At 68.9% G+C, this 55,894-nt stretch carries 53 protein-coding genes and 3 pseudogenes (1 of these 56 cut by a window edge); 25 read left to right on the top strand and 31 right to left on the bottom strand.

All coding sequences use genetic code 11. The features are described from left to right. From JK358_RS21135 to JK358_RS21125, 3 genes are all read right to left on the bottom strand, one after another. Positions 1–736, bottom strand: the 5' portion of a protein-coding gene (locus JK358_RS21135) for an SDR family NAD(P)-dependent oxidoreductase (protein ID WP_201949493.1). It extends 14 nt beyond the left edge of the window; 736 of the gene's 750 nt are visible here — the first part of the coding sequence; its start codon is at positions 734–736; its stop codon lies beyond the left edge, outside the window. Positions 737–883: 147 nt separating this feature from the next. After that, complete coding sequence (locus JK358_RS21130) at positions 884–3,619, bottom strand: ATP-binding protein (RefSeq protein ID WP_201949492.1); 2,736 nt, start codon at positions 3,617–3,619, stop codon at positions 884–886. 28 nt (positions 3,620–3,647) lie between these two features. Beyond that, a complete protein-coding gene (locus JK358_RS21125; protein WP_201949491.1) occupies positions 3,648–4,250 on the bottom strand; it encodes a TetR/AcrR family transcriptional regulator in 603 nt (200 codons plus the stop codon). Positions 4,251–4,346: 96 nt separating this feature from the next. Between JK358_RS21125 and JK358_RS21120 the strand changes: the two genes are divergently transcribed. From JK358_RS21120 to JK358_RS21105, 4 genes are all read left to right on the top strand, one after another. Next, entirely contained in the window at positions 4,347–5,174 is an 828-nt protein-coding gene (locus JK358_RS21120) for an SDR family oxidoreductase (RefSeq protein ID WP_307817655.1), read from the top strand. Between the two features lie 14 nt (positions 5,175–5,188). Continuing rightward, positions 5,189–6,259 carry an NAD(P)H-dependent amine dehydrogenase family protein gene (locus JK358_RS21115; protein ID WP_201949489.1) on the top strand — a complete coding sequence of 357 codons (1,071 nt, stop codon included), beginning with the start codon at positions 5,189–5,191 and terminating at the stop codon, positions 6,257–6,259. A 64-nt stretch (positions 6,260–6,323) separates the two neighbouring features. After that, a complete protein-coding gene (locus tag JK358_RS21110) occupies positions 6,324–6,650 on the top strand; it encodes a hypothetical protein (RefSeq protein WP_201949488.1) in 327 nt (108 codons plus the stop codon). Then, on the top strand, positions 6,647–7,090 hold the full coding sequence (locus JK358_RS21105) for a MerR family transcriptional regulator (RefSeq protein ID WP_201949487.1): 444 nt from the start codon (positions 6,647–6,649) through the stop codon (positions 7,088–7,090). The genes JK358_RS21110 and JK358_RS21105 overlap by 4 nt, the downstream gene beginning before the upstream one ends. 6 nt (positions 7,091–7,096) lie before the next feature. Here JK358_RS21105 and JK358_RS21100 read toward each other — a convergent pair whose 3' ends face one another. The 3 genes from JK358_RS21100 to JK358_RS40070 are packed head-to-tail and all read right to left on the bottom strand — an operon-like array spanning position 7,097 to position 8,414. Then, positions 7,097–7,798: a cation efflux transmembrane domain-containing protein gene (locus JK358_RS21100; RefSeq protein ID WP_201949486.1), complete on the bottom strand. Its 702-nt coding sequence runs from the start codon at positions 7,796–7,798 to the stop codon at positions 7,097–7,099. Then, positions 7,798–8,127, bottom strand: a complete 330-nt coding sequence (locus JK358_RS21095; RefSeq protein WP_201949485.1) for an ArsR/SmtB family transcription factor — start codon at positions 8,125–8,127, stop codon at positions 7,798–7,800. Before JK358_RS21095 ends, JK358_RS21100 begins: the two co-directional genes overlap by 1 nt. Beyond that, positions 8,046–8,414: an alpha/beta fold hydrolase gene (locus tag JK358_RS40070; protein ID WP_201949484.1), complete on the bottom strand. Its 369-nt coding sequence runs from the start codon at positions 8,412–8,414 to the stop codon at positions 8,046–8,048. Before JK358_RS40070 ends, JK358_RS21095 begins: the two co-directional genes overlap by 82 nt. On the opposite strand from JK358_RS40070, the gene JK358_RS21085 reads away from it, so the two are divergent. Further along, a complete protein-coding gene (locus JK358_RS21085; protein WP_201949483.1) occupies positions 8,389–8,715 on the top strand; it encodes a winged helix-turn-helix transcriptional regulator in 327 nt (108 codons plus the stop codon). The two genes, JK358_RS40070 and JK358_RS21085, sit on opposite strands and share 26 nt — an antisense overlap. A gap of 1 nt (position 8,716) precedes the next feature. Here JK358_RS21085 and JK358_RS21080 read toward each other — a convergent pair whose 3' ends face one another. After that, positions 8,717–9,133 (bottom strand): PPOX class F420-dependent oxidoreductase, encoded by a 417-nt coding sequence (locus JK358_RS21080; protein WP_201949482.1) that lies wholly within the window; start codon positions 9,131–9,133, stop codon positions 8,717–8,719. Positions 9,134–9,160: 27 nt separating this feature from the next. On the opposite strand from JK358_RS21080, the gene JK358_RS21075 reads away from it, so the two are divergent. Then, positions 9,161–9,526, top strand: a complete 366-nt coding sequence (locus JK358_RS21075; protein ID WP_201949481.1) for a VOC family protein — start codon at positions 9,161–9,163, stop codon at positions 9,524–9,526. A 53-nt stretch (positions 9,527–9,579) separates the two neighbouring features. Here JK358_RS21075 and JK358_RS21070 read toward each other — a convergent pair whose 3' ends face one another. After that, entirely contained in the window at positions 9,580–10,746 is a 1,167-nt protein-coding gene (locus JK358_RS21070) for an epoxide hydrolase family protein (RefSeq protein WP_201949480.1), read from the bottom strand. A 64-nt stretch (positions 10,747–10,810) separates the two neighbouring features. Here JK358_RS21070 and JK358_RS21065 point away from each other — a divergent pair, with 64 nt between their 5' ends. Next, on the top strand, positions 10,811–11,764 hold the full coding sequence (locus JK358_RS21065) for a helix-turn-helix transcriptional regulator (protein WP_201949479.1): 954 nt from the start codon (positions 10,811–10,813) through the stop codon (positions 11,762–11,764). A gap of 110 nt (positions 11,765–11,874) precedes the next feature. Further along, the gene (locus tag JK358_RS21060; RefSeq protein WP_201949478.1) at positions 11,875–16,005 is read left to right on the top strand and encodes a WGR domain-containing protein; all 4,131 of its coding nucleotides are present in this window, start codon (positions 11,875–11,877) and stop codon (positions 16,003–16,005) included. 128 nt (positions 16,006–16,133) lie between these two features. Here JK358_RS21060 and JK358_RS21055 read toward each other — a convergent pair whose 3' ends face one another. The 4 genes from JK358_RS21055 to JK358_RS21040 are packed head-to-tail and all read right to left on the bottom strand — an operon-like array spanning position 16,134 to position 19,213. After that, positions 16,134–17,183 carry an ABC transporter ATP-binding protein gene (locus tag JK358_RS21055; RefSeq protein WP_201949477.1) on the bottom strand — a complete coding sequence of 350 codons (1,050 nt, stop codon included), beginning with the start codon at positions 17,181–17,183 and terminating at the stop codon, positions 16,134–16,136. After that, the gene (gene modB / locus JK358_RS21050; protein ID WP_201949476.1) at positions 17,180–17,995 is read right to left on the bottom strand and encodes a molybdate ABC transporter permease subunit; all 816 of its coding nucleotides are present in this window, start codon (positions 17,993–17,995) and stop codon (positions 17,180–17,182) included. The genes JK358_RS21055 and modB overlap by 4 nt, the downstream gene beginning before the upstream one ends. Before the next feature lie 31 nt (positions 17,996–18,026). Continuing rightward, on the bottom strand, positions 18,027–18,806 hold the full coding sequence (gene modA / locus JK358_RS21045; RefSeq protein ID WP_201949475.1) for a molybdate ABC transporter substrate-binding protein: 780 nt from the start codon (positions 18,804–18,806) through the stop codon (positions 18,027–18,029). A gap of 11 nt (positions 18,807–18,817) precedes the next feature. Beyond that, positions 18,818–19,213: a TOBE domain-containing protein gene (locus JK358_RS21040; protein WP_201949474.1), complete on the bottom strand. Its 396-nt coding sequence runs from the start codon at positions 19,211–19,213 to the stop codon at positions 18,818–18,820. A 159-nt stretch (positions 19,214–19,372) separates the two neighbouring features. Here JK358_RS21040 and JK358_RS21035 point away from each other — a divergent pair, with 159 nt between their 5' ends. Next, positions 19,373–20,113, top strand: a complete 741-nt coding sequence (locus JK358_RS21035) for a class I SAM-dependent methyltransferase (protein WP_201949473.1) — start codon at positions 19,373–19,375, stop codon at positions 20,111–20,113. Positions 20,114–21,107: 994 nt separating this feature from the next. Beyond that, complete coding sequence (locus JK358_RS21030) at positions 21,108–21,701, top strand: helix-turn-helix transcriptional regulator (protein WP_201949472.1); 594 nt, start codon at positions 21,108–21,110, stop codon at positions 21,699–21,701. On the opposite strand, the gene JK358_RS21025 is transcribed toward JK358_RS21030, so the two are convergent. Beyond that, positions 21,677–22,642, bottom strand: coding sequence for a GNAT family N-acetyltransferase (locus JK358_RS21025; RefSeq protein WP_201949471.1), 966 nt, complete (start codon positions 22,640–22,642; stop codon positions 21,677–21,679). The two genes, JK358_RS21030 and JK358_RS21025, sit on opposite strands and share 25 nt — an antisense overlap. 278 nt (positions 22,643–22,920) lie before the next feature. Between JK358_RS21025 and JK358_RS21020 the strand changes: the two genes are divergently transcribed. After that, positions 22,921–23,676 (top strand): dienelactone hydrolase family protein, encoded by a 756-nt coding sequence (locus JK358_RS21020; RefSeq protein WP_201949470.1) that lies wholly within the window; start codon positions 22,921–22,923, stop codon positions 23,674–23,676. Here the strand turns inward: JK358_RS21020 and JK358_RS21015 are convergent. Both JK358_RS21015 and JK358_RS21010 read right to left on the bottom strand, forming a co-directional pair. Next, the gene (locus tag JK358_RS21015) at positions 23,636–24,208 is read right to left on the bottom strand and encodes a YybH family protein (RefSeq protein ID WP_232851663.1); all 573 of its coding nucleotides are present in this window, start codon (positions 24,206–24,208) and stop codon (positions 23,636–23,638) included. The two genes, JK358_RS21020 and JK358_RS21015, sit on opposite strands and share 41 nt — an antisense overlap. A gap of 135 nt (positions 24,209–24,343) precedes the next feature. After that, positions 24,344–24,997 (bottom strand): PAS and ANTAR domain-containing protein, encoded by a 654-nt coding sequence (locus JK358_RS21010; protein WP_201949468.1) that lies wholly within the window; start codon positions 24,995–24,997, stop codon positions 24,344–24,346. A gap of 149 nt (positions 24,998–25,146) precedes the next feature. Between JK358_RS21010 and JK358_RS21005 the strand changes: the two genes are divergently transcribed. Next, positions 25,147–25,491 (top strand): MerR family transcriptional regulator, encoded by a 345-nt coding sequence (locus JK358_RS21005; RefSeq protein ID WP_201949467.1) that lies wholly within the window; start codon positions 25,147–25,149, stop codon positions 25,489–25,491. A gap of 60 nt (positions 25,492–25,551) precedes the next feature. Here JK358_RS21005 and JK358_RS21000 read toward each other — a convergent pair whose 3' ends face one another. From JK358_RS21000 to JK358_RS20975, 6 genes are all read right to left on the bottom strand, one after another. Continuing rightward, the gene (locus JK358_RS21000) at positions 25,552–26,514 is read right to left on the bottom strand and encodes a ferritin-like domain-containing protein (protein WP_201949466.1); all 963 of its coding nucleotides are present in this window, start codon (positions 26,512–26,514) and stop codon (positions 25,552–25,554) included. Between the two features lie 102 nt (positions 26,515–26,616). Further along, complete coding sequence (locus tag JK358_RS20995; protein WP_307817654.1) at positions 26,617–26,826, bottom strand: CDGSH iron-sulfur domain-containing protein; 210 nt, start codon at positions 26,824–26,826, stop codon at positions 26,617–26,619. After that, on the bottom strand, positions 26,804–27,457 hold the full coding sequence (locus tag JK358_RS20990) for a HemK2/MTQ2 family protein methyltransferase (protein WP_201950170.1): 654 nt from the start codon (positions 27,455–27,457) through the stop codon (positions 26,804–26,806). The genes JK358_RS20995 and JK358_RS20990 overlap by 23 nt, the downstream gene beginning before the upstream one ends. Before the next feature lie 31 nt (positions 27,458–27,488). Continuing rightward, on the bottom strand, positions 27,489–28,526 hold the full coding sequence (locus JK358_RS20985; RefSeq protein ID WP_232851662.1) for an iron-containing redox enzyme family protein: 1,038 nt from the start codon (positions 28,524–28,526) through the stop codon (positions 27,489–27,491). Between the two features lie 174 nt (positions 28,527–28,700). Continuing rightward, positions 28,701–29,036 carry an STAS domain-containing protein gene (locus JK358_RS20980; protein WP_201949465.1) on the bottom strand — a complete coding sequence of 112 codons (336 nt, stop codon included), beginning with the start codon at positions 29,034–29,036 and terminating at the stop codon, positions 28,701–28,703. Between the two features lie 346 nt (positions 29,037–29,382). Further along, positions 29,383–30,933, bottom strand: a complete 1,551-nt coding sequence (locus JK358_RS20975; RefSeq protein ID WP_201949464.1) for a DEAD/DEAH box helicase — start codon at positions 30,931–30,933, stop codon at positions 29,383–29,385. 324 nt (positions 30,934–31,257) lie between these two features. Between JK358_RS20975 and JK358_RS20970 the strand changes: the two genes are divergently transcribed. Beyond that, positions 31,258–31,590, top strand: a complete 333-nt coding sequence (locus tag JK358_RS20970; protein WP_201949463.1) for a hypothetical protein — start codon at positions 31,258–31,260, stop codon at positions 31,588–31,590. 134 nt (positions 31,591–31,724) lie between these two features. Then, positions 31,725–32,441, top strand: a complete 717-nt coding sequence (locus tag JK358_RS20965) for a hypothetical protein (protein ID WP_201949462.1) — start codon at positions 31,725–31,727, stop codon at positions 32,439–32,441. A gap of 44 nt (positions 32,442–32,485) precedes the next feature. Here the strand turns inward: JK358_RS20965 and JK358_RS20960 are convergent, their stop codons facing one another. From JK358_RS20960 to JK358_RS20950, 3 genes are all read right to left on the bottom strand, one after another. Then, positions 32,486–34,312: an arabinofuranosyltransferase AftB family protein gene (locus JK358_RS20960; RefSeq protein ID WP_201949461.1), complete on the bottom strand. Its 1,827-nt coding sequence runs from the start codon at positions 34,310–34,312 to the stop codon at positions 32,486–32,488. A gap of 136 nt (positions 34,313–34,448) precedes the next feature. Next, on the bottom strand, positions 34,449–35,021 hold the full coding sequence (gene mug, locus JK358_RS20955) for a G/U mismatch-specific DNA glycosylase (protein ID WP_201949460.1): 573 nt from the start codon (positions 35,019–35,021) through the stop codon (positions 34,449–34,451). 47 nt (positions 35,022–35,068) lie between these two features. Continuing rightward, positions 35,069–36,505: an alpha/beta hydrolase gene (locus JK358_RS20950; RefSeq protein ID WP_201949459.1), complete on the bottom strand. Its 1,437-nt coding sequence runs from the start codon at positions 36,503–36,505 to the stop codon at positions 35,069–35,071. Between the two features lie 206 nt (positions 36,506–36,711). Between JK358_RS20950 and JK358_RS20945 the strand changes: the two genes are divergently transcribed. From JK358_RS20945 to JK358_RS39370, 3 genes and pseudogenes are all read left to right on the top strand, one after another. Further along, positions 36,712–37,902 carry an NAD(P)/FAD-dependent oxidoreductase gene (locus tag JK358_RS20945; protein ID WP_201949458.1) on the top strand — a complete coding sequence of 397 codons (1,191 nt, stop codon included), beginning with the start codon at positions 36,712–36,714 and terminating at the stop codon, positions 37,900–37,902. Positions 37,903–37,912: 10 nt separating this feature from the next. Next, positions 37,913–38,074, top strand: a pseudogene (locus JK358_RS39375) (sigma factor); the annotation flags it as partial. Positions 38,075–38,337: 263 nt separating this feature from the next. Beyond that, positions 38,338–38,862 (top strand): sigma-70 family RNA polymerase sigma factor family protein, encoded by a 525-nt coding sequence (locus tag JK358_RS39370; RefSeq protein ID WP_232851661.1) that lies wholly within the window; start codon positions 38,338–38,340, stop codon positions 38,860–38,862. Positions 38,863–38,890: 28 nt separating this feature from the next. Here the strand turns inward: JK358_RS39370 and JK358_RS20935 are convergent, their stop codons facing one another. From JK358_RS20935 to JK358_RS20915, 5 genes and pseudogenes are all read right to left on the bottom strand, one after another. Continuing rightward, on the bottom strand, positions 38,891–39,595 hold the full coding sequence (locus tag JK358_RS20935) for a flavodoxin family protein (protein ID WP_201949457.1): 705 nt from the start codon (positions 39,593–39,595) through the stop codon (positions 38,891–38,893). Between the two features lie 13 nt (positions 39,596–39,608). Further along, a complete protein-coding gene (locus tag JK358_RS20930) occupies positions 39,609–40,025 on the bottom strand; it encodes a hypothetical protein (protein WP_201949456.1) in 417 nt (138 codons plus the stop codon). Further along, positions 40,022–41,167 carry a molybdopterin-dependent oxidoreductase gene (locus JK358_RS20925; RefSeq protein ID WP_201949455.1) on the bottom strand — a complete coding sequence of 382 codons (1,146 nt, stop codon included), beginning with the start codon at positions 41,165–41,167 and terminating at the stop codon, positions 40,022–40,024. The genes JK358_RS20930 and JK358_RS20925 overlap by 4 nt, the downstream gene beginning before the upstream one ends. After that, positions 41,164–41,835, bottom strand: coding sequence for a TIGR04282 family arsenosugar biosynthesis glycosyltransferase (locus JK358_RS20920; protein ID WP_201950160.1), 672 nt, complete (start codon positions 41,833–41,835; stop codon positions 41,164–41,166). The genes JK358_RS20925 and JK358_RS20920 overlap by 4 nt, the downstream gene beginning before the upstream one ends. Positions 41,836–41,897: 62 nt before the next feature. Further along, a pseudogene (locus tag JK358_RS20915) lies at positions 41,898–42,562 on the bottom strand (glycosyltransferase family 2 protein). A gap of 206 nt (positions 42,563–42,768) precedes the next feature. Between JK358_RS20915 and JK358_RS20910 the strand changes: the two are divergent. The 3 genes from JK358_RS20910 to JK358_RS20900 are packed head-to-tail and all read left to right on the top strand — an operon-like array spanning position 42,769 to position 45,837. Continuing rightward, positions 42,769–44,112, top strand: coding sequence for a hypothetical protein (locus JK358_RS20910; RefSeq protein WP_232851696.1), 1,344 nt, complete (start codon positions 42,769–42,771; stop codon positions 44,110–44,112). After that, positions 44,112–44,816 carry a response regulator transcription factor gene (locus JK358_RS20905; protein WP_201949454.1) on the top strand — a complete coding sequence of 235 codons (705 nt, stop codon included), beginning with the start codon at positions 44,112–44,114 and terminating at the stop codon, positions 44,814–44,816. Before JK358_RS20910 ends, JK358_RS20905 begins: the two co-directional genes overlap by 1 nt. Continuing rightward, a complete protein-coding gene (locus JK358_RS20900) occupies positions 44,806–45,837 on the top strand; it encodes a sensor histidine kinase (protein WP_201949453.1) in 1,032 nt (343 codons plus the stop codon). Before JK358_RS20905 ends, JK358_RS20900 begins: the two co-directional genes overlap by 11 nt. 18 nt (positions 45,838–45,855) lie before the next feature. On the opposite strand, the gene JK358_RS20895 is transcribed toward JK358_RS20900, so the two are convergent. Further along, positions 45,856–46,914 carry an NAD-dependent epimerase/dehydratase family protein gene (locus JK358_RS20895; RefSeq protein WP_307817651.1) on the bottom strand — a complete coding sequence of 353 codons (1,059 nt, stop codon included), beginning with the start codon at positions 46,912–46,914 and terminating at the stop codon, positions 45,856–45,858. A 467-nt stretch (positions 46,915–47,381) separates the two neighbouring features. Here JK358_RS20895 and JK358_RS20890 point away from each other — a divergent pair, with 467 nt between their 5' ends. From JK358_RS20890 to atzF, 5 genes and pseudogenes are all read left to right on the top strand, one after another. Then, entirely contained in the window at positions 47,382–47,825 is a 444-nt protein-coding gene (locus tag JK358_RS20890) for a type II toxin-antitoxin system Rv0910 family toxin (protein ID WP_201949451.1), read from the top strand. A gap of 113 nt (positions 47,826–47,938) precedes the next feature. Next, entirely contained in the window at positions 47,939–48,403 is a 465-nt protein-coding gene (locus JK358_RS20885; RefSeq protein ID WP_201949450.1) for a helix-turn-helix transcriptional regulator, read from the top strand. 85 nt (positions 48,404–48,488) lie between these two features. Beyond that, positions 48,489–49,262, top strand: a complete 774-nt coding sequence (locus tag JK358_RS20880) for a methyltransferase domain-containing protein (protein WP_201949449.1) — start codon at positions 48,489–48,491, stop codon at positions 49,260–49,262. A gap of 616 nt (positions 49,263–49,878) precedes the next feature. Further along, a pseudogene (uca, locus tag JK358_RS20875) lies at positions 49,879–53,494 on the top strand (urea carboxylase). Next, on the top strand, positions 53,495–55,222 hold the full coding sequence (gene atzF / locus JK358_RS20870; protein ID WP_201949448.1) for an allophanate hydrolase: 1,728 nt from the start codon (positions 53,495–53,497) through the stop codon (positions 55,220–55,222). A gap of 54 nt (positions 55,223–55,276) precedes the next feature. Here the strand turns inward: atzF and JK358_RS20865 are convergent. Further along, a partial coding sequence (locus tag JK358_RS20865) for a biotin/lipoyl-containing protein (RefSeq protein WP_201949447.1) occupies positions 55,277–55,894 on the bottom strand: 618 nt, incomplete at its 5' end.

The following is a 55,894-nucleotide window of genomic DNA, read 5'->3' as shown; positions in this document are numbered from 1 at the left end:
CGCCGCAGGAGATGTCGATCTGGGTGTCGGTGATCGAGCGGGCGCGATCGGAGGCGGCGAAGGCGGCCACGTGGCCGATGTCGGCGAAGGTGGCGGCGCGCTCGAGCAGGGTGGATTCGATCATGGCCTGTTTGGCGGCTTCGGTCTGCGGGATGTCGGGGAGGGATTCGGGGATGCCGCCGGTGCGCAGGGTGAGCACGCGGATGTTCTGCGGGCCGAGTTCGCAGGCCCATTGGCGGCGCAGCGCCTCGATGGTGTCGCTGCCGATCTGGACGGTGCCCAGGCCGGGCATCCGGCTGGCGTAGTCGGAGCCGCCGAAGAACAGGATCACGCCTGATTCCTGGGCGACCATATGTTTGGCGGCGGCCTGGGTGGTGATCAGCTGGGAGGTGACGAGCCGTGACATGGAGTGCGCGAAATCGGTCACCGGGATGCCTGCCAGCGGCCCGAAGATCGCGTCCTGGGAGATGACGTTCACCGAAATGTCCAGGCTGCCGGTCTTTTCGACGAGGGCGGCGGCATGATCGTGCACCGCGGCGGCGTCCAGGGCGTCGACCACGGCGGTTTCGGCCCGGCCGCCGTCCGCGCGGATCTTCCCCGCGACGGTCTCCAAGGTGGCGGCGGTGCGACCTACCAGGAAACAGTTCGCGCCTTCGGCGGCGAATCCGGCGGCGAGGGCGGAACCGATGGAACCGGCGGCGCCGTAGACGACTGCGGTCTTGTTGTCGAGGAGCATGCGGGTCTCTTTCGTGTGCTGGTGGATTCCTGACACGAAAAACGGTATTCCGCAGGCACTTTCGGTCGCATCGGTCGAGTTACCGGTGTCCGGCGGTGCGAACCGGGCGCGGATCGGTCATCCGGCCCCGGATCGGGGTTACGCGGCTCAGACCTCCAACCCCAGCCGGGCCAGTTCGGCACGCCGGGTGACCCCCAGTTTCGGGTATGCGTTGTACAGGTGGTGACCGATGGTGCGCGGGCTCAGGAAGAGCCGGGCGCCGATCTCCCGGTTGCTGTATCCGGCGGCGGCCAGTCGAACCACCTGGATTTCCTGCGGCGTCAGCTGTGCCAGCGGGTCGGTGCGGCGGGCTGCGGCGGGCAGATCGCCGAGCGCGGCGAGTTCGGCGTGCACCCGCTCCACCCAGAGCCGCGCTCCGAGCCTGTCGAAGGTGTCCAGCGCTTCGAGGAGGTGGCTGCGCGCATCGGAGCGGCGGCGGCGGCGACGCAGCCACTCGCCGTAGAGCAGCTGGGTTCGGGCGCGGTCGTAGCGGCCACCGTGCTCGTCGTGGTGTGCCAGCGCGGCCGCATACTGCGGCGCGGCCTCGTCGCCGACGGCCAGCAATGCGCGGCAGCGTTGGAAAAGCGCCGCCGCCAACGGGTTTGCCACACTGTCGGCCCATCGCCCGAAGTCCGCCAGGTGCTCATCGGCCCGGTCGCGATGACCACCGCGCACGGCCGCCTCGACATGATCGGGTACCGCGCGGATCAGGAAGTCGTGTGCGGCGGGACCGGCACAGACGCTGTCGAGCCGATCGAGTGCCGTGTCGGCGTCGCCCGCGGCGAGTTCGGCGAGCGCTACGCCCCAGGTGGCGAGGGCCGCGTGCGTGCGATGGGTCTCCGACAACCCCGGCATGATCTCGCGGGCCAGCGCCCGGCAGCCCGCCGCGTCCCCGCTCACCGCGAGCAGCCACACCTCGATCGCCCGCAGCGCGGCGGCCTCGATCGGCATGCCCAGTTCTTCACTGAGTGAGATACCCTCGGCCACAGCGACTCTCGCGGCCCCGAACGAACCGGTGAACAGGTGCGCGAGCGCCGCGAGTTCGAGCGCGTAGGGAATCCATTGCAGCTGCCCGATCGCCCGCGCGCCGGTGATCAACTCGTCCATGATCGCGGCGGTGGCCGTGTCGTCGGCCAGCATCAACCCGCTGAAGGCCGCGACCACCTTGTGCAGGTCGTCCACCGAATCACCGTGGGCCGCGGCGATTTGCGCCGACATGACGGCCACCGCCGGCGCGGGATCTCCGCCGAGCAGGTCGGCCCAGGCGATCTGCGCCGCCACATGGATTCCCAGCGGCGAGTTCGCGGGTAGCCGAAGGGATTTCAGTTGTTCGGCCCCCCGCACCAGCAGATCCCGGTCCGCGGCGTCGCGGGCGCAGCAGACCGCCTCCGCGAGCATGAACGCCGCCCGGTCGGGTGCGCTGTCCGCGATCAGCGCCGCCGCCCGCAGGCTGAGTTCGGCATCGGCCGCGGGTGAGGTCCGCTCGTATTCCACCTGGGCCCGGATATGTGTTGCGGCGGCGTGTATTTCGAGGTCGCCGGTCAGCGATACGGCTTCCACCGCCAGCCGTGTCGCACGATCCGCATTGCCCGCGTCGTAGGCGGCGCGCGCGGCCCGCAGGATCCGGTGCGCCTTGCGTTCGGGGTCGACGCTGAGCCGTCCGGCGCGATCGTAGGCCGCGGAGACGGCCATCGTGCCGCCGCGGCGCTGCTGGCGCTGCGCGGTCTGTTCCAGCGCCTCGGCCACGCGTTCATCGGGTTGCGTGGTCGCGGCCGCGAGGTGCCAGGCTCGGCGATCGGCATCGCCGGGCGCGGTCAGGACCTCGGCGAAGCTCGCGTGCACGGCGATCCGCTCGTGATGCGGCGCATGCCGATACACGGCGGCGCGGATCAGTGGATGCCGGAACACCAGCCGATCGCTGTCCGCGGTCACCAGTCCGGCCTGTTCCGCGGGTGCCAGATCCGCGTTCGACAGGCCGTGCCGGGCAGCGACTTCGAGCACCGTGCCGATATCGGTGCCGCTGTCGGCGGCCGCGATCAGCAGCAGAGTTCTTGTGCCCGTGGGGAGTTCGCCGATCTGGGTACGGAATCCCTCCTGCACCCGGGAGGTCACGGCCATCGGACCGGCCTCGTGTCCGGGATCGATCCGCCCGGTGATCTCCGCGTTCCGCCGCGCGCCACCCAATTCCCGCAGGGCCAGCGGATTTCCGGCTGATTCCGCCAGGACCCGCTCGCGTCCCGGTTCGGTGAGACCCGGCGTGCACCGATCCAGCAGTGCGAGGGCGGCGGCGCGCGGCAGCCCGGACAGTCGCAGTGTCGCGATTCCCGGTGTGGCGAAGGGCAGTGCGGTGTCGCGCACCCCCAGGATCATCGCGGTCGCATCCGCCCCGAACCGGCGGGCGGCGAAAAGCAGTGCGTCCATGGAGCTTTGATCGACCCACTGGGCATCGTCGACGAGCAGCAGCGTCGGCGTCTCGGCGGCCAGTTCGGCCAGCAGGGTCAAGGTGGCGGCCCCGACCAGGAACCGATTCACCTCCTCGGCCTCGGCCTGCCCGAAGGCGGCCCGCAGCGCCGCCGCCTGTGGTCCCGGCAGCAGCCCGATCCGGTCGGCGCAGGGATACGGCAGCATGTGCAGCACACCGAAGCCCAGTTCGATCTCGGATTCGATTCCGACACCGCGCAATACCCGCAGCTGCCCGGCGGCGCGGGCGGCGGCATGGTCGAGCAGCGCCGATTTCCCGATCCCCGCTTCGCCTCGAATCGCCAGCGCCCGACCGTGTCCCGAGGTCGCCGCGGCCAGCAGCCCGTCGATCTCGGCCAGCTCGGCATCGCGTCCCACCAGCATGGCCGTCAGCGTAATCCGGGCGGGCGGGCTAGGACTGCCTACCGCGCAGTCCGATGACTCCGTACAGCAGCAGATCTTCGAGGGAGGCGGTGAAGCCTTCGACATCGTCGATATCGCGAATGCACATGGCGAACAGCGCCGCACCGGCGATGGCGTCCAGGACGGTGTCGGCGTCGCGATCCGAACGCTCCGCGGTGTCATCGGCGTGCGCTTGGTCGCCGGTGAGATAGTCGGCGAGCTCGGCGCGGGTGGGGGCGTCCAGGCGCGCGGAGAGTTTGTCGTAAAGCCCTGCGTCCTGGCGCATCTCGGCCATGAGGCCGGGCATGGCGGCGCGGGCCTCCGCGGAGCCGAACAGCTGCACGGTCCCCCGGATCACCTTGCGGATCTCGCCGACCAGGTCGGGAGCCTTCTGATCGAAGCCCACATCGGGAAAGACCGCTTTCGCGATGAGATGGGCCTTGGACGGCCAGCGCCGGTAGATGGCCGGCCGGCTCACCCCGGCACGTGCGGCGATGGCGTCGATGGACGTTGCGGCATAACCCTTTTCGACCAGCAGGGCGCGCGCGGCGTCGAGGACCGCGCGGTCGACCGCGGGATCGCGACGCGGGCCCAGCCGGGGTCGTTCGGTCATGAAATTCGTCCTTGTCCGCACGGTATGAAGTCGTTACAGTCTGTCACATCATTTGTCGTTACAGACTGTAACGACTGGGGACTCGAGGAGTCGATCGTGTCAGCTGCCCCGCCCATCACCGCACCCGCGCAGACCTATCGCCCGGTGCCGCTGCTGCAGGACAAAGTCGTCGTGGTTTCCGGTGTCGGCCCCGGCCTGGGCCATTCGCTGAGCATCGAAGCCGCCCGCATGGGCGCGAAGCTGGTGCTGGCGAGCCGCACCGAACGCAAGCTCGACGGCATCGCCGCGCAGGTGCGCGCGCACGGCGGCGCGGTTCTGGTCGCTCCCGCCGACATCACCGTCGAGGAGCAGCGGCAGTCCCTGCTGGAGCGCACCCTCGCCGAGTACGGGCGCGTCGACTGCCTGATCAACAATGCCTTCGCGATTCCGCCGATGAACCCGATCACCCAGATCGAGCTCGATCACCTGCGCACCGTGAACGAGACCAATGTCTTTGCGCCGCTGCGTCTTTCCGCCCTGTTCGCGGATGCGCTCGCGGCCACCGGCGGGTCGATCATCATGCTCAACTCGTGCGTGTCCTACAGTTCGCAGCCCGAGTACTCCGGGTACAAACTCTCCAAAGGCGCACTGCAGCACCTGGCTTCGTCGCTGGCCACCGAACTCGGCCCGCGCGGCATCCGGGTGAACAGCGTCGCGCCGTCCTATGTCTACGAGGACATCAACAAGGCCTATTTCGACTGGCTGGCGAGCCAGGCCGGTGTCACGCACGCCGACATCTATCGGGAGAAGGCCGCACCCACCGATCTGCAGCGGCTGGCCTGGCCCGAGGAGGTCGCCCGCGCCACGCTGTTCCTGGCCAGCGATCTGGCCAGCGCCGTCACCGGACAGATGCTGACCGTCGACTGTGGCGAGTTCCACCGATGAGCACGGGAGCGATCATGAGGAAGCGAATCGTCTTGTGGGGCACCGGCGTCGTCGGCTCGATGGTGCTCGCCGAAATCCTGCGCCATCCCCGTTTCGAGCTGGTGGGGGTCGGCGTCAGCAACCCCGACAAGGTCGGCAGGGACGCGGGTGATCTGTGCGGCGCGCCGAAAACCGGTGTGCTGGCCACGGATTCGGTCGACGAGCTCATCGCGCTGCGGCCCGACGCCGTCGTGCACTACGGCCCCACCGCCCAGTTCGCCGACGAGAACATCCGCGTCATCAGCGCTTTCCTGCGCGCCGGTATCGACGTGTGCTCGACCGCCATGACACCGTGGGTGTGGCCCGCCATGGACAAGACTCCCGATGTGTGGCGTGACCCCATCACCGCGGCCTGCGCCGAGGGCGGCGCGTCCTGCTTCACCACCGGCATCGATCCCGGCTTCGCCAACGACCTGTTCCCGATGACGCTCATGGGGCTGTGCGGGGAGGTCACCTCCGTCCGTGCCTCGGAGTTGCTCGACTACACCGAGTACGAGGGCGACTACGAGTTCGAGATGGGCATCGGCCATCCGCCGGAATTCCAAGCGCTGCTGGAATATCCGGACGTGCTGATCATGGCCTGGGGTCCGACCGTGCCGATGATCGCGGCCGCCGCGGGCATCGAACTCGATGACATCACCACCACCTGGGAGAAATGGGTGACCCCCGAGGACCGGCCCACCGCCAAGGGCATGGTGAAGGCGGGCACGGTGGCCGCCATCCGGTTCACCATCAACGGCGTCTATCAGGGCCGTGAGGTCATCACCCTGGAGCATGTGAACCGCATCGGCGCCGACGCCGCCCCGGACTGGCCGGCCGGACACCGCGACGACGTCTACCGCGTCGACATCGTCGGCTCGCCCTCGATCAGCCAGGAGACCCAGTTCCGTTTCACCGACGGCTCCGGGCGCACCCCGGCGGTCGCGGGCTGCCTGGCCACCGGCATGCGCGCCCTCAACGCGGTGCCCGCGGTCAACCAGCTCCCACCCGGATGGGTGTCCGCGCTGGATCTGCCGTTGATCCCCGGCGTGGGCACGATCCGCTAGCGCACTGTTTTTCGGGCCGTCGGCTCTTGCATCCGGTACCCGGGTACAGGCTTACCGTGGAAGCATGACCACCAGTGATGCCGGTGACTGGGTACCGGACTCGTGCACGCTGCCGACGGCCGAGCAACCGCTGCGGGTGGCGGAGTTCGAGCAGTTCTTCGCCGAGGCGGTGCAGCGCGCCGACCGAGTGGATCGCACGCGGCTCGAGCTGTGGCTCAGCGCCGAATCCGAAGCCCGCGGACGGGATCTGGCGGCGCGGGAAGCCGCGTGCTGTTCGTTCTTCGCCTTCACCGTCGAATCCGGACCGGGCGGCGTGGTGATGCGCATCGAGGTTCCCGACTCCCGGGTGGATGTTCTCGACGCCCTCGCGGTCCGGGCCGGCGCGCGATGAGTACGGGGTTACGCACCAGCGAGGTCGCCGCGGCGGCGGGGGTGAACATTCAGACGCTGCGCTATTACGAACGCCGCGGCCTGCTCGCCGAGCCGGAGCGGACGCTGGGCGGGCATCGCCTCTACCCGGAGCGGGCGGTGACGACGGTGCGGATCATCAAAGCCGCCCAGCGCCTGGGCTTTACCCTCGTCGAGGTCGCCGACCTGCTCGAAACCACCCGCGCGGGCGCACGTCCCGACACCGGTCTGCGGGCTCGGGCGGCCACGAAACTGGCGGAGGTGGACGCCAGGCTCGCCGAGCTGACCGCCGTGCGCGACACACTGCGCGCCACCCTCGCCGCCGGCTGCGACGACCTGCTCTCCTGCAGCGAAATCCCTTCCTGCCCAGTACCGTTCACCGGCGAGATCGCCCTCGCACCGGCCACGGAACACGATCGTTGAGATCGGTCAGCCGGCGCAGCACGCACAGTCGTGCGCGGCCGCGTCGGCACTCGCCCCGACGGCGACCGGCGACGGGCAGCAGGTGTCGCCGCGCCAGGCATTGACGCCTTCCTTGACCGCGATGCCCGCGATCACCAGGGCGGCGATCGGGTCGGCCCACGACCAGCCGAACAGACTGTTGAGCAGCAACCCGACCAACAGCACCGCCGAGAGATAGGTGCACAGCAGCGTCTGCTTGGAATCGGCTACCGCGGAAGCGGATCCGAGTTCGCGGCCGGCTCGGCGCTGCGCCCACGACAGCACCGGCATCACCACCAGGCTCACGGCGGCCAGGGCGATACCGATCGCCGAATGCCGCGCCTCCCCCGCGCCCAGCAGCCCGCGAACCGCGTCGACGCTGACGTACGCGGCGAGCGCGAAGAACGAGAACGCGATGATCCGCAGCGCGACCTTCTCCCGCTGTTCCGGATCGCGTCCGGCGAACTGCCAGGCGACCGCGGCAGCCGAGGACACCTCGATCACCGAATCCAGCCCGAACCCGATCAGCGCGGTGGAGGAAGCCCGAGCCCCCTCACCCAGCGCGATCACGGCCTCGATCACGTTGTAGGTGATGGTGGCCGCCACAAACCAGCGAATACGACTGGCCAGCAACCTCTTCCGCTCCCACGACGGCCCCACCCCGGACGGCATCCCCACCCACTGCACCATCAACAGCACCCCTGCGTCGCGGAGTCCGCACAGCACGCCGGATCCACCGCCAGCACCAGCCCCATCAGATCGTCGAGCGCGCGCCCGATCCGCACATCCGCCAGCTCATAGCGCGACCGCCGCCCCTCCGGCACCGCCACCACCAGCCCGCACCCCCGCAGGCACGCAAGATGATTCGACAGAATCTGCCGGGAAACCCCGATCCGCTCCGCCAGTTCCGACGGATAACTCGCCCCCCGCCGCAAACTCAACAGAATCTGCGTACGCGTCGGATCCGACAGGGCATGACCGAAGCGAGCCAGCGCGTCCCGGTGCAGTAAGGCGTCCACACCCGAAATAGTACATCAGAATCTGTATTCAGAAAACAATGAACTATCACCACCCGAAGGCCTGTGTCGGCGGCCAGGGTGGCGGCGTCGTAGCTGTCCGGTGCGCGCGTGGTGGCGCCGAACCCGCGCAGGTCGGGGGCGATAACGCGGTAGTGCGCGGACAACGGGCCGATGATCTCGCTCCAGAGTCGCCAGGTATGCGGAAACCCGTGCAGCAGAACGATCGCCGGGCCGGAGTCGGCTATGGCGACATTGGCATGAATGCCGTTCGAGGTCCAGGTGACCACTCGCTCAGCGCACGCGAAGGCGCCGGTTCGCGGCGATCTGTTCGATTCCCAGTGCCCCACACGTCAATTGCTGCCCGGTGTCTCCCAGAAGATGCTGTCGGTGACCCTGCAGAACCTGGCCCGCGACGGTCTGGTCGCACGTCGTGTGGAGCCGACGGTGCCACCGCGCGTGCACTACCGGCTCACCGAACTGGGCTTGTCCCTGGAGATCCCGCCGGCGGCCCTGCGCGATTGGGCCGAGGATCACATGGCCGAGATCGAGCGCGCCAACAGCGTCAATGACGCACACGCCGACCGGTAGCTCACAGTTGCCGGTGCCACGTGTGGCGGGTGTCGTACCACTGGTCGCCGGCCGGCTCGCCGGCGAGGTTCCAACTCCACGACTGGACGGGGGTGATTCGCAGGTAGTAGCCGGGTCCGACGATGCCGGTGCGCTCGATGGGTGGTTCGGCGCGGCCGTAGACGCGGATGCCGCGCGCTATGAAGGGGTCGAGGGAGGGCAGGTCGTCTATGGTCAGGGCTACTTCGGTGTTGCCTGCGGCGACGTTGCGGGCTTTGCGGGTGCGGGGGAAGGTGGCGTTGCCGCCGACCCAGAAGTAGGTGCCGTCGAATTCGAAGGCTACCGGGACGACGTCCGGTTGTCCGGCGGCGGTGTGGGTGGCGAGGCGTGCGAGCGGCTGTGACCGCAGGTAGCCGATTTCGGTTTCCGTGAAGGTCATGGCATCGCATTATTCTATGTTCGAGTGATGACGGTGGTGCGGCAGGTTCAGGTCACGTTCGATTGCGCGGAGCCGGAGCGGGTTGCTCGGTTCTGGAGTGCGGTGCTGGGGTACGAGCACAGGGGGACGGCCTGTGTGGATCCGACGGGGGTGGGGCCGCGGCTGTATTTTCAGCGGGTTCCGGAGGGGAAGGTGGTGAAGAATCGGGTGCATCTCGATGTGCGGGTGGGCACCGGATTGGTTGGGGCGCAGCGGGTGGATGCGCTCGAGGCCGAGTGTGCGCGGTTGATGGCGCTCGGGGCGGTGCGGGTGCGGCTGCTGCCCGCCGATGAGGAGAATGAATCCTGCCTGGTGATGCAGGATATCGAGGGGAATGAGTTCTGTTTGGATTGAGGGGTGCGCGGCGGGGCGGGCCGCGGGTGCGGCCCGCCCCGCGCAATGGTGTTCTAGCGCTGCACTTTTCCGAAGAAGGTGCGGATATCGTCGATGAGGGCGGCGGGTTGTTCCAGGGCGGCGAAATGGCCGCCGCGGGGGTGCTCGGTCCAGTGCACGACATTGGCGTCGCGGTCAGCCAGTTTGCGGATCGGCAGGACGATGTCCTTCGGGAAAACCGCTACGCCCACGGGGGTTTCGATTCGGGAGGGGTAGTTGCCCGCTGCCATGGATCGGGCGAATTCGTAGTAGAAGCGGGCCGAGGAGGCCGCGGTGCCGGTCAGCCAGTACAGCATGACGTTGGTCAGGAGGCGGTCACGGTCGATGGCTTCCTCGGGCCGGTCGGTGCAGTCGGTCCATTCCTTGAATTTCTCTACGATCCAGGCCAATTGGCCGACGGGAGAATCGGTCAGGCCGTAGGCGAGGGTTTGCGGGCGGGTCGATTGGATGGCCATGTAGCCGCCGAAATCGCCCTGGAAGCGTTCGAGCAGGGCCAGCCGGGCGTAGTCGCCGGGCGCGAGGTCGTCGAGTTCGCCGTCCATGCCGGAGGGGAAGGTCATCAGGTAGTTGACGTGGACGCCGATGACCTGGTCGGGGGCGATCCGGGCCAGCTCCTGCGAGATGCCCGAGCCCCAGTCGCCGCCCTGCACGCCGTAGCGGGAGTAGCCCAGGCGGGTCATGAGTTCGGACCAGGCGCGCGCCACCCGGTTGACGTTCCAGCCGTCCTCGCCGGTGGGGCCGGAGAAGGCGTAGCCCGGAATCGACGGCAGCACCAGGTGGAATGCGTCGGCGGGGTCGCCGCCGTGGGCTCGGGGGTCGGTCAGCGGGCCGATGAGGTCCAGGAACTCGACGAAGGATCCGGGCCAGCCGTGGGTCATGATCAAGGGTGTCGCGGTCGATTCGGGTGAGCGGACGTGCACGAAATGCACGCTCTGACCGTCGATTTCGGTGGTGAACTGGGGCAGTTCGTTGAGCAGTTTCTCCTGTGCGCGCCAGTCGTAGTCGTGACGCCAGTAGGTGACCAGCTCGGTGAGGTAGTCCTTCGGCACACCCAGCTGCCAGCCCATCCCGGGCAGCTCGTCCGGGAGGCGGAACCGCTCGAGGCGGGAGTTGAGGTAGTCCAGATCGGCCTGCGGGATGTCGATGCGGAAGGGGCGAATCTCGTTGCTGCTCTTGCTCATACCTCTAGCAGAACATTCAATGCGGCAGACTGGTTGCCGCATTGTTCGGGTACTTTCACTATTTGTGATCAAGACTTCGGCACGGCTGCTGCGGCTGCTGTCGCTGCTGCAGACCCGGCCGACGTGGTCGGGACCCGAACTCGTCGATGAGCTGGGGGTTTCTCCGCGCACGGTGCGGGGAGACATCGACAAACTGCGTGAGCTCGGATATCCGGTGTACGCGACGCCGGGTGCGGGCGGCGGGTACCGGCTGGGCCCGGGTGCGAAACTCCCGCCACTACTGCTGGATGAGGACGAGGCGGCCGCGGTGGTGCTGGGTCTGGGTGGCGCCGCGCCCGGATCGGTATCCGGCTTCGAGGCGGCCTCGACCCGTGCGCAAGCCAAGATCGATCAGGTACTGCCGGCCCGGGTGCGCCGTCGGATCGATTCCCTGCAGGCCGCCACCGTCATCCCGAATCATTCGGGCGCGGAGGCGGATCCGGACGTGCTGGCGACCATCGCCGCCGCGGTGCGCGATCAGCATCGCCTGCGGTTCGACTACCGCGCGCACGAGGCGGCCGAGCAATGCCGCACCACCGAGCCGCACCGGCTGGTCTATGCCGGGCGCAGGTGGTACCTGGTGGCCTGGGATCTCGTCCGGTCCGACTGGCGCACCTTCCGCGTCGACCGCATGCGCCCTCGCATTCCGACCGGACCACGGTTCACCCCGCGCGAACCCCCGGCCGACGACCTGATCGGCTTCGTCGCGACCGGCCGTCGCATCGCCCGATTCCGCTACCGGGCGAAGGTGCGCGTCCAGTTGCCCGCCGCCGATCTGGTGGGCTGGCTGCCCGATGGCATTGCCGTCGAACCCGTCGACGAACACACCTGCATCGTGCACGCGGGCGGGGACACCGCCCATATCCTCGCCGCTCACATCACCTTCATCGATGCCGATTTCGAAGTCGACGGCCCACCCGAAGTCCTTGCCGCCCTGCGGGCCATCGGCAACCGGTGCGCCACCGCGGCGGCGACGTAGCGGGTCCGCGCTCCCGCCCGCCCCTGTTGTCACCGCCGCCCGGTAGCGTCCCGTGCCGAGCGATCGATCTTTCGCACCCGCACAACGTATTTCGACATCAGGAAGCATTCATGGAGCTGCACCAGTCCGTCTGCCGTCACCTCGGCGTTCCCGTGCCCGCCGAGGTGGTCGACGCGCTCGACGCCCGGCTGCTCGAGCACTGGGTGGGTGATCACGGCGCGCTCGTGGACGCGCATCTGGCGATCAACTACCCGTATTTCGGGGCGATCGACAAATCGCTGACCGGCTTCGTCGTCCTCGACGACGAGGGTGACGACTACACGCTGCTGGATGCGCGAGGCGACGGACGGGTGTGGTGGCAGGACCACGAAACCCGGGAACTGGAACCGCGATTCGCGTCCTTCGAGGACTGGCGGGCGTACCGGGCCGAGCTCGCGCGAGCCGCCTCGGAGGAGGACGCGCGCTCGGAATACGAGATCCGAGAGGCCCTGCGCCCATTGTCGTTCGACGCCGGCACCGGCCCGGCCCCGTCGAGTGCCGTTCTGGCGCAGCGCTATCAGTGGCTGGTCTGGCTGCTGGCGCAGCCACTGCTGCACCACGGCAAGCCCATGCAGTCGGCCGAGGACCTGACCGCGAATGCCGCGCGACATTTCCGCGCGTGCTGGGAGGGCGCGGAGGTCGGCAAGGCGCTCGACGTGGAATTGCCACTGCTGCACCGTGATCCGCATCTGGCCATCTATTGGCTGCTGCACACCGCACTGCTGGCCCAGCACACCGACCGGACGCGGGTCCTGGCCGAGATCGCCCGCGCCGAGCAGCGGCCCGCACTGCTGGAATCCTTCGCCGAGGTCCTCGGCGGATTGGGTGTCACCGGTGACGTGCCGGTGGTTCCGGAGTTCCGGGTCCGCCGTGCACTGCTGCTGGAACACCTCGCCGAGGAGGACGACGAGCAGGCGCGGGCAGCGCTCATCGCCCTCGAAATGGCCCCGGACCATACGCCTTTGGATCGGGCGAGCTGGGTCATCGGCGGCCTCGACGAAGCCGCGCTCACCATCGAGCAGGTGCATGCCGTTCTGGCGCGCATGCCCGAGACGACGGGCACGGCATTGCTGCGTGCCGACGCGGATCGGCGCGCCGGGCGCGACCACAGCCCGGCCGCGGACACGCTCGTGCGGCTGCTGCCCGTCTCCGACAGTTCCTGGCCGGCCCGGCTGTGGGCCGTGACCACGGTCCTGCCGTTGATACGCGATGGCGAGGCACTCGCCGAGGCGGCCCGGGAGCTGCTGGTCAAGGACCCGTACAGCCGCCCGTGCCTGACCCTGCTGCGGCGGGCTCACGAATTGTGCGGCACCGAGCCGGTGCTGACTCGCACCGAGCTCGATCGCCGCTGGATCACCGCCGAAGCGTCGTCGGCCTACCTGGAGCGGCTGCGCGCCGCCGACAGCGCGCCCACCGCCGTCCTGACCGAGCTCGACGGTACCGACCTCGGAGAGGTTGTCGCGCAACGCATTCTGCTACGCGCGGATATCGATCGGTCGCCCGCCGAGGCGATCGCATGGGCTCTGCACGTGATCCTCGCCGGGACCCATCCCGATCGCGCCGACCTGGCCGCCACCGGATTGCGGCAGCTGCCCGCGCAGGACCGGGCCCGCACCGTCGAGGGCCTCCGCGTGGACACGGTGGCCGATCCCGTTGTCCCCGTGCTCATCCGGTTGCTCGAGCACACTCCGGAGCCGGATGCCGCCGACATCCTCGGCGAGATGGCCAACGACAAGCTGAAGAAGGCGGCCTGTCTCGCCCTGGCACCGGTGGCGCACGAACCCGCAGTGTTCGACGAGCTGTTGCGGCTGGCAGCGCTGCCTGCCCCGGCCAGCACCGTCGAGGCCCTGTGCGAGCAGCTGTTGAATCCGAACACCGAGCACTGCGTGCTGCCGCGCGTGTCCGCGGAGCAGGCCGTGCGCGCGGCGGCCGCGCTGATCGACACCGTCGCGACGCACCCCGGAATCGCCGCACGCAATGCGGCCGGACACCAGCTCTACCGGTTCCGGCATCCGGGCGCACAGGACTACCTCATCGCCGCGCTCGACGACTACGGACGCCGCTACGCCGAGTCGGATCCCACCCACAGTCCGGTCCTCAGCCACGGCCGCACCGAGGACGACCAGCTCGGGGAGGTGGTCGCCAATCTCTATTCCGCTGTCCGGCAGTGCGATTCCGAGACCTCGCGCGCCGCACTGATCGAGCGGGTGTTCGCCGAACGGCGCAGCATCTGGCGCATGGGAAACGCGCTGGGAGAGATCTTCTCGCCGCAGGTGCACCAGGAGATCATGCGGCGCTTGCGCGCCCAGCGTGACGCCCGCGCGGCAGCCCACTATGCCAATGCGCTCACCGACCACGTGAAGTCCACCGCGCCCAGGGTCGAACTGCTGCGTGAGATCAGCGCCTGGCCCATTCCCACGGACGCCACGGTGCGGCGAGTGTTCAAGTACGCCCTCTCGACCGGCATCGTCGCGGCGCTCGAGACCGGCGACTTCGACCTGGTCCGTACCGCCTACGCGAGCAGGGCGGTGATCGCCGCCGATGCCGCCGAACCCGATATGCTCTCGCGCGGCCGGTCGTGGGCCGATCCACTCGACACCGGCGACCCGCGCACCCGGTTGGCCGACGCGCTGTCAGGAGAGGCTGATTCGGCCCGCGACGCGCTGCTCGGCACCTCCGCGCAGGCGCGCGCGACCGGCCGGGCACTGACCCGCATCGGCGATGCCGACCTCGCCACGTTGGCCGGTGCCCCGGTTCGGCGACGCCTGCTCACCGATCGCAGCACCGGCGAAGTGTGGTACCTCGACCCGGACGGCGGGTTCCACACCTTCGATGGATTCGGTCTCCGCGACAACCCCTTCCGCCCCAGCGTGATCGGCTACTACGAGATGCGGGAGTTCCTCGACGCGGTGAACGAACAATCCGAGCGCGCGCTGCTGTGGACCGCGGCGGGCAACGAATTCCTCGAGCTGGTGCGCTATCTCGACCGCGTCGTGTACCGGTGGGGTACGAACAACGGCCGCATCGACACCGTCGGACTCGTCTTCGCGGACCCGTCCACCGCCGAGAACGCCTTCGCCCGAATGAAAGCCACCGGCCTGGCGGCCAAGCACACCGAATCCGATCCGTGGTATCTCCCGGGCCGGGCGGCGATCATGCGCACCTTCCAGCTGCCCGACATCGACTCCGAGCGGCTCATGGCCTTCGACCGATTGCGGTTCGCGGTGGTCCCCGAAGACGCTGTGGCACACGAACGCCGGGAACTGGACCTGTACCGCGCCGGTGCGGGCCTGTCCTGCCTGGAGTGGGTGACCTGGCACGGCTACCGGGTGCGCGCGGAACTGACTGTCGCCGAATGGATTCGCGCCCGGATCCGCGACGACCGCCAGGACGCCGCCTGGCACGTCAACGCCCTCGCGGAGATCGCGACATACCTTGCCGAGCACGGATTCACCACCCACTCCCCCGGCCTGCACGACCTCCGCGTGGAGGTCGGCGCACCCGCGGCGCCGGAGGACATCGCCGCCCTCGAAGCCGAGCTCGGCGCGCCACTACCCGCCCGCCTGCGTACCCTCTGGCAGCATGTCGGCCACGCCGAGTGGCGCTGCGGGGACACCGGTATGCGACTGCTCGCACCCGCTGAAGTCCGCCGCAACAGAGCACGGATGCAGCAGCTGGGCGCACGGTATGTGGCCGCGCTGGGCGGTGCGCACGCGGCGCCGTGGGAGCCGGTGCTCTCGTCGCTGAGCGCCCTGGTGCTGGACCTCGACGGCACCCTCGACACCGTATTCTCCGCCGTCGCACCGAGTTCCGATGACAGGGTCTTCGCCCACATGGACCAGCAGCCCATGGACGCCTGGTGGGAGAAGTCCCTGTCCTGGATCCTCGCGACATCCTTCCTGAGCGGCTTCGCCCGCCATCTCGAACAGTCCGCCCCCGAGATCACGATGCTGTTCGGCGGCCAGCGGCGCGGCCCCGAACTCACCAGCCGCTACTTCGAGGCACCCGGAAGCTCCGGCACCAAGTTCTGGGAGATCTGCACCGACCCGACCCTCGACACGGTCGCCACCCGGCACGGCAAAGCCGGCACTGCGGGTACCGTCAGCACCAAACGACACGGCGATCCGGCCAAGGCCGCCGCCTACGCGGCGAAAACCATTGCCGCCAAACAGAAGAGCGGCTACCGCGAGATCACGCACTGAATCCCTCGACAGCACTGTCAGCGCGAGACGGGTTCGAAGGGATCGTCGCGCAGCTGGAACTTCAGGACCTTCCCGCCCGGGTTGCGCGGCAGTCCGTCGACCCGGAGCGCACTGACAGTGCTGGTCGCTCAGGCCGGATAGCTGTGGATCTCGGTCGCTTTCACCGCGGCCCACAGGCGCATACCCGGGTGCAGGCGAAGCTCCGCGACGGCTGCCGGGGTGATGTCGGCCAGGACGGCGGGCGAGCCGTCGAGACGGACCCGGGTGGTGTTGGCGTGTTGTTCCACGCCCGCCACGGTGACCGGCCAGGTGTTGCGGGGGCTGCCCGAGGGTTGGTCGAGGTGCAGGCTGACCGCTGTGGGCGGGAAGGCGAGGAACACCTGCCCCGAGGTTCGATCGGCGACGGTGAGGGTGCCGCCGCTGTCGACGGTGACCAGGCCGTCCTCGGCTGTGCCTCGAAAGAGGTTGAGGCCGACCAGGTTCGCCACATAGTCGGAGCGGGGGCGGCGGGCGATCTCGGTGGGAGCGCCCTGTTGGACGACGGCGCCGTTCTCGAGGATGATCAGGCGGTCGGCGAGCACCATGGCGTCGAGGGGGTCGTGGGTGACCAGGACGGTGTGGCCGGTGTAATCGCGCAGGTGGTGGGCCAGGTCGGCGCGTACCTGCAGGCGGGTGCTGGCGTCCAGGGCCGCGAGGGGTTCGTCGAGCAGTAGGAGTTGGGGATCGGTGGCCAGGGCGCGCGCCAGGGCCACGCGCTGGGCTTGGCCGCCGGAGAGGGCGCGGGGCGTGCTGCGGGCGTGGTCGGCCAGGCCGACGCGGTCGAGCCAGGTTGCGGCGCGCGAGCGGGCCTCGGCGCGGCGGACGCCGCGGGCGCGCAGGCCGAAGGCCACGTTCTCCAGGGCCGAAAGATGGTGGAACAGTAGGTAATCCTGGAAGACGACGCCGACCTCGCGGCGTTCGGCGGGCAGGAAGACATCGGGTGGCGCGTCCCAGATCCGATCGGCGACCGCGATCCGGCCGTCGGTGAGCGGGAGCAGTCCGGCCAGTGCGCGCAGGGCGGTGGACTTTCCGGCCCCGTTGGGTCCGAGCAGGGCGACGACTTCACCGGGTTCGACGGTCATGTCGACAGCGAGGCGGAACTTTCCGCGCTCGACGCGCAGGTCTGCGTGCAGGGTCATACCGCGCCTCGAATCCAGCGTTCCCGCAGGGCAACCAGTACACCCACCGATACCGTCAGCAGGACCAGGCTGAGGACGATCGCGGCATCCGGATCGGTTTCCAGGGCGAGGTAGACCGCCAGCGGCATGGTCGTGGTCTTGCCGGGGAAGTTGCCCGCGAAGGTGATGGTGGCACCGAATTCGCCCAATGCTCGCGCCCAGCACAACACCGCTCCGGCGATCACGCCGGGCAGCACCGAGGGCAGGGTGACGCGGCGGAAGGTGTACCAGGCGGACGCGCCGAGGGTGGCCGCCGCCTCCTCGAAGCGGGTGTCGGCCGCGCGCAGCGCACCCTCCACCGAGATCACCAGAAACGGCATGGCCACAAAGGCTTCCGCGAGGATGACACCGGTGGTGGTGAACGGCAGTGACACCCCGAACCAGTCGTAGAGGTAGTGCCCGAGCAGCCCGCGCCGCCCGAAGACCAGCAGCAGCGCCACGCCGCCGACCACCGGCGGCAACACCAGCGGCACCGTCACCAGCGCGCGGATCAGCCCGCGCCCAGGCACATTCGCGCGCGCCAGCAGCCACGCCAGCGGAATGCCCAGCAGCAGGCAGATGATCGTGGCCGTGCTCGCGCAGAACAGCGAAAGCCGCAGGGCCTGACCTACTTCGGCGCTGAAGAGCCGCTCCCCCAGTGTCGGCCACGGTGCCCGCACCAGCAGCCCGATCAGCGGAACGATCAGGAAGGCCAGCGCGCAGACGGCGGGCAGCACCAGGACGAGGGGTCGTCGTCCGCGTGCTGCCCGCCGCCGCACCGAGGCTCGGGTCACCGAGTGGCCTCGGGGTGAGTCACCGACGGACTCACGGGGTTTCGAATCCGGCGTCGGCGAACACCTTCTTGGCCTGATCGGACTTGATGAAGTCGACGAACGCCGTGGCGGCGGCCGCGTTCGGGGCCTTGGCCAGCGGCGCGATCGGGTAGGTGTTGACGGCCTTGGTGGACTCCGGGAAATCGATGCCCTCGACCTTGTCGCCCGCGGCTTTCACGTCGGTGCGGTATACCAGCGCGGCATCGACCTCACCGAGGGTCACCTTGGTGAGCACGGCCTTCACATCCTGCTCGCGGGTGTCGGGCTGCGGGGTGATGCCTGCGGTCTCGAACACCTTCTTGGCCGCCGCGCCGCAGGGCACCTGCTCGGCACACAGTGCCAGTTTCGGTTCGGCCCGGCCGAAGTCGGCCAGGCCGGTGATCTTGCCCGGATTGCCCTTGGGCACCGCGATCTCCAGCCGGTTGTTCACGAACGTCACCGGCTCGCCGGTCACCTCACCCGCGTCTATCACCTGCTGCATATTGGCAGGCGCCGCCGAGGCGAACACGTCGGCGGGCGCGCCCTGCTTGATCTGCTCGGCCAGTGCGGAGCTCGCGCCGAAGCTGTAGACCACCTTCACGCCCGGATGCGCGGCCTCGAAATCCTTGCCGAGCTTGGTGAACGTCTCGGTCAGCGACGCCGCCGCGAACACGGTGACCGTGCCGCCGACATGATCGGACCCGTGCTCGGCGCTCGTGTCGTCGGAGCCACAGCCGGCCAGACCGGCGGTGGCGGCGAGCACGGCCGCGACCGCGCCGAGACGACGGAACATCTTCATCCTCATCAACTTTCTGGTACTTCGACCACGACATGGGTCGACTTCACCGAGGCGACGGCGATACTGCCGACCTCGAGTCCGAGTTCGTCCACCGATTCCCGGCTGATCAGCGACACCAGCCGGAACGGCCCGGCCTGCATCTCGACCTGCGCCATCACCGTGTCCTTGACGATACGGGTCACGATCCCGCGCATCCGATTGCGCGCCGACGCCGGCGTCAATCCCGGCTCCTGCGACTCGCTGGTGGTCCGCAGCAGCTCGGCCAGGTCGATACCGCGCACGCCCTTGCGGCCGCTGTCGAGCCGAACCTCGCTCAGCCGCCCCTGATCGATCCAGCGCCGCACGGTGTCATCACTGACCCCGAGCAGCGCGGCCGCTTCACTGATCCGCAGGTTCGTCACAGCGAGCATCATAGATCCTCATTCGCGGAAGATTCATCCCACTAGTCCCGAATATCCACAACTGCGTGGGTGAGCGCCCTCCGGGTGTCGCGATCCCGGTAGGTGGTCTCGAGCGGGTTAGTCTGCACGCCGGAGGATCGAATCGGAGCAGGAGGATGCGTGAACTGGGAAGCCTGGCAACAGAGTTGGGATCGGCAGCAGGAACTGTATATGCCGGATCGCGAGGAGCGGTTCCGGGTGATGCTCGAACTGGTCGAGGCCAGCGGGGGCAAGTCGCCGCGGGTCCTGGATCTGGCGTGCGGGACAGGCACGATCAGCCGGAGGCTGTTCGCCCGGCTGCCGGAGGCCACCTCCGTGGCGGTCGATCGGGATCCGACGCTGCTCGCGATGGCGCGCGGATCGTTCGACGGTGATCAGCGCATCGAATTCGTCACCGCCGATCTGGAAGAGCCGGGCTGGGCAGCCGGACTGGGTGCCGAACCGTTCGACGCCGTGCTGACCGCAACCGCCATGCACTGGCTGCAACCAGCACCGTTGGCCCAGGTCTTCACCGATCTGCTGCCCCTGCTCCGCCCGGGTGGCGTATTCATCAACGCCGACCATATGCCCGATCCGGAAACACCGATGCTCAACGCGCTCGACGAGAGTATTCAGCGCGCCCACCAGGAGCACGCACGCGCCGCGGGCGCGCGGGACTGGGACGAATGGTGGGTCGAGGTCGGCGCGGATTCGGCACTCACTGCCGAATTCGCCGCCAGCCGTTCAATTTTCGACAATCGGGAGCCCGGCGTGCCGCAGCCGCTGGACTGGCATCTGGCCCGGCTGCGCGAGGCCGGATTCGCCGAGGTCGGCGTGGCCTGGCGGTCCGTCACCGACGCGGTGGTCGTCGCCATCCGCTGATCGCGGCCCGGAACCGGATGTGCGAGCGCACATCCGGCAGCCGCACAGACAATTCAGCCACCACCCGGAATCAGGGCCGACGAAATCCCGGGTGTCAGCGCGTACTCCAGGAATTCACGCCGACTCGAACCGAATTCTCAGCGGCGCAGATCACATTCAACGGTCGGTGTGAGCAGTTCACGACCGGTGTGCCGTGGATCCCATCGCGTTGCCGATCGGCAGTCGTGAATCCTACGCTTACGATCGGACCAACTGATCTTTCGAACGACGAAGGGCGGCACCATGACAACGCTCATCCTCGCGGGCATTGCCACGGCGGGAGTTTTCGCGTTCTTCCACGACCGCAACAATATGGATTTCCGCGCGCGCGAAATCGCCGAATACCGGAATCGTAAGTAGCGGAATCAGTAGTGAATGTCTTTCTGCCGTAATCCGCCGAAGTAGTGGATGACCTCGATTAGCCTGTGCCGGGGTCGGGCGGGGTGGGAAGATCTGGGGGTGGGTGAGGATGTCGAATCCGGTCGCGATGCCTTCGAGCGGGACAGGTGGGACGAGGCCTACGCGGCGCTGAGCCGCGCTGCGGCTTCGGCGGTCCTCGAGTCGGCCGATTCGGAGGTGCTGGCGGAGTGCGCCCACCTGCTCGGGTATGCGGAGCGCAGCGTCGAGATCCGGAGCGGACTGTACGCGCTGTATGCGCGTGCGGGTGCGGTGCGCGAGGCGGCGCTGTGCGCGTACCGGATCCATATGGTGCTGGCGTTGCGGGGGGAGATGCCCGCCGCCATGGGGTGGCTGGCGCGAGCACAGCGGTTGTTGGCCGCCGAGCCCGAATGCCTCGCGCTGGGCTATGTGCTGATGGCCGAGGCGAAGGGAAACTTCTTCGCGGGCAATCTCGACGGGTCGCTCGAGCTGGCCCGCGGCCGGGCTGGCCCGCGCCCTGGCCGAACGGCCCAGCGATCGGCTCGCACGGGCCACACTGCTTGCCGCCCAAGCAGAATTGGCGACCACGGCAGGCGATTCGGCGCTCGCCCGCAGTGCGGTGGCCGAACTGTCCGCCCTGGCCGAGCTGGGTCCGGTCATCCGCGCGGGCGCGGCGGGAGCCACCGGGGCGCTGCGGCTGGCCGAGGGAGATCCCGCCGGGGCGCTACCCGAATTGCGTGCCGCACTGCAGGTTTGGACCGCACTGGACATCCCCTACGAAGCAGCCCGGACACGGCGGCTGATCGGCCAGGCCTGCGGCGCCATCGGCGATCAGGACGCGGCGCGGTTGGAATGGGATACCTGTCGTGCGATGTTCGCCCGGTTGGGCGCGCTTCCCGATGTCTCGGCGGTCGACGCCCTGCTCGGCGCGGCCGGTCGTGTTCCGGCGCCCGCGCCCGGGGGTTTATCCGCGCGGGAGGTCGAGGTGCTGGGTCTCGTCGCGAGCGGAATGACCAATTCGGCTATCGCGCAAAAGCTTTCATTGAGCGAGAAGACCGTGTCCCGGCATCTGAGCAATATCTTCAGCAAGATCGATGTGTCGTCGCGGGCCGGCGCCACGGCCTTCGCCTACCAGCACGGTCTGGTTCAGCGCCAGTCGTCGATCACGTAGGACTCGGGGTGCGAGTAGCCGCGGTGATCGAGGCGGTGCATCGCGACACCCTGCAGACAGGTGCGGAATCCGCGCGCGATCATCCGCCGGTAGGCCTCGGTGCGCGCGAGGTTCGTCCCGGCCTCCACGATGCCGAGTCCGCGTTCGGCGGCCAGATCCTCGCAGGCGTCGAGGAGCCGTTCGAATCGCTCGCCGGCGCCCGGCCCGGGGCGCACGGCGCCGAACTTCACCAGCAGGACATCCTCGCCCGCCTCGGTGCCCGCGCCGAGGTGACAGACCGCCATCCCGACGACCGACCAGCCGTCCATGAGCAGCACCGTCTCGCCGTGCAGGTGTGCCCGGGTCAGCTCCGCCGACAGGTCCAACCCCTCGTATACACCGTCGGTCAGGTCCCGGCACATGGCCAGCACGGTCGGTTCCTCGGCGCCGGACAGCTCCGAACACGCCATCCAGCCCGGCGTCGGATCCGCGCGCCGGACCGGTTTGCGCATGATCGCGGTGAGATGTCGCGGCCAGAAGCCGAACTTGCGGTAGAGCTCGATGTGCTTGGGGCTCTGCGCGAACGTGAACAACCCCTGCATCGTGCCGCCCCACGCGGTGAAGCGCTCCACCACCGGTTCCATCAGCAGGGAGCCCAAGCCTCGGTCCCAATAGTCCGGATGCACGGTCAGCGGTCCCAGGAACGCGACACTCCCCCAGTTGGTCGCGAACACCGAACCCGCGACGCGCCCGTTCACGAGCCCGGCGAACGCCGCCTGCGGATCGGCCGCCCAGCGGGTACGCACACAGTCGGCGGTCTCGGCGAACCGCAGGGGATCGGGCAGCCCGATGAAGGTGCCGAAAGCGAGCCGGAATATCGAATCAGCCTGCGCCAGTTCGGATTCCCGCAGGGGCCGGTAGGCTGTCCCGGTGGCGTTCGGTTCGGTCGTCGCAGTGCTCATGACCGAACACTACGGTCGGCGACCAGCCCGCGGCATCGGCCGAATCCCCCATTCGCCCGGCACGGACGATGGGGTGAAATCCTCATTTCCCGAGTGCGCGGTAAACCCGTTGGCGAGCCTGCGCGGCCTTTGCTACCGTTCCGGAGGCCGTGCCAGGCAACGAGGAGGTGGTATCCGTGTACACAGTATCGACATGGGTGCTCCCCTCCGGGGTCACGGTCGGGCGGTAGGTCGCCGTCCGGGAGCGCCGATCACCAGCACTCCCGAAAGGCACTACCGTGCAATTCATTTCGCAACAGCGCCACGAAGACGACCTTCTCGAACGCGAATTCGTCCTCGAGGAGATTCCCGGCATCCTCTGGACACCCGGATCCGCCACCCAGCCGTTGCCGCTGATTCTGGTCAGTCCTCCTCCGCTCGGGCTGCGCAAGGCGTACCCGCGGCTGCTGGACAGGGCCAGGCACTCCGTGGCGGCGGGCTACGCGGTGGCCACCATCGAACTGCCCTGGAGCGGCGACCGACCCCGGTCGGCCGCCGCTGATCAAGCCCTCACCGACCTGCGCCGAGCCCTGGCCGCGGGCGGTCCGGTCGGCGACGACATCATCGACCGGCTCATCCTCCCGCTGGTGGACAGGGCGGTCCCGGAATGGCAGGCCACCCTGGACGCCCTGCTCGCGCTGCCCGAGATCGGCGGGCCGGTCGGATACTCGGGCGGGGTGATCTCCATCGGCACCCGCCTGGCGGCGGTCGATCCACGTATCGCGGCCGCCGTCCTGTTCGCCGGAAGTTTCGTTCCCCGCGCCATCCTCGAGGAGGCGCGCCGGGTCACCATTCCCCTGCACGTCCTGCTGCAGTGGGACGACGAGGGAAACGACCGGCAGCAGGCCCTGGACCTCTTCGACGCCTTCGGCTCCGCGGAGAAAGCGTTGTACGCCAACATGGGCGGGCACACCGGCGTCCCGCACTACGCGGGCGAGGAGGCCGGCCGATTCTTCAACCGGCATCTGCGTGAGTCGGGGCCGCGCCGCCGGTAGGCGGTTCAACCGGGCTTTGACCTGCGACGACACCGCGCACCCGGCGTCGATCGCCGGGGCCGGTTCTGAAGCGGGTGAGCAGACTGGTCGCAAGCAAACCGAGGATGGAGCGTCCGCCACGCCGGGCGGGCGCGTCCTTCCCCGACGCGAACCAGACTTGAAAGTTCGCCGGGTTGATGGGAATCGAGATGTGTTCGTGGGTGATCGCCCAGGTGTCCTCGGATCGTTGCAGGCAGACCGTTTCCCGCACCCAGATCGGCAGCTCGATTCCGCCTCGGCGCTCGCCCGAGTCGAGGTGGAGCATGCTGGCGAAGGCGACGTCGTCGGCTGTGACGATGGTCAGGTCATGTGTTTCCAAACCGATGCGACCGGTGTAGCCGTCGAACCATCGCACGAAATTGCGGCGCACCGCATCGGTCCCGGTGAACCGGAGCGGGGCGACGGCGTCGTAGTAGACGATGTCGGGTGCATAGAACGACATGAGCCGGTCGATATCCTTCGACCGTTGCGCCTCGGCGCGGGCCTCCAGCAACGCTCTGATCCGAGGATCATTCGACGTCATGGTGTCTCCGTTCAGCTTTCGGGGCCGCGATCCACTACCGGCACCCACCCTGTGCTTCCGACAGTCCGACGACACAGCCGCGCCGAATGTGAGGTGCCGGCGGATTCAGTGACGTCGATGCGCGGGTACTCGCTCGTGCAGGGTGAGCAGCGTGTGATCGAAAGCGGCCACGATGGGCGCGGGGGCGGACGGCACCGACGGGAGTTCCTCGATGAGCTGCTCGGCCAGCACGCGCAGCTTGATATTCGTTTCCTGGGAACGCCAGATGAGGACGCTGAAGGCCTGTTCGGCGCTGATCCGATACATCCGCATGAGCACGCCTTTGGCCTGTTCGATCACCGCGCGCGCCTGCACGAGTTCCGGCAGGCGTTCGTCGACGGTCATCTGTTCGGCGGTGGCGAGGGTGTCGCTGAGGTCGATGTAGAAGCCGGCGGTTCCGACGGCGGCGCCCGCATCGTCGAGGATTCGATCGGCGACGACCATGACGGTGTGTTCCTGTCCCGTCCGGTCGAGGAACCGGTGCCGGCTCGAGAACGGCGCGCCTTCTTCGATGGAACGGGCGACGGCGGCCGCGACGTGCTCGCGGTCGTCCGGAAGTTTGTGTGCCAGCAGCAATTCCGTGGTCGGTTCGATCTCTCCGGGCATGTAGCCGTGCATACGGTATAGCTCGGGCGACCATTCCCACCGCTGGGCGGCGAACCAGAAACGGAAACTCCCGGTCGTCGGGCCGATACGGAGCGGCAGCACGACCTCGCTCATCACGAATCCTCCCACCTGGCAGGTTCCCTGTTCTATGCGGATGCGAGCACAGACTATCTGTAGCTCAGAGCATAGATTTCTTGTAGCACCGCTACACTGAAGATGCAAGGACTTGCCTGAGAGTTTCTGCCGCACAGCGAGAAGGAGTCATGGTGCCCGATTCGGGGACATCCGCACAGCAACCGCACCTACCCGAGTCCGGACGCGGCGTCTACGGCATCTCGGTGGCGGCCGAGCTCGCCGGGATCAGCGTGCAGACTTTGCGTCTGTACGAACAGCACGGTCTGCTCACTCCGGCGCGCAGCCCCGGCGGCACCCGCCGGTACAGTGGCGACGATCTGGCCCGCCTGCGGCGCATCACCGAGTTGGCGGCAACGGGCGTCAACCTCTCCGCGATCGCCCGGATTCTCCAGCTCGAGGACGCGAATGCCGATCTGCACGAGCACAATCAGCGTCTGGAGAGCGATAACGATCGCCTACGGCGTCGGCGCTGAATCACAGTGCGGACGACGCGATGCCCGCTCGGAAGCGGGCATCGCAGGAGCAACCGAGGGTCAGTTCAGACCCGTGACCTCCTTCGCGATGGCGGCGACCCGGGTCTGGGCGGCGGAGACGACGCTGTTGCGGTTCTTGTTGGCCTCCTCGTACGCCAGGACCGCCCGCACGGCGGCCGGATCCTTCAATTCCTTGATGGCGGCGACAGTTTGGCTGACATTGAGCTGCTCGTAGTCGTCGATGGGCAGTTCGCGCGGCTCCAGGGTGCCGGTGGCCGTGCGGAACGAATGCAGGCCCTCGGCGGCAGTGCCCGCGCCTTCGCGGCGGGTGACCTGTTCGGCGCGTTCCAGGGCGGCGTCACGGGACGCCGTCAGCGTCTTCGCGGTGATCTCGCCCGCGCGGGCGCCGCGGTTGAGCAGGTCGTTCAATGCCGGTGGGGTGGAACGGAATACGTCGAGCGCACGGTCCACTCCGCGGGCCGACCAGGCGACCGGCAGGCTGGCGAGCTTCACCACGGTGCCGGCGACGGCCTGGAACGGTGTGCGGCGCAAGGCCGCCGGGCCGCCGAGCGCGTCTTCGGCCAGGACGGTGGTCAGCCATTCGACCGTCGCGGTGTGCGCGGTGATCAGCCGGTCCGCCAGGGCGATCAGATCGGCGCGTTGTGCGGTGGTCGCCAGCGCCTTGATGTAGCGGGCCCGATCGAGGAGTTGATGTTCGAGCCGCAGGTCGCCGAGCAGGGCCTCGTCGAACGGCTGTGCCTGCTCCCCTACCGCTTTGACCGCGGCGGCGGCCCGGCCCAGGAACGGGCCCACGAGTTCGGGGACGCCACCGAGTTCGCGCACCGCGGATTCGACGGCCTCGGCGCGGGCTCGCGCATTGCCGGCGTTCTCGGACAGTTCGCGGCGCACCGCATCCGTGCGGGCCTGCGCCATACGGGTTTCCGCGATCTGGATCTCGGTATTGGTGAGATCGCGGACCGTGCGCAGCTGGGTCAGCAGGGTGGTGGTGGCTGGAGTGCTCATGAGTTCCCATCCTTCCGAGTTCGGTCGTTTCCGCCGATACCCGGTTTCCGGCCGACCAACCATGACCGCACGATGTGGTTGGGCCACAAAGGAACACCCGCGCTAGTCAGAGGTGCGACGGTGCCTACGGTGGCTCGTGTCACAGAGGGGATAGATGGACGAGCGGCGGCACAGGCACAGCGCGACCAGACAGCGGTCGCTGCGGATGGTCCGGCCGTCGGCGGTCACCAGCTCCACCGGGCCCTCGATGAGCGCCGGGCCCTCGGCGGTGTAAGTGATTGTCCGCCGGTCAGTTTCGGGGTCGGTCGGCACGGATGACCACCAGTTCCTCGTCGAGCTGGCCGGGTTGGATGAAGCCGCGGGCGGTCAGCCAGGCGGCGCGACTGCGCAACACCGGACCGAACGGGATCACCGCGCGAGCCACGACCGCGGCCTTCAAACCACTCGCACGCAGCCGCGTGAGGCTGTCGTCGACACCGCACAGCGCCGAGTGGACCATGAGCATAAAGCCTGTGCGGGAAAGCAATTCGGGAGCGATTCGGCACAGGGAGTCGATGGCCGACCGTCCGTCGGGGCCCGCGTCCCAGGATCGGTCGGCGCCGCGCGGCACATCGGAGCGGCCGGTCGGCACATACGGCGGATTCGCCAGCACGATATCGAACCGCCTGCCCAACAGAACGTTTCGGAAGTCACCGTGAATCAGAGCTATATCCATACGGCGCAACCGGCTATTGACCCAGGCGGAGAAGAGCGCGCCCCGGGAGATGTCCACGGCGGTCACCGAGACCGCGCCGGCGCGGGCGGCCGCCAGCGCCAGCGCTCCGGTGCCGGTGCAGACATCGAGCACCCGGCTGTGTCGGGCGACCTTCGCCTCGGTCAAGGCGCGGGTCAGTAGTCGAGTGTCGGCTTGTGGCCGGTAGACGCCCGGTGGGCAGATCAACATCACTCACCGGGGATAGCCGGAAAATCGCAGGTTAACCGGTTCCGGATCGAAGAGTTTCGCCGTCCGCCCCGACCTCCGGCACGTCCGCGAGCAGTGAACTGCTTCCGGCCTGCCACTGTCCGAGCACGAATTCGGTGAAGCGGTCTTCGAGCAGCGTGGTGGCCTGCATGCCGAAGACCATCGACTCGCGCAGGTCGGGTTCCTGTGCGAGCAGGTCATCGATGACCCCGCGGCGCATCAGCTGCTCGTGGACGGCGTCGGCTTCCACGTGCTCCCGGTAGAACCGCACGCACGCCGGATCCGCCTCGAGTCGTTCCAAGGCGTCGACCATCCGTTTCGACGCGGGTGAGGAGGAGATCTCCACGGCCGCGAAATGCCCGACGCCCGCGCCGCGCAGCGTGCGGTGCAGGCCGAACAGCGACATCATGGTGACGATCGCAAGCATCTGCGTCGGCACCACATCCAGATAGCGCAGGTAGGTGGGGTTCAAACCCGCGCCCCGCAGCAGATCCGCGTAGAGCCGCTGGTGAATTCGCTCGCCGTGCCCGCCCCCGAATTCGTCGAACTCGACCGCGACCAACGCGGCTTTGGCCTCGCCGCGCAGTCGTGGAATCAGCCAGGCGTAGGGGTCGGCCTCCTGGTGGTGCAGGATCGACCGGTGCACGAAGTACTCGCGCGCCTGCCACGGCAGGCCCTGATCACGCAGGAAGGCGCTGAGCCCCGAGTCCTCCTCGGGAACGGTGAGCAACTGGTCCAGCTCGGCGTCCAGGTCCGCGCCCCCGGCGGTCTCGGCACGCAGCCATTCCAGGAACCGGCGTTCCAGCACCGCGCGCAGACCCAATAACCCCGGATCCCACTCCCACTCCGGGTCCACATCCTCGAACCCCCGGTAATGCAGGCCATAGCAGGTGTGCAGCGACAACTGCGCGTCACGATCCCAGGGATCGCCGTCGGCCGGAGCGGGCACGCCGGTACCGGCATCGCCCCGCAGCGCGGCAATGATCCCCGCCGACATATCACCGCACGGCTGCGGCAGTCGCGGCGGCCGATCGGCCGTATGCATTCCCATAGCCAACTCCTAGCTACTGTTCTCGAATCGCCCCGCTCTTGAAACGATGTCCTCGACATTTCAGAGCTACCCAACCGGCGGGCGTGCACACTGCCGCAAGCGCCGGGGCACAGCGATCGGACTCACCGACCCTGGACACGCATCGGGTTCGCGAATTCGGGAGCCGCAGCGTGGTCACCTACCGGCGGACATCTCGAATTCGTCGGCGAGTCCGGCGATTTCGATCAATCGCCGGACACAGCGAGATCCCACGAGCCGTAGCGACGAATTGTGGTCCAGGGCCCATTCGCGCGCGTCGAGGAGGGCGCGCAGGCCGGTGACGCCACAGAAGGTGACCTCGCTGAGATCGACGACTACGAGTGCGTCGGCTTTCAGGGTCATGCCAAGGGCGGCACGGAATTCGGAGACCGTCTGGATATCGATGTCACCGCTGACCCTGCACACCGGCGTCGTGGCAGGTGATGCCGGTGTGGCCACCACGAGGTGCCCGGATGATCGTGATGGTGTCATTGCGCGTCCCTCGGATCGGGTTGCGCGTCGGCTGAAGTCGCCGTCCACGGATCTGGCGCCTCCGGCGGACGTACCGCCGTGAGGACTGGGCTGGCTCCTCAACCCTGCGATAGGGGGTTCCCGGTATGCCGGAGGGATACACATCCACAGCCGTTGGTATCGGCTCCCTCGCGCCGTTGCGAGACCCCGTCGCCGTTGACGAGGCCGCAGGAGCTTCGGCTGAACACTCTGGCAATTCAGGCAAACCACCTTCTGTCGGTGGCGTACCCGTCCTGGATCCGGCCAATCACTCCTACCGATACACCCTTTCCGGCCGCGGGAGACCGATGGGCCGGGTTGCCGAGACCTAGAGGTCGCGGCCGCGGCGGCGGGCGGGGCGGGCGCTGCGGCCGCGCGATGCCCCGGCGTGGGATGCGCTGTCGCCGGAACCCGCGGTGCGAGTGCCGGTTTTGACGGCTGCGCGCTTGTTGTCCGGCGTGCTGGAGCGTCGGCCGGTCGTGCTCGACGCGCCGTGGCTGCCCGTCGTCTGGCGGTTCCCCTCCACCCGTGCGCCGGCACCGCGGCGGGTGGGAGTTGCGGTGCCACGGGGCTTTTCACGCCTGGCGGTCTGGGGCTTGTCCGTACGCGCCCGCTGTGCGCCGCCCGAACCGCGGCGGGCCGCCGGCTTCTCCGGGCGCGTGGTGGACGCGGCCGGATTCCGGGGCGCGACGAGCGCCGCCTCGGCTCCGACCAGCGCGGTGACCGCCGCCGAATGCGCCGTCACCCGCTGCGGAGTGACGTCCAGACCGGCCTTGCGGAGCAGGGTGGCAACGTCCTTGCGCTGATCCAGCAGCACGATCGTCACCACGTCGCCCGAATTTCCGGCCCGTGCGGTGCGTCCCGAACGGTGCAGGTACGCCTTGTGCTCGGTCGGCGGGTCGACATGCACGACCAGTTCGACGTCGTCCACGTGGACGCCGCGGGCCGCGATATCGGTGGCGACCAGGACGCGCACACTGCCGTCGGCGAAGGCGGCCAGATTGCGATCACGGGCGGCCTGCGAGAGATTGCCGTGCAGGTCGGCGGCGGGGATGCCCGCGGCGGTCAGCTGTTTGGCGAGCCGGCGCGCATGGTGTTTGGTGCGCATGAACAGGATTCGACGTCCGGCGCCGGCGGCGAGTGTCTGCACAACCTCGCGTTTGGTGTCCGCGCCGCCGACCTCGAAGACGTGGTGGGTCATCGCGGGCACCGGGGAGTGCGCCTCATCGACGCTGTGCGACACCGGGTTTCGCATGAACCGCTTGACCAGCCTGTTCACCCCGTTGTCGAGCGTGGCCGAGAACAGCAGTCGCTGACCGTGCTCGGGTGTCGCGGCGAGAATGCGGGTGACGCCCGGAAGGAACCCGAGGTCGGCCATGTGGTCGGCCTCGTCGAGCACGGTGATCCGCACCGAGTTCAGCGATACCAGCCCCTGCCGCATCAGGTCTTCCAGGCGGCCGGGGCACGCGACCACGATGTCGGCGTTCTTCAGCGCCCGCGCCTGCCGGTTCTGCGGGACGCCACCGAAGATGGTCGTCACCCGCAGCCCACAGGTCGCGGCCAGGGGCTCGAGGGTGGCGGCGATCTGGGTGGCGAGCTCGCGCGTCGGGGCCAGGATCAGGCCGGCCGGATGACCGGGCGCACGCTCACCGGCACCGGTCGCGAGCCGTTCGACCATGGGGATGGAGAAGGCCAGGGTCTTACCGCTGCCGGTTTTGCCGCGCGCCAGCACGTCACGACCGGCGAGGGTATCGGGCAGGGTGGCCGCCTGAATGGGGAACGGCGCGGTCGCCCCCTTCGCCGACAGGCTGTCGACCAGCCCGCGCCGGAGGCCGAGGGCGGCGAACGAAGTGTCAGGGCTCGATGAACGAGACGTCATGGGATTTCGGGGTTGCCTTTCGAGCGTTCGGGCTGAGCCTTCAGCGGTGTGCGGAAATTGCGGTAACCGCTGGGAGCCGACGCGAAAGAAATCATCCACGACGGTCAGGAGCAAGCAAGATCACTCCTCGATGTCCTCAACGATAGCCCACCGCCCACGCTCCCCCGCACTCGCACCGGGTGGCGGGGCGATTCCGGCTCGCGCCCACCATCGGCAGGGCGGCCCCGCGACCGAACGACCGAGGGGGTCCGGGCGTTTATCGCGCAGGCTCGCGGGTAGCCGGGTGGCATCGAGTCGGCATGACACACAAGCGAAGGAGACGTGATGACCTTCTCGAATCCGCAATCGGCTTCCGCGCTTCGTCGGCTGCGCCGGACGCACAACGAGTTTCCCGACCACCACCGCACCACGAGAAATCACGCAGGCGAGGGCATCGAGGATGGCTACAACATCCCCGGGATCATCCTGTGCGCGCTGGCCATCATCGCTTTGGCGGCGACACTGACGGCCGCCGGCTACGGGTTCGAAGGCTGGGTCCTCGTCGGCGGCATCGCCACCGTGGTGCTGGGCGGTGCGGGAATCACATGGATCCTGCTCGAGCACAAACGCGTCAAAGCCAAGGAAGGGCTGAACCTCACCGACCAGCAGGGACACTGACGCGGCACCAAACCAGCCAACCCCGCGGCTCGACACTGTCCATCTGTGCCACGCGGCTGCGTAACCGGCATCACCCCAGGCCCCGCGCCCTATCCTGGCCATGTTGAACTGCACCATGATTCGGGGTGATCGCCATGGGAATCACGAAATCTCAGCTGCGGAATACGGCGGCCGAACTCGCCAAGCGGCTCGAGCTCAGGTCGGATATCTCGAGCTGGATGCAGGACGAGTACTACCGGCACCTGAAATTGACCGGAACTCCGCACAAGAATCTGGCCGCGGCGGACTTCGATCAGATGTGGCCTGATATCGAGAAGATCCTGACCAACCTCACGACGGGCAACTACGAGCGGTCGTTCACCGTGAACGGGCGTGCGATTCAACTCAATGTAAGCGTCCTGGAACCTGAGGATCTCAACGGCTTCTTCCTCGGTGAGTACCTGCTGCGCCCCGACGACGAGGCGGCCGTCGCCGCCGCTCTCGCCAAACAGGCCCAACGCTCCGATCGGCACGCCGTCTATCTGTTCCGTTTCGCCGACGGCGTGCGGCGCAATATCGCCGCCGCCGTCACAGCGGGCGAATTGCCTCTCCGCGAAATGGAATTCGATCCTTACGCCGAGAAATTCCTGGCCACCGTGGTCGCCCTCAACGACGCTCATCGCAAGCTCGGTGACTACCGGATCTGGCAGCACATCACCCTCACCGACGCTCAGCTTCGCGACCACGGTCTCGACCCGGCGTACTTGCGCGCCATCGCCAGCCGGAAACGCCTCACCGCACTCCCGAAGGACCAGGACGGCGCTCCCACCTACGCCGGGCAGTCCACCCTGCTCACCCCGTACGCACTCTGAAGCAAACCGCGAAGGTCGGCCGAACACGGCGTTGACCGAGGACGTCACGGCCCCGAGGAACCCGCCGGTTCGGTCAGGCGGCAGCGTGCGATCTCGTTCTCCGGGACCCGGTCGATGCGGTAGCGGGCGTAGGTCGGGGACTGGTGGAGGTTGCGCAGGAAACGGTCGGCGGTGAGGGGCGCGCGGGTGGAGGCCAGCAGGTCCTGGGTTTGCGGACAGGTCAGGGCGGTTCGGATGCGGTCCACCCATTCCTGGCCGAGATAGGAAGGCAGCCACGGGAAGTGGTCGAGCACGCCGGAATCGACGACCACCCAGTCGGAGTCGAGGTTCTTGTCGTGGCCGATGCGCGCGTCGGGGAAGCGCGCGGTGTGTGCGGCGAGGGGGTAGGCCAGGCCCATCGGATCGAGGACGCGCACGCCGAGCGGCGTGTTCATGCTCATCATGCCGATATTCATGTAGTAGAGGGTGTGACCCGCGCCCCCGGGCGTGTCCGTGGCCGGCGGTCGGACGAGGTACCAGTCGGTGAAGGATGGAGTGTTGATCACCAAGCCGCCGTGGGGATTTCGGGATGTCATTCGTAGCATGGCGCGCAGGCGCGGGTAGTCCAGGTAGTCCTCGGCCCGAATCGGGTGCTGACGGCCAGTGGTCTGCACGTAGTAGCCCCGCTCGTCGGCGATGCCGGAGGCGGTGATTCGGTTGCCGGTCGTGATGGCGGTGGTCTGCGCGGCACACAGCGCCCAGCCCGCGGTCACCGCCAGCGCCGCCGCCACGACCGTGCGGCTCGGGTTGCGGCGGGTATTCGCCTGGGCCGCAACAGGCTTCAGCGGGATCACCATGACGGGCAGCAGAGCACAGAACAGCGGGGGCAGCAGCATGCGACCGTGCATGAAGTCGCCGCCGACCCGAATTTCGTAGCCGGTGAGCAGAACCGCACTGCCGAGCATCAGCGCGACCGGGGCGGCCGGGGATCGCAGCGCGCGCCGCCAATTCCGAATCCGCTCACGCACAGCGGGTTTCGGTCCGTCGCCGATCCTGACAAGGCCGTACCGGGACCACACCGCCACCAGTGCCGCCACACCGAGTGCGAGCATCGGCACCCACAACCAGTACGGTCCCACCAGATTCCAGAGGTAGCCCAGCCCCTGCCGCCACTTCGCCGCGCCCGCGTCCTTGGCGACAGCCGTATTCGGGTACGGCAGACCGTAATAGCCCATCCGCCACACCTGATAGCCGACCGGAACCAGCCCCGCCACCACCACGAGCCGAATCCGGAACAACCACGGGCGCGGCTGGTTCCCGGGCACCGGCGCGCACCAGATCATCAGCAGCGCAAGCGCTCCCACCACCGTCATCTCGGGCCGGATCACCGGACCCAGACCGGCGACGAACGCCGCGCCGTACACACCGGCGGGCCGCGACTCCTCGGAGCGGCTCCAACCGATCATCAGCCACCACAGCAGTGCCAGCCAGCAGATCACCAGACCGGATTCGAGCCCCGACGTGGCGTAGTCCCGCGCCGGCGGCAGCGCGATGTACACCAGGGCGCCCGCGGGAAGTACCCACCGCCGGCCTCCCCACAGCCGGGCCGCACCGAGCATGGCGAACACGATGGCCGTAATCGACAGTGCCAGAGCGAGACCCAGCACCACATATTCCAGCCGCGCCCGAGTGACCCAGCTGAAGAACCAGATCAGGTACGTCCAGGCCGTACTGGTGTTGACCTCGACCCGCTCCCCCGCGTTGAAGACGGGTCCATTGCCCGCCAGCAGGTTGCGCACGGTGCGCAACACCGTCAACCCGTCATCGGCGATCCAGCGCCGATCCCAGCCGCCGAGGCCGAAAAGCACAGCGGTGGAAACGATTCCGGCCATCAATCCAAGGCGCGAAAATCGCCCGGCAACCGCCATGAAACCTCCTCGAAGTGGTACGGCAGAACCATACTTCGCACTACGAGGCGACTACACCCGCCAGAACCGGGGGCTGGTAGAAATTCTCCGGGTCCGCTGGCTACCCGGTGCGACCGGTGTCGACGACCGCACGCAGCGCACGGAATTCAGCGGCCAGGGCGTCGAGTGTGTAGTGGGCGTTGAGGCCGCTGGGATTGGGAAGAACCCACACCGCGGTATCGCCGATTCGGTCGGATTGGGGACCGATCGCGGCGCGTGGACGACCGAAAGCCGTGCGGTAAGCGCCGATTCCGAGTACGGCCAGCACACGCGGCCGATACCGCTCGACCCGCTCAACCAGTTCACGCCCACCGGCACGCAGCTCGTCGGTAGTCAACTGCTCGGCCTTGGCGGTCGTACGCGCGGCCACATTCGTGATCCCCATGCCGAGCCCGAGCAGTTCGCGCTGCTCCTCGGGTCGCAGTTGGCGCGGCGTGAAACCGGACCGATGCAGCGCCGGCCAGAACCGATTTCCCGGACGAGCGAAGTGAAGTCCGGTCGCCCCGGACCACAAACCCGGATTGATTCCGCAGAACAGCACCCGCAAACCGGGCCCGATCACATCGGGCACGGTCTTGTCCTGCGCCGCGGCCAGATCCGCGGGCGACGGCCGAGCTGACGAACCAGAACCCATCCCCTCAGTCTGCCGGGGAGCGCCTGGCCCGTGCACCGAGGGCTGGGTCAGCAGCGCGTTTCCGGTGCGGGAAGCGTGCCCTCGTCGAGGTAGGCGTTCACCACGGCGTCCACGCAGGTGTTCACACCGCCGTAGGCGCCGTGGCCGACACCGTCGTAGGTGAGCAGCACGCCGGAGGCGAGCGCGTCGGCCACTTCGCGGACCCAGTCGTAGCGCGCCTGCGGATCACCGAGATTGCCGAGGAGCAGGATCGGCGCGGCGCCCGTTCCGTCGAGGCGGTCGCGTCCGACGCCGTGCACGGGCCAGTGGGTGCATTCGAGCAGGCGGAGTCCGGTCAGTTCGCCGAAGCGGGGTGATGTCTGGGCGAAAGCCGGCAGCAGTGCCCGGATCTGGTCGGCGGAGTACACGTCGGGATAGTCCGCACAGTTCACCGCGGTATTGATCGCCGCGAAGTTGGAGACCGAACCGTCCGGGGCGCGGCCGGTGAAAAGGTCCGCGTAGCTGATCAATTCGGAGCCGTCGCCCGAAAGCGCCAGGGCGAGAGCGGTTGTCAACTGTGGCCAGATCTCCGGCGCGGCCAGGCCGATACCGAGGGCGGCCACCGCCACCGCGCGAGTCAGCGGCTCCCGTCCGGTCGGCAGGGGCGCGGAATCGGCCTGCGCGAGCAACGCGTCGACGCGCTCGAGCGCCTCCGGCTCGGTCGCACCCAACGGGCAGCTCCCCGACAGGCAGAACGCGAGGAATCGCCGCAGTGCCGCCTCGCTCCCCTCGGCCTGATCGAGCAGGCTGCGCTGGAACGTGCGCAGTGGTGTACCGGGCGCGTCGAGCACCATCCGCCCGACCCGGTGGGGGAAGACCGTCGCATAGGCGGCGCCCAGTTGCCCGCCGTAGGAGACCCCGAGGAAGTTCAGTGTCTCCTCGCCGAGCGCGGCGCGGATCAGATCGATATCGCGGGCGGAGTCGAAGAGACCGAGGTGCGGCAGCAGCCGGCCGGATTCGGCGCTGCAGGAGTCGGCGAATTGTCCACTGGCCGCGTCCAGTTCGGCCCATTCCGCATCGGACCTCGGCACTCGTTCCGGCAACTCGACGGCACCGCACACCACCGGCGCGCTACGGCCGACACCGCGTGGATCCCAGGACACCAGGTCGTATCGATCCAGTGCGGCGGCGAATTTCGCGGCGGCGGCGGCCACGGTCTCGAATCCCGAACCGCCCGGCCCGCCGGGGTTGTACACCAGCGAACCGAGCCGTTGCGCGGGATCGGCTGTGCGACTGCGGATGACAGCGAGATCGATCGACGCGCCGTCCGGCTCGCGGTAGTCGAGCGGGGCGCGGACAACCGCGCACTCCCAACTCCGCCCCGCGGCGTCGACGCCCGCCGGTGCGCACGCCGACCACGTGGTTCCCGGATCCTGCGCCGTCGTCCCGCCGCACCCGGTCGCGAGCAGCACCGGCACCAGTACCCACCGCACGAGTGATCGCATACCCCCACCCTCAGCGAACAACCCCCTCGGCCGCATCCGCCGAAGGATGTACGCAGGGGATGACAGTTTGCAGCGCGGCAGCACCGACGTATTGACGGCCGACGGCGGTGCGCTCCCGCCGACGTGACCCAGCTCACCGATGAGGGGTGTCAGGAATTCGGAGGCTGTCTCGTTCAAGCAGCACGCGAACCAGACAGGAGCGAATCATGAAGCACCGCATCGTTGTTCTCGGAGCCGGATACGCCGGGGCCTACACCGCCGGATACCTGGCTCGTCAGCTGCACTGCGACGACTTCGAGATCACGGTCGTCAACGCCGAACCCGATTTCGTCGAGCGGCTGCGCCTGCACCAGCTCGCCGCCGGGCACGAGCTGCCGCACCGGCCGCTGGCGGAGGTGTTCGCGGGCACCGATATTCGGCTTCGGGTGGCTAAGGTGACCGGCGTCGACGCCGACGCCCGGACCGTGACGGTCACCGACAACGCGGGCGTCGATCGGCTCGAATACGACACCCTCCTCTACACCCTCGGCAGTACCGCCGCCGACCACGATGTGCCGGGAGTCGCCGAGCACGCCTTCCACGTGGCGGCGCGTCCCGCCGCGCTGCGTTTGCGCGCCCGCCTCGACGAGCTGGGCGAGACCGGACGGGTGCTGGTGATCGGCGGCAACCTGACCGCGATCGAAGCCGCGACCGAGATCGCGGAAGCCCATCCGGCGCTTCGGGTCGGTCTGGCCACCAGCGGCGAACTGGGCGGCTGGCTGGGGCCGAAGGCACGCCGTCATCTCCTGCGCGCCTTCGACCGCTTCGGCATCACCGTCCACGAGCACACCAGGATCGAACGCGTCACGGCGGCGGGCGCGTCGGCCGCCGACGGCACCGTCTTCGCCGCGGATGCGACGGTGTGGGCGGCGGGGTTCGCCGTCCACCCGATCGCCGCCGCCAGTGGTCTCGCGGTGGAGCCGAACGGACAGATCACCGTCGACCGGCAGATGCGCTCGGTCTCGCATCCGAATGTGTACGCCGCCGGGGACAGTGTCTTCGTCCTCGGGGAGAACGGCCATCCGTTGCCGATGTCCTGTGCGTCAGCGGGATTCACCGGCACGCAGGCGGCCGCGACGATCATCGGAGACCTGACCGGTCGCGGGATCAAGGCGAGCGCACTGCCCTATGTCGGCAACCACATCAGCCTCGGTCGCAAGGACGGGATCTTCCAGTTGGTCGACGAGGACGCGCGGGCGAAGCCCGGGGCGCTGCGCGGGCGCTCGGCGGCCCGGGTCAAGTCGGCGATCGTGGCGACCAGTGCCTGGGCGATCAGCCGTCCGACGTTCGGGAAGCCGAACCACAGGTACCGCTCGGCCGGCAGCCGCGCGGATTCGCGCGAGACGGCCACCGCATAGGGTCGTGCCCATGCTCATGGACACCGCCACCGTGGCGCGTTTCGAGGCCAGCCGGAACCGGCTGGCCTCGCTCGCCTACCGCCTGCTCGGCTCGGCCGCCGACGCCGAGGACACGGTCCAGGACGCCTTCCTGCGGTGGCAGGCCGCCGATCAGCAGTACGTCGAGGTGCCCGAGGCCTGGCTGACGAAGGTCGTCACCAATCTGGCCCTCGACCGGCTGCGGTCGGCGAAGGCGCGACGCGAACGCGCGGTCGGCGCCTGGATGCCCGAACCGCTCCTCGACGGCGACCCCATGCTGGGCCCGGCCGATACGGTCGAGCAGCGGGAATCGGTGACCCTGGCGGTGCTGACGCTCATGGAGCGTCTGTCGCCGGTGGCGCGGGCGGTATACGTTCTGCACGAAGCCTTTCGTACAGCCATGCCGAGATCGCCGAGATGCTGGGCATCACCGAATCCGCGAGTCAGCAGCACATCCACCGCGCCCGGCGTCGAATCACCAACGCCGGCAACAATACCGACGTCGACCAGGCCGCCGCGCGCCGCATTGTCGAGGCATTCGTCACGGCGGCGGCCTCGGGCCGGACCGAACAGCTCATCGCGCTGCTGACCGACGACGCGACCGGCCTCTCGGACTCCGCCGGACTGGGGCTGGGCCTGGCCGAGACGCTGATCCGGTTCACGACGCCGCGGCGGCTCGCCGAAGCGATGCGGGCCTTCAAACCGTCACCGGCCAAGCGCAGACTCGTCGGCGGCTCGCCCTCGATCCACGCCGTCGTCGTCAACGGCTGCCCGGCCATGCTGGCCGCACTCGACGACCGGGTCCTGGGCGTCACTGTTCTGGAGGTCCGTGACGACAGGATCGCGGGCGTGCGCGGCATCACGGACCCGCGGCGGCTCGATCGCCTCGCCGGGGAATGGCGGCGGCGGGCGCGCGAGGCGCCACTGATCGGCGCGTGGTAACCGGCTGTCCGGCAATCGATTTCACCGCTCAGCGATATTCGGGATTCTCGAAGTCGAAGCGGCAGCCGGCATCCCACTCGCTGCGCTGATTGCCGTACGCGGGGAAGCCACCCGCGTCGACGAGGATGCGCGCGAGGTGCATGAGGTTCCAGGTCATGAAGGTGGTGTTGCGGTTGGTGAAGTCGTTCTCGGGGCCGCCGGAACCGGGGTCGAGATAGGACGGCCCGGGGCCTGCCTCGCCGATCCAGCCCGCATCGGCTTGCGGCGGAATGGAATAGCCGATGTGCTGGAGGCTGTAGAGGATGTTCATGGCGCAGTGTTTGATGCCGTCCTCGTTGTCGGTGATCAGGCAGCCGCCGACGCGGCCGTAATAGGCGTATTGGCCCACGTCGTTGAGCACACTGGAGTTGGCATAGAGACGTTCGATGACCTGCTTCATCACAGAGCTGTTGTCGCCCAGCCAGATCGGTCCCGCGAGCACCAGGATATGGGCATCCATCACCTGCCGTTGCAGGGCGGGCCACTCGTCGACCTCCCAGCCGTGTTCGGTCATATCCGGCCAGACGCCGGTAGCTATCCGGTGGTCGACCGGGCGGATATGGGAGACCGAGACGCCGTTCTTCTCCATGATGCGGGCCGACAGGTCGATCAGTCCCTGGGTATTGCTGCGGTCGGGCGACCGTTTCAGGGTGCAGTTGATGAACAGGGCGCGCAGATCGCTGAAATCGGGCATGGCGGTATACCTTTCAGTGGGATTCCGATCGATGGGTGAGGTGCGATCCGACCCGGCTCAGGGCTACCAGCGCCCATACCGTGACCACTGCGATTGTGAGCCCCAGCAGGTACGGGCGGTCCCGAATCGTCGGATTGTCGGCATTGGCTCCCCCCGGCACGAGTACGGGCACGGCGATGGCGATCAGCGTGACCGTGCACACCGCACCACATGCCAGTGGAGCCCAGGCGCGGCGTGGCAGCCGGCGGCGCCCGGCGCTGCCGAGTGCCGCGCACAAAGGGGCGAAGACGGCGTCGTGCACGAGAATGCCGCCGGCGAACCAGAATACGATCGACAGCAGATCAGTGCCGTTCATGCGCAGCAGGTCGGTGAGGCCCAGGCCGGCGAGCCAGACGCCGAGCAGGACGAGCAGGATCCGGATCGCGGTCACGGCAGTTCCTCCTCGATGGTGGCCAGCCATTTGGTCTGCAGCACGCCGGGGCGGTTGGGCGCGATCAGACGGCACGGGTATCCGTGATCGAGCGTCAGATCGGATCCGTTGAGCCGCAGGGCGATCAGCGTGTCGTCGGCCAGCACGTGCGAGCGCGGCAGCAGGGAGCTCCGATAGATGCCGCCCGTTTCGAGCGAGGTGCAGCGCACCGCACCGCCGCGATAGTCGCCGACCGCGTCGAGCAGATCCCGCAGGCGCACTCCGGACCAGCGCGCCGACGCACTCCAGCCCTCCACGCAGGCGATGGGCAGCACCGCCTCGTGGTGCGGCAGGGCCTGCAGATCGGTGTAGCCGAACGCGCGACGGCGTTCACCCACGACGACCGTCAGCCGGTAGTCGGCGGCGGTGGCGGTGTCCCGCACCCCGGCTTCGAGGGCGGTGCGATTGATCGGAACCCCTTGCGGGCCTTCACCGGAGCGTGGCGCGAGCACGGCCGCCCAGCGCAGGAAGGAAACGCTCTGCCCGGCGACCGACAAGCCCGCGGCGACAGCTGCGAACGCGGCGGCTCCGAGGACCGTCCGCCGCGACACTCCGGCCCCGGGCTCGGCGTCAGCGCCGGGATCCCGTGCGAAGGCGTCGCGCACCACCGGCAGTTTCACCGCCAGATGCACCGCGAGCGCACCGGCCGCGAGGTACGCCATGGCGTAATGCGTTGTGGTGAAGAAGAACCGCCACGGATAGACCTGAGCGATGTTGAACAGTCCGGTCACCAGCTCGAAGATGACCGAACCCACCAGCAGCGCAATCGAACCCCGCGCGAGCAGCCGCAGCGGGCCGCCGAGCAGCGGGCGCGCGAACAGTCTCGGGTAGACCGACCAGAGTTTGACCAGCAGCAGCGGAATGGCGATCACGCCCGAGACCACATGCGTGCCCTGCGTGACGCGGTAGAGCCACACCGGGTGGGCGGGCCAGGCGAACCAGCCGGGAGGGTGCTGGATCCAGTGACTCAGCAGGCCGGTGACGAAGCAGACCGCGATGGCGACGCCGAGGGCAGTCCCAACGCGGGCGGCCACCGCGGGGCCGCGCGCGGGTGAGACCCGTGCCGCCAGAGCTCGCGGGAGCAGGGACGGCCCTGAACTCATGTCAGCACCTCGACGGCCGCGCAGCCGCGCAGTGCGGCCGCGAAACGGCCGCCACTCTGTCCGGCGACGGCCACTGCGTCCCGGTAGGTATCGACGTCGGACAGCACCGGCAGCGCGTGCACGTGATATCCGCAGCGGCGCAGGGCATCTCGTGTCATCTCACCGGTTCGCCGGGTGGACATGGGCACATCGGCGAGGGTCCGGGCGGGCCGGGGGTCGGTCAACCCCAGCGCCCACCAGCCGCCGTCCGCGGCCGGACCCAGTACGGCGTCACCGGTCTCGAGCAGCCGCCGCGCGCAGGCCCCCAGCAGTGCGCCGTCCACCTGTGGCGTGTCCATACCGATCTGCAACACCGCGTCGGACTGTGCGAAGCAGTCCGCGTGCGCGTTGGCCAGCCGGACCGCGAACCCGGCTCCGCGTTGCGGGACCACCGTGAAATCTGCCAGCGCGGAAGCGATTTCGTCACGGCGCTCGGCGTCGGCGAGGTTGCCGGTCCAGGCCACCACCTTGTGCCGCACCGGCGTGGCACGCACGGCGTCGAGGGTGTCGAGCAACGACGCGGCGGCGACCCGGGCCGCTTCCCGGGGTGACAGCGGCGGCGTGAGGCGGGTTTTGGCGAAGCCCGCGATGGGCGCCTTGGCGACGACGAGCAGCGCCACCGGCAGCAGTCCGCGATCGCCGCCCGCGGCGTCTACGGACCCGGGCGGGCACGCCGCGCCGCGCTCCCTGGTCACCGCACGCTCCAGAAGTCCCGGATCGCGTGCACCGTACCGCGAATCGATCCCGAAACCTTGGATACGCCATGGGTTCTCGGCTGATAGGTGACGTCGCGTTCGATCAACCGCCACCGGCGCCGGCGGCGGCCACCAGCAGCGCCAGCGGGTATCCCGATCGCGGATGCAGTGGCCCCAGGGCGAGCAGCCGGTCGCGGCGGATGACCCGCATGGCGGCGATATCGTGCACCGGCAGGCCGTAGCGTCGCCGCAGCCGCGCGGCCACCAGGATATTGCCCAGCCGGGCATGCCACGGCCACGCACGCGCCGCGACGGGGCGACGCCGGCCCACGACCATGTCCACCTCCGGCCGCAATTCCGCCACCAGGGAGGGCAATTCGCCGGGGTCCATGGAACCGTCGCCGTCCAGTACGGCCACGATCCCGGTGCGGGCGGCCCGCACACCGGTGTGCACGGCGCTGCCGTAGCCGGGCACCGATTCACCGATGACCGTGGCCCCCATCGAGCGGGCGACGGCGGCGGTGGCGTCGACGGATCCGTTGTCCACCACGATCACCCGGTAGCCCGCCGGGATTGCCGACAGTACGCCCGGCAGGGCACCGGCTTCATCGCGACACGGAATCACGACCGTGACGCAGGATTCCTCGTTCGATTCGGTCACGGCTCGACCGTACGACCACACAGCCCGTTTCGAGCCCAGGACACCGGTGACGAAAGTATGACGGGAGCCGGGCGTATGCCCAGATCAGCGGGTTGAGCGCGCCGCGGCGGCCTAGGGTGGTAGCCGTGCCCACCACGTCCGCGACCCGTCTGCCCCTCCGGTCCTCGCGCCGCTCCGAGTTCAGCTGGGTCCTCGGCGCGGCCACCCTGGTCGGCCTCGCCGCACTTGTTCCGCAAATAATGGGCAAGCCCTGGCGGGATCGGCTCTACGCGGGGGCCGCGCCGCTGTTCGGTGAATGGCTCCCGCACCTCGGATGGGGTACGGGACCCGCGATCGCGATCGCCGCGCTGGTGATCGTCCGCGGCCCGGCTGTCGCGCGACGCCTGCCGTGGCGGAATCTGGTGCCTGCGGTATGGCTGGCAGCGGTGGCGTGGGCCTTCGCCCTCGCCCTGATAGACGGCTGGCAGCGCGGCTTCGCCGGCCGTCTCACGACACGCGACGAATATCTGTCCGAGGTCGCCGGGGTCACCGATATCGCCGCCATGCTGCGCGGCTTCTCCGATCGCATCCTCGATTTCCAACCCGATTCCTGGACCACCCATGTGTCGGGCCACCCGCCGGGCGCACTGCTGGTTTTCGTCCTCCTGGACCGTATCGGTCTCGGCGGCGGAGCCTGGGCCTCGGCACTGTGCCTGTTCGTCGGCGCCGGCGCGGTCGCCGCGGTGCTGGTGACGTTGCGCGCGCTCGGCGCGGAGGAAAGCGCCCGCGCGGCAGCGCCTTTCCTCGTCCTCGCGCCCGCTGCCATCTGGATCGCGGTGTCGGCGGATGCCCTGTTCGCGGGGGTGACGGCCTGGGCGGTGGCGCTGCTGGCGATCGCGACCAGGCAGCGGGAAGGTTGGGTGTTCGCCGCGCTGGGCGCGGGGTTGGCCTTCGGGTTCGGCCTGTATCTCAGCTACGGCCTGGTGCTCATGGCGGTGCCCGCACTCGCGGTGCTCGCCGCGCGCGGGTTCCGGCCCGTTCCCCTGGTGGCGGCTGGGATGCTGCTCGTGGTGGCGGGGTTCACGGCCGCCGGGTTCTGGTGGTTCGACGGCTATCACCTTGTGGTGGAACGGTATTACCAGGGCATCGCCAGCGAGCGGCCGTACCCGTACTGGGTGTGGGCGAACCTTGCGGCCGCCGTCTGCGCGGTCGGGCTCGCGGTGGTGGCGGCGCTGCCCCGGGTGTTCCGAGGGCTGGGCCTGCCCCCTGTGCTGTCGCCGGAACCCGGCGGTCCCGCCCGCTCGGCGTCCGGGTCCGGCCGGGAGCGCCTCGCGCGGTGGCGGGCGACCGTCGAGCCGGCCGCGCTCGTGGCGGCGGCCGGGCTGCTCACCATCGCGCTCGCCGACCTCAGCGGCCTGAGCAAGGCGGAGACGGAACGAATCTGGTTGCCGTTCGAGGTCTGGTTACTCGCGGGCACGGCTCTGCTGCCTCGCCGGGACGTCCGGGTCTGGCTGACGGTGCAGGCGATCGGCGTGATATTGCTCAACCATCTGATACTCACGAATTGGTGATGACGATGCGCATTCTGGTGGCTGATGACGATCCCGTCGTCCGAGAGGTGGTGCGGCGCTATCTCGAACGCGACGGCCTGCAGGTCGTCGAAACGGCCGACGGCCCGCACACCGCGGAGGTGCTGGCGCGCAACGACATCGACCTCGCGATCCTCGATGTGATGATGCCGCCGCCGGACGGCATCGATCTGTGCCGCATGGTGCGCACCGGTCCACACCCCGACACTCCCATCATCCTGCTCACCGCGCTCGGCGAGGAGGACGATCGGGTGCTCGGATTGCAGTCCGGCGCAGACGATTACGTGACGAAGCCGTTCAGCCCGCGGGAGCTCGCGCTGCGGGTGGCCTCGGTGCTGCGGCGCACCCGGCCCAGTTCGCCCGCGCAACAGGTGTACCGCAGCGGCGCCGTCGAAATCAATCCGATGGCTCGCTCCGCGTACGTGGCCGGAACACCGGTGGACCTCACGGCACGCGAATTCGACCTGCTGGCCTTCCTGCTGGCCAATCAGCAACGGGTGTACAGCCGCGACGAGTTGCTGGCCGAGGTCTGGGGATGGACCTTCGGCGACCTGTCCACGGTGACCGTGCACATCAAACGGTTGCGCGCCAAACTCGGCTCCGCGCATCGCATCGACACCGTGTGGGGGCGTGGATACGCCTGGGGCCGTGTCGATTCCGGGAAGGAGACGACCGGTGCCGACTGATACCCCCGGGCTGATCGGCTACGCCCTGGCCGGATCGCTGCCGGTGGTCGCGTTGGGGGCATTGCTGCTGCGCTACACCCGAAATCGCGCCATGACCACCAGTATCGCCGTGCTGGTGCTGATTCCGACGCTGGCCACCCTCAGCGGGGTGGTCGCGGTGAGCGGGCTCATGTACACCGACGCTCTCGCCCGGACCGCCGTCGTGCTGGGTGTCGTCGCCGCCGTGACCGTCCCCGCCGCGGTCCTGCTGGGCCGCGCGCAGGCGCGAGCCATGGTGTGGGAGAAGGAGATGCTGGAGCAGGAGCGCGCCGCCGAACGCTCGCGGCGCGAACTGGTCGCATGGGTGAGCCACGATCTGCGCACCCCGCTCGCGGGCATTCGCGCCATGGGCGAAGCCCTGTCCGACGGAGTGGTCGATGATCACGACGAGGTGCGGCGCTACGCCGATCGCGTGGTGCGCGAAACCAATCGGCTCTCGGCCATGGTGGACGATCTGTTCGAAATGTCGAAGATCAACGCGGGCGCGCTGAGGCTCGCGCTCGAGCCCCTGGACCTGCGGGAACTCATCGACGAGGTGCTGGCCGCGAATCAGCCCACCGCACAGCGCGCCCGCATCGTCCTGCGCGCGCGCCAGCCCGAGGATCGCCTCGTCGTGATGGGCAGTGATCGTGCGCTGACCCGGGTGCTCACCAACCTCGTGGCCAACGCCATCGCCCACACCCCGCCCGGCGGGCAGATCGACATCACCGCGGGGGCGACCGGTGGCCGGGCCTGGGCTCGCGTCGAGGACACCGGACCCGGTATCGCCGCCGTCGACCTGCCCCGAATCTTCGAGGTCGCCTATCGCGGCACGTCGGCCCGCTCCCCCGGCGCCGCCGAGCTCGGCAGCAGCAGCGGCATGGGACTGGCCATCGCCGCCGGGCTCGTCGCCGCACATCAGGGTGAGATCACGGTCGAGAACCGGGAGCAGGGCGCCCGATTCGAGATCCGGCTGCCACTGCTCACCGCATCGGGAGCCTGACCGGCGGCTGCCGGTGGCTCACCGCCACGCGGGCGCGCCTCGGCCGACCACCGCACGCAGGGGTGCGGACGCGAAGTCGGCCAACCCCGCCGCGGGCGCTACGGCCGCGGTGAAATCCAGTGCGCGACGGGCACGTTCCGGACTGGCCACGATGTGGCGGACGTCGCCCGCCCGATACTCCCCGGTGACGACCGGAGCCTTCCCGCCGTGGGCCGCGGCGAGTACGGTCGCCACCTCGCCGATCGTAATCGGTTGGCCGGAGGCGATATTCAGCGGAACGAATCCGTCCAGCGGACGCTCCAGAGCGGCCAGGTTGGCGGCGGCGACATCGCTGACATGCACGAAATCGCGAGCTTGGCAGCCGTCTTCGAACACTCGCGGCGATTCGCCCGCCTCCAGCATCGACCGGAAGATCGCGGCGACCCCGGAATACGGTGTGTCCCTGGGCATATGGTCGCCGTACACATTGTGGTAGCGCAGGGCCGTCACGGTCGAACCGGTAGCGAAAGCCCAGGCCGCGGCGTAATTCTCCTGCGCGAGCTTGCCCGCCGCGTAGAGGCTGCGCGGCCGCAGCGGCGCGTCCTCGTCCACCGGATCCCACGCCAACGGCTGCCCGGCCGCGTCCAGATGATCGAAGCGGCCGTCGTCCAGATCAGCGATGCGGCGGGACGGCGGGACGGCCGCCGCGCCGAGCGAATTCCGGTAGCTCCCCTCCCCGTACACCACCATGGACGAGGCCAGCACCAGGTGCCGGCAGCGCGCCCGGTCCATCGCCGCCAGCAGCACCGCGGTGCCGAGATCATTGTGGCTGGCGTACGCGGGGGCGTCCTGGGCGCTGACTCCCGCGCCCACGACCGCCGCCTGATGACAGACGGCGTCCACACCCCGCAGGCAGGTGTCCAGCCCCTCCGGGTCACGGATGTCGACGCGTTCCACACCGTACGGGGGTTCGGCCTCGCCGCCGTGCGCCGCCGCCAGCATGAGGTCGATGCCGACGACCTCATGCCCCGCGTCCCGCAGTTTCCGATGAATGTGGGCTCCGATGAATCCGGCTGCGCCGGTGAGCAATACGCGCACGAGACTCCTTCGTCGAGTGTTCCGGACACCGGCGGCAGGCTGCGGAGGAAGCCGTCGTTCACCGGTCGTACCGCCGATTCTGGCCAGCGGGCGGGTCGCGGCGCCGCCCGACATGCCGTCGCTCGCGATTCGTCAGTGATTCGTCATCGGTTGCGGGCCGACGCGAGCAGCGGCCGAACGTGATCGTAAATGCGATTTCATTTGCAAGGCCGCGCGCGACAGGCCCTGATTCCCGTGTTGTGCTGGGGTTTTCAATGTGTCAAGATCGGTCCGCCGGCGCGGGGGAAGCGCACGAGAGGCAGTCGGCAATTCGCACGGACGCGACCGCCCTTCCATTCGCTTGCCCGCCCGGAGGATCACTTTCTTTTGATATCGACACCATTCGACCCGTTGAACGGCCGAACTCCCATTCGGTTCCGCCGCTCTCGAATACAGCGAATTCGATACTGCGACGGGAGGTCGATCTCGTGGGGACGATAACCGTCAGCAAGGAACTGCCCGCGACCCCGGAGGCGTTGTTCCGCACCATCATTTCTCCGGGTACCTGGGACCATTGGCTCGCACTGCACCGCGACTTCGTCGGTAGTCCACCCGATTCGCTGGCCGAAGGCGCCGTGTTCGTCTCCGAGGTGCTCCTGCACGGAATGGCCGAGGAGGTCGCCTGGCGGGTCGAGACGCTGGCGGAACCCTCCCGGGTCGTGCTGCGGGGCACCGGGCAGGCGGGAGTCCGCTGCACGTGCGCGTACACGCTGGAGCCGAGCGTCGCGGGGACGACGGTAACGGTGAGCCTGGCGCTGGCCGGGCCGCTGATGACCAGGACTGTGCGAAAGACACTGGTCGAACACGGTTCTCGGCTGCTGGACCAGGCGCTCGGGCAGCTCGGCGAACTCGCCTACGCGCTTCGGCCCTGACCTGACCGGCGGGGTCCGGAAATCCTCGGGCCCCGCCCTCGGCCGGTATCTGATCATCGCCCTCCCGTTGTGCTCGAATCCCCGGATCACCGACGAAACGGAGAAACGACGAGATGACCCGCGTGACCCTCGCACCCCCGCGTGAGCAGGAACGGCGGACGCGGGCGCCGCACTCGCGACGCTTCGCGGCGCGGCTGGACTGGCTGCTCAACTATGGCGCGGCCCAGGCTCCCCTGACCACGCTGCAGGTGGTGGCCGACCTTGCCGCACAGGGACATTCCGTATCTCCGGGGTACCTGTCGCAACTGCGCACCGGGGTGCGTCCGGCCCCCTCGAATGCGCTCGTCACCGCGCTCGCCCGCTACTTCGAGGTCGACGAGGAATACTTCTACGCCCCCTCCCCGACGACGGAGCACCATGACAGGGCCGTCGCCGAGCTGTTCGCGCACCCGCGCCTGCGCCGGTTGCTGTCGGCCGCCTGCGACCTGTCGGCGGAATCGCAAGAACTCCTCGCCGAGGTGGCCGGGCGGCTCTACGCCGGGGAATACGACACGACCGCGACCGCCGCGACCGCATGACCGCGCCCGGCCGTCGAGCGTCCGATGAGTGGGGCCGCACTACTGTCTGAGACGATATAGAGTGGTCTGCGGACAAGGAGGTCTCATGCCGCACACCACACACCGCAGCTCCGCGCACGCTACCCGCAAGCTCACGAACCTGATCGACCGCGACCGCGCACACATCACCGGCGACTACGACATCTCGGCCGGTTACGTGAACCTGCTCGGCGCCGAAAACCGGTCGGCCGGAATCGGCCAGAACATCATGCAGTCCACCTTCTATCCGCTGATCTATCGCCCCTGGCGAGCGTTGGGAACGCGGTTGCTACTGGGCCGGTCGGTGGCCTCCGAGCGTGCGCTCGCCCGCGGTCTGCTGGATCTGAAGACCGGCGACAAGGTACTCGATGTCGCCTGCGGCCCAGGCAATTTCACCGACTGGTACGGCGATGTCGTCGGTTCCGACGGATTGGCTGTCGGCGTGGACCTGTCCCCCACCATGCTGGCACAGGCGGTGGCGGGCACGCGCAGCCCGAACGCGGCCTACCTCCGCGCCGACGCACTCGAATTACCTTTCGCCGACCACACTTTCGATTCCGCAAGCTGTTTTCTCGCACTCTTCCTGATGCCCGATCCGATGCGGGCGGTCAGCGAACTCGCCCGCGTCGTACGGCCCGGCGGCCATATCGCGATCATGGCGCCCACCGCGGGACCGGGACCGCTCGGAACACTCGCTCGCGGTTCGAACCTCCTGCGGGCGATCTCGGGCGTCACCCTCGTCGACCGTGCACAGCTCACCGCGGCGATGACCCGAAACGGCTTGACCCTCACCGCAACACGCCACATCGGCATGGTCACCTACGCGGGCGCGCAGAAGTAGCGTTCCAGCGCGCAACATCGACTGTCGAGGTCGGCACGGAAACGTCGTATTCGGCGCTGTCCGTGACGCCCGCGGATCCGGCAGAGTGCCGGAGCCGAATCACCACCCTCAGGGCCGTCCCAGCTCCGGCCGCGCCCGGCGATCACCCGGCTTTCTCGGCGGGTTGCCCGGCGCGCGACGCGCCGTCGAGGGACATGGCGGTCCTGGATCGGTTGAGCCGGTCCAGGATGCGCGCTTTCGTCAGCGCTTCGAGTTATTCACCGTTCGGCGTGAAATCCGTCCGCGATGCCAGCGGAAGAACGAGGAGATCGCCGTGCGCTTCGGCACGCAACCGGATGGTCAGGTCGGCCTCGGTGAGGCGCTGCTAACTCGATGGTTACCTGCGCAACAGGTTGCTAACCCGGCGGCAACTCGGCGAGACGGCCAGGAAACCGCCGGTCCATAGCGTATACCGGCATGTCGACACCTCGCGATCCCAGATGCCGTTCTCGCACAGGGACTTCCGCGCGCCGGTGAGCTGCTGCGCGCACATATCGGCGAATCACTGGACGTCGTTCCCGAGCGCGTGACGCGCGCCGTCGTCGCCATGGTCATGGCCACCGAACAGGAGTAGCTGGTGAGCTTGAATTTCGACACCGTGTTGATAGCCAATCGCGGTGAGATCGCCTGTCGCATCATCCGCAGCGCTCGCGCGCTCGGCCTGAAATCCGTCGCGGTGTATTCCGACGCGGATCTCGGTGCGGCGCATGTCCGGCTGGCCGATGCCGCGGTGCGGCTGGGGCCGGGTCCGGCGGCGCACTCGTATCTGCGCGCCGACCTCGTGATCGACGCCGCGCTGGCCTCGGGCGCGGGGGCCGTGCATCCCGGGTACGGATTCCTTTCCGAGAATACGGATTTCGCGCACGCGGTCGCCGCGGCCGGGCTGGCGTTCGTGGGCCCGACACCGGAGCAGCTGCGGGTCTTCGGCGACAAGCACACCGCCCGTGAGGCGGCTCGCGCCGTGGGCGTCCCCCTGGTGCCCGGCAGCGGAATCCTGGAGTCGGTGGATCACGCCGTCGCCGAGGCGGAACGGATCGGGTACCCGGTCATGGTGAAAGCCGTTGGCGGCGGCGGTGGTATCGGCATGCAGGCGTGTTTCGACGCCGATGAGTTGCGGGCCGCCTACGAGCGGGTGCAGCGGCTGGCGGTGGCGAATTTCTCCGCCGCGGGGGTGTTCCTGGAGCGGTTCGTCGCGCGGGCGCGTCATGTCGAGGTGCAGGTTTTCGGGGACGGGCTCGGCCGGGTGATCAGCCTCGGCACCCGGGATTGTTCGCTGCAGCGCCGCAATCAGAAGGTCGTCGAGGAAGCCCCCGCGCCCGGATTGTCCGACGAGGTCACCGAGCAACTGCTCGCCACCTCCCGTGCGCTCGCGCGGTCGGTGGCCTACCGTTCGGCGGGCACCGCCGAATTCGTCTACGACACCGAGCGTGAGCAGGCGTCGTTTCTGGAGATGAATACCCGTCTGCAGGTGGAACATCCGGTGACCGAGGCGATCACCGGCGTGGATCTCGTCGCGTGGATGCTGCGCCTGGCGGGTGGGGACACCAGCATGCTGGACTCTCTTCCCGAGGGCGGGCCCGCGCTCACCGGGTGGGCGGTCGAGGCCCGCGTCTATGCCGAGGATCCCGGCCACGACCACCGGCCCAGCGCCGGATTGGTCACCGCCGCAGGCTTTCCCGCCGAGGGCGCGCGGGTCGACACCTGGATCTCGACGGGCACCGAGGTCAGCGCGTTCTATGATCCGCTGCTGGCCAAGGTCATCACCCATGGCCCGGCCCGCGACGCCGCCTTCGACCGACTGAGTGTGGCGCTGGACGAGACCCGGATCTACGGGGTGCAGACCAACCTTCCGCAGTTGCGGGCCGCGGCCGTCGCGCCGGTGGTGCGCGACGCCTCGCACATCACCGGCAGTCTCGCCGAGCTGGTGTGGTCCAGCCGCCGGTTGGATGTGCTGCGGGCGGGGACCATGACCACCGTGCAGGACCATCCCGGCCGAATCGGGTTGTGGGAGGTCGGGATTCCGCCGTCGGGGCCGATGGACGACCTCTCGTTCACACTGGCCAACACCGCCGTGGGCAATCCGGCCGGAGCGCCCGGGTTGGAATGCACGCTGCAGGGTCCGCGCATCCGCTTCTCCGGGTCGGCGGTCGTCTGCGTCACCGGCGCGCCGACGCTCGTCACCGTCGACAGCGAGGCGGTGCCGATGTGGGAGCCCGTCACCCTCGACGCGGGGGCGGTGCTCGATATCGGCACGCCCTCCGATACCGGACTGCGCACCTATCTGGCGGTCCAGGGCGGCATCGACGCGCCGCTCTACCACGGCAGCGCCTCGACCTTCACCCTCGGCGGTTTCGGCGGCGTCACCGGCAGGGCGGTGGCCGACGGTGACGTGCTGGGTCTTGTTGCGGTGCAGGCGAATACACTCACCGAGCCGGCCTCGGTCCCGTCGGCACATCGACCGCTGTTCACCCGCGACTGGGAGCTGGCGGTCGGCGAGGGACCGCAGACCGCGCCCGCGTACTTCACCGACGCGGATATGGCGCAGTTCTACCGGCATTCGTGGCGGGTGGGCAGCCACGCCAACCGCACCGGCATCCGCTTGGAAGGCCCGAAACCCGAATGGTCGCGCACCGACGGCGGTGACGCGGGCCTGCATCCGTCGAATCTGCACGACAATCCGTACAGTGTCGGGGCGCTCAACGTCTCGGGTGACACCCCGATCCTGCTCGGCCCGGACGGCCCCAGCCTGGGCGGTTTCGCCTGCCCGCTGACCGTGGTGTCCGCGCAGCGCTGGAAGCTGGGGCAGGTGCGGCCCGGAGATACCATCCGCTTCACACCCCGTCAGCGACGCGACCGCCACCGCACTGCGCGGTTCCGCCGCCCGCGCCACCGGTTCGATCACCGAAGAGCATGCGGCACTGCGTGATCGCGGCATCCTCGCCACGGTGACCGCCGGAGCGGATCGGCCGCCGGTGGCCTACCTGCGCGGCGGCGACGACAATATTCTCGTCGAATACGGCGAGCGGGTGCTCGATCTCGGTTTGCGCATGCGCGTGCACGCCCTCGCGCAGGCCCTGGCCGCCACCGCCCTCCCCGGCATCGTCGATGTGACGCCGGGTGTGCGCTCGCTGCATATCCACTTCGATCCCGATGTGCTGGCGCAGTATCGGTTGCTGGGCGTGCTCACCGAACTGGAGGAGCAGCTGCCCGCCACGGGTGAGCTGGTGGTGCCCAGCCGGACCATCCGGCTGCCGCTGTCCTTCGACGACCCCTCCATCGCCGAGGCGATCGACCGCTATCGCAACGGCATTCGCGATACCGCGCCCTGGCTGCCGTCCAATACCGAGTTCATCCGGCGCATCAACGGCCTCGACAGCGTCGAGGAGGTGCGCCGCACCGTCTTCGACGCCGAATACCTGGTACTCGGGCTCGGTGACGTGTATCTCGGTGCGCCCCTTGCCGTTCCGCTCGATCCCCGGCATCGCCTGGTCACCACCAAATACAATCCGGCGCGGACCTGGACGCCGTCGGACGCGGTGGGCATCGGCGGCAAATACCTGTGCGTGTACGGGATGGAATCACCCGGCGGCTATCAGCTCATCGGACGCACCGTCCCGATCTGGTCCAGCTACCGCCAGAACCCGCCCTTCGAGGCCGGAATCCCGTGGCTGTTCCGCTTTTTCGACCGCATCGTGTGGGAGCCGGTGACCGCCGAACAGCTGCTCGAATACCGGGCCGCCGCGCGGGCCGGACGATTCGACGCCGAGGTCAGCGACGGCACCTTCGCCCTCGCCGACCATCAGCGCATGCTGCGCGACAACGCGGAATCCATCGCCGCCTTCGAATCCCGGCAGAGCGCCGCGTTCGACGCCGAGAAACGAGCATGGCGTGCGGCCGGCGAATTCGATCGCACCGTCGCAGCCCCACCGGTCGCCGATCAGCGCGACGCCCTGCTCGCGGATCTGCCCGCCGACGCCACCGTGGTCACCGCGCCCATGGTCGGCAACGTGTGGCGGGTCGACATCACGCCCGGAACCAAACTGAACGCCGGTGACCCTGTCGCCGTGCTGGAAGCCATGAAACTCGAACTGCCCGTGCCCAGTCCGGCCACCGGCACAGTGCTGCGGGTGTTCGCCGCACCCGGCGCCGCCGTGGAACCCGGAACCCCTCTCGCCGTGATCGGAGTCGACTGAATGACCAGCCACCAGCCTGCCAGCACGCTGCGGCTCTCCCCCACCGCCCGTGTCGCCGCCGCCTACGCGCGGATCGCCGAGGCCGATCGACCCGAAGTCTGGATCAGCCTGCGCACCGAGGAGGCGGTGCGCGCCGAAGCCGCCGCGGTGGAAGCACGCCTCGCCTCCGGTGCGGTGCTGCCGCTGGCCGGACTGCTCGTCGCGGTGAAGGACAATATCGACGTCGCCGGGCTCCCCACCACGGCCGCGTGCCCCGAATTCGCCTACACGCCGGACGAATCCGCCGCTGCCATAACCCGTTTGGCGGATGCGGGCGCGATCGTGCTGGGCAAGACCAATATGGACCAGTTCGCCACCGGCCTGGTCGGAACCCGCAGCCCCTACGGCGCGGTCCGCAACGCGCACGATCCGGACCGTATCGCCGGCGGCTCGAGCTCCGGCTCCGCGGTCGCCGTCGCCCTCGGCATCGCCGACATCGGAATCGGCACGGACACAGCGGGTTCCGGCCGCGTCCCCGCCGCCTTCCACGGCCTCGTCGGCCTCAAGGCCACCCTCGGTGTCATTCCCGCACACGGTGTGGTCCCGGCCTGCGCCGACTTCGACGCGGTCACCGTCTTCGCCGCGACCCTGGACCTCGCGACCCGGACCGCCGCCGTCATGGCCGGACCCGACGCGCGCGATCCGCGCAGCCGAACCTGGCCCGCCGACGTACGTTTCGCGAGCCCCCACGTGGCACGCCTGGCCGTCCCCGTCCCCGCGAACCTCACCGCGCTGGCCCCCGCCTACCGCGACGCGTTCGATCGGACCGTCGATGCGGCCCTGGCCGCCGGCTGCAAGATCGACGCCGTCGATATCGCGCCACTGCTCGACGCGGCCCTGCTGCTCTACGACGGCGCGATCGTCGCCGAACGCTACGCGGCGGTCGGCGAATTCCTCGACACCCGGCCCGCCGGAGCCGATCCCACGGTGGCCGCGATCATTTCGGCCGCCGCCGACACCACCGGCCCCGCCTTCGCCACCGATCTGGAGACACTGGCCCGCGCCCGCGCCACCGCCGCGACCCTGCTCGCCCCCTTCGACGGCCTGCTCCTGCCCACCACCACCGAACACCCCACCCTCGCCGCCGTAGCGGCCGACCCTGTCACCCTCAATCGCCGGCTCGGCACCTACACCAACTTCTGCAATCTGCTCGATATGGCGGCCGTGGCGATTCCGGGCGCGCCCACCGCGGCCGGTGACCCCTTCGGCGTCATGATCGTCGTCCCCGCCTTCGCGGACCAGCTGGCCATCGATATCGCCGCCCAACTCCAGCACACCACGCCCGCACCACTTCTCGTCACCGGCGGCGTGGAACTGGCGGTCTTTGGAGCCCATCTGCGCGACCAGCCCCTGCACTGGCAACTCGAGGAACTGGGCGCACGCTTCGCCGGAACGATCCGCACCACCGACGCCTACCGCCTGACCGCCCTGGACACCACCCCCCTCAAACCGGGCCTGGTGCGCACCGGCCCCGGCCGCGGAGCCCCCATCCTCGGCGAGCTGTTCCGCCTGTCCGAAGGCGCGCTCGGCCGCTTCCTGACAGCCCTGCCCGCCCCCATGGCACTGACCGCGATAGAACTCGAGGACGGCCGCACCGTGGTCGGTTTCACCGCCACCCACGACGCCACCGCCACCGCCACCGACATCACCGAATTCGGCGGCTGGAAAGCCTATCTCGCCTCGAGGTGACAGTGCGGCGACGGAGGAGCCACGATCGGCGTGGCCCCTCCGCGGCGAATCCGCTCAGGAGCCTTCGAGTTCGACCAGCAGGTCGCCGCCCTCGACCTGCTGGATATGGCCGATGACGACGCGTCCGACCACGCCCGCGCGGGGTGTGCTGATGGCGGCCTCCATCTTCATGGCCTCGATGGTGCCGATGGTGTCACCGGCGGCGACCGTATCGCCCTGTTTGACGGCCAGGGTCACCACGCCTGCGAATGGGGCGGCGACGTGATTCGGGTTGTTCTTGTCGGCCTTCTCGGCGACGGGGATCTCGCTGGCGATGGAGCGGTCGCGCACCACCACCGGACGCAATTGGCCGTTGAGGATGCACATCACCGTGCGCATGCCGCGCTCGTCCGCCTCGGAGATGGCTTCCAGGCCGATGAGCAGGGTGACACCTTTCTCCAGCTGGACGCGATGCTCTTCGCCGTACCGGAGGCCGTAGAAGAACTGGTTGGCGGACAGGCCGGTGGTGTCGCCGTAACGCTCACGGTGGGAAAGGAATTCCGCGGTGGGGCCGGGGAACAGCAGGCGGTTGAGGGTGGCGCGGCGCTCCTCGGAGGCACCGGCGAGCCCGGCCTCGTCTTCGGGAGTGAGCTGGGTTTCCGGTTTGGCCGCGCCGCGACCCTCGAGGGCACA

Source organism: Nocardia acididurans (assembly GCF_016741815.1).
Lineage (GTDB): Bacteria > Actinomycetota > Actinomycetes > Mycobacteriales > Mycobacteriaceae > Nocardia > Nocardia acididurans.
This window is presented reverse-complemented; position numbering and strand designations above follow the sequence as displayed.

Excerpts from the sequence above, each read along its gene's own strand:
- JK358_RS21130 (WP_201949492.1), bottom strand. The coding sequence starts at position 3,619 with ATGCTGGTGGGACGCGATGCCGAGCTGGCCGAGATCGACGGGCTGCTG.
- JK358_RS21125 (WP_201949491.1), bottom strand. The coding sequence starts at position 4,250 with ATGACCGAACGACCCCGGCTGGGCCCGCGTCGCGATCCCGCGGTCGAC.
- JK358_RS21115 (WP_201949489.1), top strand. The coding sequence starts at position 5,189 with ATGAGGAAGCGAATCGTCTTGTGGGGCACCGGCGTCGTCGGCTCGATG.
- JK358_RS21110 (WP_201949488.1), top strand. The coding sequence starts at position 6,324 with ATGACCACCAGTGATGCCGGTGACTGGGTACCGGACTCGTGCACGCTG.
- JK358_RS21105 (WP_201949487.1), top strand. The coding sequence starts at position 6,647 with ATGAGTACGGGGTTACGCACCAGCGAGGTCGCCGCGGCGGCGGGGGTG.
- JK358_RS21100 (WP_201949486.1), bottom strand. The coding sequence starts at position 7,798 with ATGGTGCAGTGGGTGGGGATGCCGTCCGGGGTGGGGCCGTCGTGGGAG.
- JK358_RS21085 (WP_201949483.1), top strand. The coding sequence starts at position 8,389 with ATGCCGTTCGAGGTCCAGGTGACCACTCGCTCAGCGCACGCGAAGGCG.
- JK358_RS21080 (WP_201949482.1), bottom strand. The coding sequence starts at position 9,133 with ATGACCTTCACGGAAACCGAAATCGGCTACCTGCGGTCACAGCCGCTC.
- JK358_RS21075 (WP_201949481.1), top strand. The coding sequence starts at position 9,161 with ATGACGGTGGTGCGGCAGGTTCAGGTCACGTTCGATTGCGCGGAGCCG.
- JK358_RS21070 (WP_201949480.1), bottom strand. The coding sequence starts at position 10,746 with ATGAGCAAGAGCAGCAACGAGATTCGCCCCTTCCGCATCGACATCCCG.
- JK358_RS21060 (WP_201949478.1), top strand. The coding sequence starts at position 11,875 with ATGGAGCTGCACCAGTCCGTCTGCCGTCACCTCGGCGTTCCCGTGCCC.
- JK358_RS21055 (WP_201949477.1), bottom strand. The coding sequence starts at position 17,183 with ATGACCCTGCACGCAGACCTGCGCGTCGAGCGCGGAAAGTTCCGCCTC.
- modA (WP_201949475.1), bottom strand. The coding sequence starts at position 18,806 with ATGTTCCGTCGTCTCGGCGCGGTCGCGGCCGTGCTCGCCGCCACCGCC.
- JK358_RS21025 (WP_201949471.1), bottom strand. The coding sequence starts at position 22,642 with ATGAGCACTGCGACGACCGAACCGAACGCCACCGGGACAGCCTACCGG.
- JK358_RS21010 (WP_201949468.1), bottom strand. The coding sequence starts at position 24,997 with ATGAGCGAGGTCGTGCTGCCGCTCCGTATCGGCCCGACGACCGGGAGT.
- JK358_RS21005 (WP_201949467.1), top strand. The coding sequence starts at position 25,147 with ATGGTGCCCGATTCGGGGACATCCGCACAGCAACCGCACCTACCCGAG.
- JK358_RS21000 (WP_201949466.1), bottom strand. The coding sequence starts at position 26,514 with ATGAGCACTCCAGCCACCACCACCCTGCTGACCCAGCTGCGCACGGTC.
- JK358_RS20990 (WP_201950170.1), bottom strand. The coding sequence starts at position 27,457 with ATGTTGATCTGCCCACCGGGCGTCTACCGGCCACAAGCCGACACTCGA.
- JK358_RS20985 (WP_232851662.1), bottom strand. The coding sequence starts at position 28,526 with ATGGGAATGCATACGGCCGATCGGCCGCCGCGACTGCCGCAGCCGTGC.
- JK358_RS20980 (WP_201949465.1), bottom strand. The coding sequence starts at position 29,036 with ATGACACCATCACGATCATCCGGGCACCTCGTGGTGGCCACACCGGCA.
- JK358_RS20975 (WP_201949464.1), bottom strand. The coding sequence starts at position 30,933 with ATGACGTCTCGTTCATCGAGCCCTGACACTTCGTTCGCCGCCCTCGGC.
- JK358_RS20970 (WP_201949463.1), top strand. The coding sequence starts at position 31,258 with ATGACCTTCTCGAATCCGCAATCGGCTTCCGCGCTTCGTCGGCTGCGC.
- JK358_RS20965 (WP_201949462.1), top strand. The coding sequence starts at position 31,725 with ATGGGAATCACGAAATCTCAGCTGCGGAATACGGCGGCCGAACTCGCC.
- JK358_RS20960 (WP_201949461.1), bottom strand. The coding sequence starts at position 34,312 with ATGGCCGGAATCGTTTCCACCGCTGTGCTTTTCGGCCTCGGCGGCTGG.
- mug (WP_201949460.1), bottom strand. The coding sequence starts at position 35,021 with ATGGGTTCTGGTTCGTCAGCTCGGCCGTCGCCCGCGGATCTGGCCGCG.
- JK358_RS20950 (WP_201949459.1), bottom strand. The coding sequence starts at position 36,505 with ATGCGATCACTCGTGCGGTGGGTACTGGTGCCGGTGCTGCTCGCGACC.
- JK358_RS20945 (WP_201949458.1), top strand. The coding sequence starts at position 36,712 with ATGAAGCACCGCATCGTTGTTCTCGGAGCCGGATACGCCGGGGCCTAC.
- JK358_RS39370 (WP_232851661.1), top strand. The coding sequence starts at position 38,338 with ATGCTGGGCATCACCGAATCCGCGAGTCAGCAGCACATCCACCGCGCC.
- JK358_RS20935 (WP_201949457.1), bottom strand. The coding sequence starts at position 39,595 with ATGCCCGATTTCAGCGATCTGCGCGCCCTGTTCATCAACTGCACCCTG.
- JK358_RS20925 (WP_201949455.1), bottom strand. The coding sequence starts at position 41,167 with ATGAGTTCAGGGCCGTCCCTGCTCCCGCGAGCTCTGGCGGCACGGGTC.
- JK358_RS20905 (WP_201949454.1), top strand. The coding sequence starts at position 44,112 with ATGACGATGCGCATTCTGGTGGCTGATGACGATCCCGTCGTCCGAGAG.
- JK358_RS20885 (WP_201949450.1), top strand. The coding sequence starts at position 47,939 with ATGACCCGCGTGACCCTCGCACCCCCGCGTGAGCAGGAACGGCGGACG.
- JK358_RS20880 (WP_201949449.1), top strand. The coding sequence starts at position 48,489 with ATGCCGCACACCACACACCGCAGCTCCGCGCACGCTACCCGCAAGCTC.
- atzF (WP_201949448.1), top strand. The coding sequence starts at position 53,495 with ATGACCAGCCACCAGCCTGCCAGCACGCTGCGGCTCTCCCCCACCGCC.